Here is a 56676-nt window from a genome sequence, read left to right on the forward strand (position 1 = left end):
GCGCACCATGGGCGGCGTGGGTGCATGGGCGCGGCGCTACGTGCGCAACGCCGGTAAGATCGGCGTGCTCCTGCCCTTGCTGCTGCTGGCTTCCGACGCGAACGCGCAGACCTACAAAGGCGATGGCGGCGTGATCAGCAACTATCACCTCTTCTGGGCATTGCTTGCCGTGAACATGGTGCTCCTCACCGTGATGATCGCGCAGCTCATCATCCTCAAAGGCCTCACCAAGGCCGTGACGGGCGTGAAGGAAGAAGTGGAAGCCTCGGAACCGGAAGGACCCACTTGGGTGGACACGTTGCTGCAACGCCTTACCCGCAGGCCCGCCGTGGAAAAAGAGCAGGACCTGCTCATGCACCACGAATACGACGGCATCCGCGAGCTGGACAACGTGCTGCCGCCGTGGTGGTTGTGGCTCTTCTACGGCACGATACTCTGGGGTGTGGTGTACTTGGTGAACGTGCACATGCTTGGCGTGTGGCCGAAACAGGAGGCCGAATACGTGGCCAAAATGCAAGAAGCCAAAGAGGAAGTGGCCGCCTTCGTAGCTCTCCAAGGAAGCGTGGTGGACGAGACCAACGTGACCGCGAGCACCGATGCCGCCACCATCAACAGCGGTGAAGCCATCTTCTCGCAGTACTGCGTGGCCTGCCACAACGCGGGCGCTCAGGGCAGCGAAACCTCCGTCGGCCCAAACCTCACGGATGCGTATTGGATCCATGGCGGCGGGGTGAAGAACATCTTCAAAACCATCAAGTACGGCGTGCCGGAAAAGGGCATGATCAGTTGGAAGAGCCAGCTGAAGCCGAACGAGATCGCTGCCCTGACCAGCTACATCCTTAGCCGCGAGGGCAAGGGTGACGCCGCCCAGAAAGCGCCGCAGGGCGATCTATGGCAGGAAGCGGCCGCACCGGTTGACAGCACTGCGGCCCCGGCCGACTCCCTAGCCGTCCCGGCCGACACCGCGCGCTTGGCCACCAACTGAAATGGACACCCGTCAACCCGCACAACTCAAACGCGATCACGATGCCGATGCCCGCAAGGGCGGCCTCCGCGACGAGAGCTTCCGCGACTCCATCAGCACGGTGGACAAGCACGGCAAGCGCGTGTGGGTGTACCCGAAGAAGTCGCACGGCAAGTTCACCACGCGCCGGTCCATCGTAGGGTACTCGTTGCTGGCCCTGCTCTTCATCGGGCCGTTCCTGCGCATCGGCGGGGAACCGCTCCTGATGATCAACATCCTGGAGCGGCGCTTCGTGTTCTTCGGACAAACGTTCTGGCCGCAGGATTTCCTGATCTTCGTGATCGGCTTCATCGCCTTCATCGTGTTCGTGGCGCTCTTCACGGTGGCCTTCGGGCGCTTGTTCTGCGGCTGGGCCTGTCCGCAAACCGTCTTCATGGACCAGGTGTTCCGCCGCATCGAATACACGATCGAAGGCGACTGGAAGCAACGGCAGGCCCTGGACAAGGGGCCGCTCACGGGCGACAAGATCCGCAAGAAGACGCTCAAGCACGCGCTGTTCTTCGGCATCAGCTTCTTCATCGGTAACACCTTCCTGGCCTACATCATCGGTAGCGATGAGCTGCTGGGCATCGTGCGCGAACCGGCTGACGCGCACGTGGGCGGGCTGCTCGCCATGACCCTGTTCAGCGGCGTCTTCTACGCCAACTTCGCCTTCTTCCGCGAGCAAGCGTGCACCACGGTTTGCCCGTACGGCCGCTTGCAAGGTGTGCTGCTGGACCGCAAGAGCATCGTCATCGCGTACGACCATGTGCGCGGCGAACCGCGCGGACACATGCGCAAGGGCGAGGACCGTTCTTCCGCAGGGAAAGGCGATTGCATCGATTGCAAAGCCTGCGTGCACGAATGCCCCACGGGCATCGACATCCGCAACGGCACGCAACTGGAGTGCGTGAACTGTACCGCCTGCATCGACGCGTGCGACAACATGATGGAGAGCGTGGGCCTGCCGAAGGGCCTGGTGCGCTATGCCAGCGAAAGCGGAATAGCGGACAAGAAACCCTTCGTGTTCAACACGCGCATGAAGGCCTACAGTGCGGTGCTGGTGGTGCTCGTCGGTGTGCTGGCCACCCTCATTGCGCTCCGGAGCGATACGGACAGCACCGTACTGCGCACGCCGGGCATGCTCTTCCAGCAGCAGCCCGATGGCCGCATCAGCAACCTTTACACCATCAAGGTCCTCAACAAATCGCACCACAGCATGCCCGTGCACTTCCAAGTGTTGGACCTGCCCGGCGAAGTGAAGCTGGTGGGCAAGCCCATTGAACTGGAGCCCGGTGCGCTGGGCCAGGGCGAGCTCTTCGTCATACTGCCCAAGACCTCGCTCACCGGCATGAAGACCCGCGTTAGCATCGGTGTCTTCAGCGGCGACAAGCAGTTGGAGACCGTCACCACATCGTTCGTCGGACCCATATCCATACCACAATGAACTGGGGAAAAGGACTTGCCATGGCCCTCATCGCCTTCGCGGGCATGATGACGTACTTCATGGTGCGCGGCGCGCAGAGCCCGGAGCCGCTCATCGCGGAGAACTACTACGAACAGGAGCTGGCCTACCAGGACCGCATCGATGCCACGCACCGCGCGGACGTGCTCAGCTCCAAGGTGACCATCGCCGCCGACCGTACCCGTGTCCAGGTCGGCTTCCCGGCTGAAATGCACGGCAAGACCATCACCGGAACGTTGGAACTGATCCGCCTGAACAACGTGGACGCCGACCGGAAAGTCGCACTCAGCGGGACAGCTACCGAACGCATGCAAGCCGCAGTGGACCTGGTGCCAGGGGTGTATATCGCCCAATTGACCTGGACCGTTGATGGCTTTGAGTACTTCCGCGAGGAGCGGCTGTTCGTACCATGAACGCACTGCTGCCAGCAGCTCTTTTAATGGGCGCAGCAGGCAGCGCGCACTGCGTGGGCATGTGCGGTCCCATCGCAATGGCGGTGCCCACAATGGGACCGGGCCAACGGGAACGCTGGGCATCCACGCTCCTGTTGAACGGCGGCCGGCTCGTCAGCTACGTTGCGCTCGGGTTGGCGTTCGGTTCGTTCGGGCAAGGGCTACGGTTGGCCGGATTGCAACGATGGGTGTCATTGACGGCAGGCCTCTTGTTGTTGTTGGCCGTCCTGGTTCCCGGAGTGCTGGAGCGCTGGGGCGCACAAGGGAAATTGGCCCTGCTCATTGCCCGGCTCCGCGGCCGATTGGCCAAGCAACTGCGCCGCACAGCGCCCGAGGCCATCTTCCTCACCGGCATGCTGAACGGCCTCCTGCCTTGTGGTCTGGTCTACGCCGCTGCCTTGGGAGCGGCCGCCATGGGCAGCGCCCTGCAAGGCGCCGTGTTCATGGCCTTGTTCGCCCTGGGCACCTGGCCCGCGCTTTTTGCATTGCGCATGGGCAGCGCCGCGTTGAGCCCCGGTCTGCGTGCGTGGCTGCGCCGGTCCGCACCGGTGGTGGTCACCTGCATGGCCGTGCTGCTCATCATCCGCGGATCCGGCTTCGGCATACCTTTCCTGAGCCCGTCACTGCCCGACGTGCCCACATCGACAACAACCTGCCATCAACCAACCCCAACTCCATGAGCACCACCACCACAGCACCCAAGAAGGTGCACATGATCGACCTGCACAACGACCACAAGCTCTGGCTCAACGTGCTCTCCTTCTGCAAGGAAGAGATCGGCATCCTGGAACACCGCATGGAGGACATCGCACGCCGCAACAACGGCGCCGAGGTGATGGCCGAACTGGAGCACTTCCAGAACCAGTACATCCGCCAGCGCGAAGTGATCGATGAACTGCGCCACGAGGTGAAGCAGCACGAGAACCACCTGGAAAAGATGGAACGGGAACACCCTGTTGCATCGGACCATGTGCTCTTCAACGACCACACCAAGATGCGCGAGGACATCGCCACGTTCGAGAAGCTCTACCACGAGCTGAAGGCGGACTTCATGCGCTGGTTGGCCAAGCGCATGTGAGCATCGGGCGCTCTGTGATGTTCATCACGGTGCTTCCGACCGCGGGTTTCGTTCTTTGTGGTCAAACAACAAGGCATGAAACCGAACATGGGTACCGCGGACAAAACCATCCGCTTGATCATTGCGGCGATCATCGCCGTACTGTACTTCACCGGGACTGTTTCCGGCACATTGGGCCTCGTGCTGCTGGCGTTGGCCGCTGTGTTCGCCCTCACCAGTTTCATCAGCTTCTGCCCGCTGTATGCCCCTTTCGGCATCAACACGGGAAAGAAGAAGTCCACAACCGGCCACTGACGTGTTCAAGGAACGCCTACTGACCGGTTGGAACGGCGCGCGCTGGCTGCGGCTCGTGTTCGCATTGGTGTTCCTGGCCGCCGGCCTCAAGGACCATGAACCAATGGCCTATATAGCAGCGGTCTTCTTCGGTGTACAGGCAGTGTTCAACGTTGGCTGCTGCGGCATCGGAGCGTGTGCACCGGCGCGCAGTTCGACCAAGGCCGATCCCGGCAACATCACCTACGAACGCTTGGACTGACCATGGACCAACCCACCTTCAACGAACTGATCCACGGTAACAAGCCCGTGGTGGTCGACTTCTTCGCCGAGTGGTGCGGGCCCTGCAAGGCCATGAAGCCCATCCTCGAGGAATTCAAGCAGCGCATCGGCGACAGGGCCGTGGTGCTGAAAGTGGACGTGGACAAGAACCCTGCGGCCGCACAGGCTTATCAGGTGCGCGGCGTGCCCACGTTGGCCATTTTCCGCAACGGGGATGTGGTATGGCGCGTGTCAGGAGTGGTGAGCGCGCAGCAACTGCAGGAGGCCGTGGAACGCCACGCCTAAGGCACGTTCGGGTGCACGGTAATGGTGCCCCGCGCCAGGTCCACCCGGCCCCGTTGCACGAGTTGGTGCAATAACCGAGTGATCACTTCGCGGGGCGAATTCAACTCGTCCGCGATCTCCTGGTGCGTCACCTTCAAGGTGGTGTTGCCGGTGGCCTGCACCCGGCGCACGAGGTAGTTCCACAGTTGTTCATCGAGGCGGGTGAAGGCCACCACTTCCAAGGTTTCGAGCAGTTCGTTGAACCGTTGGGTCTGGGTGTCACTGACGAAGTAGCGCCACTCCGGGTACTTCATCCATTCATCGAGCCGTTCGATGGGGACGAGCAGGAGGTCGGCATCTTCCTCCACCACGGCCCGCACGGTGCTCACACGGCGCCCCACGCAGCAGGTCATGCTCACGGCGCACGATTCACCGGGCATGATGTGGTACAGGAACCGTTCCTGGCCTTCGTTGTTCTGAGCGAGAATGCGCAGGCTGCCCCCCGTCACGATGGGGATGTGCGTGATGGGATCGCCAGCCCGCATGATGACCGTGCCTGCCGGGAGATGCTTGTGCACGGCGTTCCGCTCCAGCTCGGTCGACAACACAGTATCCTTGAACATGGCGGCAAAGTACCGCCCGGGCGGTCAATCGCGCGGTGCCCCGGCCTTGTCGAAGTGGAAGAACAGGTTGGCCCAGATGATCTTGCTGGTGGCGTAGAACCATGGCGCACCGATCAAGAGCGTGGCTATGATGGACCCCAGAACCGTCCACATGCCGGCCGAAGGCCACAGCACATAGAAGGCCACCCACACGGCCACGCTCACCGCCACACCGATAGCGTAGGACACGTACATGGCCCCGTAGTAGAAACCTGGCTCCATGCTGAACTTCCGCTTGCAGGCCGGGCATTGTGCGTGCGTGTCACCTGCCTTGGCCAGGTCGTACGGATGCGAAACGAAGAACTCCCCTTCGTGGCAATACGGGCACTTGCGGTTCAGGATGCTGTACAGTTTGGTCTGCTTCCAAGCCATGCTGCAAAGAGAAGCAAGAAGATGCCGACCAGCGTGACCGAACTCACATTCAGCCCTTCTGTTCCAGCACGAGCAACGGCAGGTCGCTCTGTAAGGCCAGTTCCTTGGTGGTGCTCGGGTTGAAGATCCGCTTCATGAAGCCCAGGTGGCGGTGCAGCACGCAGACCATGTCGCAATGGCGGCGCCGTGCCAGTCGCTCCAAGGCGTCCACGGCATCGTCGCCGGTGGCCGTGGTGAACGAATGCGGCACATCGGCCAGCGCAACGTTGTACATGCTGCTGCTCCACTGGTCCGCTCCTTCGGGCACTTCAACGGGCAGGTGCGCTATGATCACCTCCGCCTTGTTCCGTGCGGCCAACATGCGCAACATGGAATGGTCGGCCCTGTAGGAGCCGTCGTGATCATCGCCCAGGACGATGCGTTGCAGCGGATGCAACGGCACATGTTCCGGCACGGCCAACACCGGCACCCGGCTGTTCTTGATCACGTCGGTGGTATTGCTGCCGAACAACAGCGAGCCTGTTTCACCGCGTTTGCCCATCACCACCAGGTCCGCTTTCTCGTCCTCCACCAGCCCGCGAACGGCCATGGCCAAAGGACCGAAGAGAAGCCGCGTGCCCACGCGCTCAGCGCCGGTGGCCTCCACGAAGCGCTTTCGAGCGCGTTCAAGCCCCTCTTGTGCCGCATCCACCACCACAGGGCCGTAGGCCGGGCCGTCGGGGCCCACGAAGCCAACATCGTAGTAGGCGTGCAGCAAGGTGTACTCAGCTTCCTTGCCGCAAACATGCACGGCGTACTTGGCGGCGTGCAGCGCATTCTCGCTGAAGTCGGTAGGAAGAACAATGCGAAGCATGGTGATCGGTATTTCCCCTAAAGATCGCACCGCGCACAGCCATCCGGTTGATGAAGATCAGTTGGCAACGCGCGACTTGTCATGGATAGCGCCTGGACGTTCGATTTGCTTCGTGCTGTACCAATACCCGCACTACCATGAACCTCATCAAGCGCACCCCCGATCTCTTCGACACCGACGTGTTCGACCTGCCCGCACGCCTCTTCGGCGACCGCCTGTTCCGCGAGCGCGAGTTCCCGCTGGTGAACATCCGGATCTTGGACAACGAGTTCAAAGTGGAGCTGGCAGCGCCGGGCCACAAGAAGGAAGACCTGAAGGTGCAGGTGGAGGACGGTATCCTCACTGTGAGCAGCGAGCAAAAGCACGAGGAAACCAAGGACCAGGACGGATGGCGGCGCCGGGAATTCCGCTACAACAGCTTCGAGCGCAGCTTCCAACTGCCGGAGAACGCCGACCCGGAGAACGTGCAGGCCAACTTCGCCGATGGCGTGCTGCACCTCACGATCGGCAAGAAGGCCCAGGCCGCGCCGCCACGCACCAAGGCCGTGGCCATCAAGTAAACATGGCCTGGGTCCGCGACAAACGCAGAACAGCATCGGAGGAGCGCGCACGGTTGCGCTCCTCCGTGCTTTTATCGGTGGCGGCTTTGACCTTGCTCGTGAGCATCGGCACGGTGGTGATGCGTTACACCGAGGACTGGAGCTGGATCTCGTCGTTCTATTTCAGCGTCACTACACTGGCCACGGTCGGATACGGCGACCTGCACCCCACGCACGAGGTCTCGCGTTTGTTCGTGGCCTTTTACGTCATCACGGGTGTCACCACGGCATTGAGCGCGATGACCATCGTGGGCCGGAACTACCTGGAGTTCATCGAGCACCGCTTGATGCGTGATCGCTGGCGCATGCGGCACGGCCGTTCAGCACACCACCGCCGTAGCAGCGACGATGACGAGCGCCGCGACCCGTTTCACCGCTGAACCTTGCCGATGGCGCAGCTTACGTACGATACGGCTTTGTCCAGGATATCGCCGGTCCCGCGCTTGGGGTATCCGGCACGCTTCAACACGTCGAAAACTTCCTCCTCGACAAGAAGTCCATTGTGGAGCACGTGCACCACGCCGGCCGCTTCGTCCACCGTCACCCCTTCCACACCATTGATGACTTCCACCTTGCGACGGATGGTGTTGGCACAGCCAGCGCATTTCAGGTTCTCGACTTCCACGTTGAGCACGGCCATGGCGCTTGGGTTTGTTCCCAAAGCAGGCAAGCAGTAGCAGCGGCATCGCTGAGCAAGGTCGTCGACCGGCCTGACGTTCGTCAGGAAAGCCCGTTTGGAGCCCCGGTAGGTTCGCAGCACGATCCGTTCCGATAGGCGGCATGCCCTTAGCGCCCATAACCACCATCCGCGACCTCGTTCGCGAACTGCTGCGCCACCGTAAGCCGGAAGACTATGCGGCCATCCTGGAACGGTATGCCGTGCCCACCCACGACCTGGACCCGTATTTCCGGTGGAACAGCAGGCACTACACGCGTACCTGCATCCACCGCAACGACGACTTCGAGCTGTTGCTGATCTGCTACGAGCCCGGTCAGCGCACCAGCGTGCACGACTACGATAGCCAGACCGCATGGATCCATCCCGTGACCGGTGAAGTGGTGGAGGAACGTTTCGTGCTGGAACCGGGCAAGGGCCTGAAACGCATCGCCGAACTGCACCTGCACCCGGGCCAGGTGGACCGCATTGCGAACGGGTCGGCCATACACCGATTCACGAACTACGGTCCGGTGCGTGCTGCCACACTGAACCTGTATGCCAAGCCCATGAGCAAGTGGCGCGTGTTCGATGAGGGCACTGGTGGCTATAAGGTATCCCCTGCTGGTCCTCCCCGATGAGCCGGCACGCCGGTACCTTGCACCGCATGAGCAAGGGAGCATCCGGATTGGCGACGTTGGACATTGCCCGCGTTTGCCAGATGCTTTTCTCCACGGCCGCTGAAGGGCTGGTAGTAGTGGACGGTGCAGGCCGGATCCTGATGGTGAACCCGAGGCTCAGTTCCATGTTCGGTTATGCTGATCAGGACCTTCTCGGCAGATCGATCGAAACGCTCATACCCGATGCCGCGCGCGGTCGGCATGCCCAGCACCGGAAAGCCTACGACAAAGCGCCCGTGCAGCGCAGCATGGGCATTGGCATGGACCTGTGGGGCCAACGCAAAGACGGCAGCAGCCTGCCCGTGGAAGTGAGCCTGAACCACTTCGAAGTGGACGGGCAGCGCTACGTGATGGGACTGGTCACTGACATCACCCTGCGCAGACAGGCCGAGGAAGAACTGCACCGCACCAACCAGGAGTTGGAGCAGCGGGTGGAACAGCGCACCGCACAGCTCAAGGAAGCCGAACAGGACGTGCGCGAAGCATTGGAGAAGGAGCGGGAACTGCACGCGCTCAAGAGCCGGTTCGTGAGTATGGCCAGCCACGAGTTCCGCACGCCGCTGAGCACCATCATGAGCAGCGTGGACCTGATCGGGCGCTACACCGAAGGCGGCGAGCCCGATAAGGTGGACAAGCACGTTTCCCGTATCCGCGGCAAGGTGCGCGAGCTGACGGCCATGCTGAACGAATTCCTATCGCTGGAACGCATAGAGCAAGGCCTCATCACCGTTGCACCCGTGGAGTTCGACATCGTGCACCACTGCATCGAGCAGATCGAGGAACTGCGCACGCTGGCCAAGCCCGGACAGTCCATCGACTTCGACCACACGGGCGAAGAGCGCACCGTGACCACCGACCGCAACATGCTGGGCCATGTGATCAGCAACCTGGTCACCAACGCCGTGAAGTACTCGCCGGAAGGCAAGCCGATCCAATTGCGCACGCACATCACCAACGGCACCCTGCACGTGGAAGTGGCGGATGAAGGCATGGGCATCCCCGCCGCCGACCAGCAGCACCTCTTCGAACGCTTCTTCCGTGGCAGCAATGCCATGACCATCCAAGGCACCGGTCTCGGGCTCAACATCGTGAAACGCTACCTGGACCTGCTCGGCGGCAGCATCACGTTCGCGAGCAAACCGGGTTCCACCGTGTTCTCCGTATCGCTGCCACAACGCCTCGCACCCACCCCAGCCCTACCCTCATGAAGACCATCCTGCTCATTGAAGACGACGCGGACATGCGCGACAACACGGCCGAGATCCTCGAACTGGCCAACTACCGCGTGCTGAAGGCCGAGAACGGACGGCGCGGCATTGAGCTGGCGCGCAAGGACCCGCCGGACCTGGTGCTCTGCGACATCATGATGCCCGAGCTGGACGGCTACAGCGTGCTGCACATGCTGGGCCGCGACCCGGCCACCGCCGAGCTTCCCTTCATCTTCCTGAGCGCGAAAGCCGAGCGGAGCGATGTGCGCAAAGGCATGGAGCTGGGCGCCGACGACTATCTCACCAAACCGTTCGAGGAGAGCGAACTGCTCAACGCCATCGAGGGGCGCATGAAACGTAGCGAACTGTTCAAGAAGGGCTTCGACAACGGATTCGACGGGCTGAACAAATTCCTGGACCAGGCCCGCGGACTGGAAGCGTTGAAAGACCTGGGCAAGGACCGCAAGACGCGCAAGGTTCCCCCCAAGGAACCACTGTTCCATGAAGGTGATGACCTGCGCAACGTGCCCTACCTCGTGAGCGGAAAGGCGCGCACCTTCAAGATCAACAACGACGGCAAGGAGTTCGTGACCGGTCTGCACGGTGCGGGTGATTTCATCGGGTACATGGGGCTGCTGGAGAACGGGCGTGCCATGGAAAGCGCCGAGACGATGGAGGAATGCGAGGTGGCATTGATCCCGCGCGAAGACCTGCTCGCCCTGCTCTACAAGGACCGCGACGTGAGCATCCGCTTCATCAAGATGCTGGCGAACGACGTGAAGGAGAAGGAACAGCACCTGCTGCAACTGGCGTATGCCAGCGTGCGCCAACGCGTGGCACAAGCACTGCTGCGCGTGAACGCACGTTATGCCGAAGGAGCAGCCGGAAGTCTCGGCGTGAAGATCAGCCGCGAGGACCTGGCCAGCATCGTGGGCACCGCCACCGAATCGCTCATACGCAGCCTCACCGACCTGAAGGACGAAGGCATCATCGAAACGCAGGGCCGCGACATCCGCATCAAGGACAGAGCGAAGCTCGAGAAAGTGGCCGTGCGGTAAGTTCACCGCGTGCTGACGGAGCAATTGCTCTTCTTCTTCCTGCTGCTTGTGGCCGAAGTGCTGGGCACCATCGGCGGGTTCGGCTCATCGATGCTGGTGATGCCGTTGGCGGGTTTCTTCATGCCGTTCGAGCAGGCACTTGGGCTTACAGCGCTCTTCCACCTCTTCAGCAATGCCGCCAAGATGCTGCTCTTCCGCAGCGGCGTTTCGTGGCTCTTGCTTTTGTGGTTGGGCACTCCGGCTGTTGTCGGGGTGCTTATCGGTGCGCAGGCGACCGTATTCCTCGATGAGCAATGGTTGGCCGTGGTATTGGGTTTCGTGCTGATCGCTCTCGGGACGCTACTTCTCATCAAGCACACCTGGAAGTTGGAAGCGACGAACGCCAACGCGGTTGTGGGCGGCACCATCAGCGGATTGCTCGCCGGTCTCGCAGGCACGGGCGGCGCTGTGCGCGGCATCACGCTGGCGGCGTTCGCGCTCGAGAAGAGCGCGTTCGTGAGCACCAGCGCGTGGATCGACATGGGCGTGGACCTGAGCCGCAGCGTAGTGTACGCCTCGCACGGCTTCATGACGGCCGAAGTGCTCTACTACCTGCCCGCCATGGCGGTGGCCAGTTTCGGAGGCAGTTGGGTGGGCAAGCGCGCGCTGGACCGAATACCCCAGGACATGTTCCGGCGAATCGTGCTCGGCCTGGTGGTGGTGATGGGCATCATCACCGTGTGGCAGGGTCTGGCCCGCTAGCGCGATGCCCGGTACTTGGCCAGGTTGATCAGCAGCACGCCGCCGAGGATCACGACTAGTCCTGCCAGTTCCTGCATGCTCAGCACTTCGTTGCCGAGATAAACACCGAGCAGCACGGCCACGACGGGATTCACATAGGCGTAAGTGCTCACCTGCGTGGCGGGCCGCACTTGCAGCAGCCACACGTAAGCACTGAACCCGATGATGGAACCGAAGACGACCAGGTAGGCTTCGGCGATCCAAGCGTTCGTCGGCACCTCGGCGAAACTGAAGCCGGTCCACTCGCCGCGCGCCACGCTCACTGCGAGGAAACACGCAGCGCCCATCAGCATCTGCCACGCGCTGTTCACCATGTTGGGCATGGGCACCGGGTTGTACTTGCTGAACAACGAACCCGCCGGCCAAGCGATGATGCCCACACCGAGCACCACCAGCGCCGATGCCTGCGGTGAAAAGCCGCCCGCTACTTGCTCGCTCAGTCGTTCACTGAACAACAAGTACACGCCTACAATGCCCGCCAGCACGCCGAGCAAGGTCGCGGGACTGCGGAAGTTGACGCGCCATTGCGGCTTGTCGAGCAGCGTGAACGAGAGCGGCGCCACGGCGATGGTGATGGCCGCCACACTGCTGGGAACGGTCTGTTGCGCCCACACCACTGCGCCATTACCAACGAAGAGCAACAGGAACCCTACGAGCAGCACCTTCCACAGGTACTTGCCCGGCATCACGGGCACACGCTTCACGCCGCACCAGGCGAACATGAGCAGGCTAGCGAAGGCGAACCGCAGCCCACCGAGCATGAACGGCGGAAAGCCGGTGAGCGCTTCGCGGATGCCGTAGTACGTGCTGCCCCAGATGATGTAGATGGCCGCGAAAGCCAGATAGACTTTCAGACGCGACGGTTCCTGGGCGGTGGGCATGGTTTGCGCGTGCAGAGGTACGCTGCCAGACCAACACCGTGATCGGCGCGACCGGCACCGTTGGATCCTATTGATCTAACGGTCGTTCCCTTCCCGAGGTGTTCGCGGTCCTGCCAACGTCAGTTGCATGAAGACGAGCGTAAGCCAACGACCGAACTTCCAAGCGACCTGCGGCATGCGCGCCGTTTCGATGAAGCCGAGGTCGTCGTGCAGCTTCAGGCTCATGGCGTTCTCCGCATCGATGCCACCGACGATGGTGCGGAGTTCCATGCGTTCCGCCTCGGCGATGAGCGCTTGCAGCAACGCGCGCCCAACGCCCTTGCCGCGGTGCCCGGCGTGCACATGCACCGAATGCTCGCCGGTGTACTTGTAGCCGGGCCGCGCGCGGAAGACGCCGATGCTCCCGAAGCCCGTGACCTGTCCTGCTTCCACCGCCACGATGACGGGCCAGCCACCGGCCTTCAGATCATTGAACCAACGCGCTCGCTCCTCCAAGCGTTGGGGCTGAAAGGCGTAGATGGCCGTGGTGTTCGCGATCACCTCGTTGGTGATGGCGAGGATGGCCGGCAGATCGGCTTCGGTGGCCGGACGGATGTGGGGTGCACTGCTCATCGGCGCGCGATCGCTTCTGCGAAACGCTCCACTTCTTCCTCCGTGTTGTAGTAGTGCAGCGAGGCGCGCATGATGCTCTCGATGCCGCGCTCCTTCAGGTCGAGCCAGGCCCAATCGAAGTTGGTGACGCTGGTATTGATGCCTTGTGCGCGCAGCTTCAGCAGCAAGGCCTGCAGGTCGGCGCCTTCGATGGTGAAGGTGTTGATGCCGCTGGGGCGCGTGCCTTGGTCGCGCACCTGCACGCCGGGCAAGGCGTTCAGGCGTTCGCGCAGCAGCGTGGAAAGCCCCAGGATACGCGCTTCGATGTTGTCGAGGCCCCAGCCGAGCGCATGGTCCACGGCGGCACCCATGCCGAGGCGGTCGGCGATGTTGAACTCCATCACCTCGAAGCGGCGCGCGCCGGGCTGCCACTCGAACGTATCGCGACCGGTCCACTTGGCGGAGTGGATGTCGATGACCATGGGGTCGAGGCGGTCGAGCACCGCGCGGCGCACCACCATGAAGCCGGTGCCACGCGGCCCGCGCAGGAATTTGCGTCCTGCACCGGTGAGCATGTCGCAGCCGATGCGCGCAAAGTCCACCGGCATCTGGCCCACGGCCTGGCAGGCATCGAGGAGGTAGATGGCGTTGGAGGTCTTCACCGCAGCACCGACTTCCGCCACCGGGTTCACCTTGCCGTTGCTGTTGGTGATCTGCGTGATGGCCACCAGCTTCACCCGTTCATCGAGCATGCGCTTCAGGGCGTCCACGTCGATGAGGCCGTCGGTATCGCTCGGCACCACTTCCAACGAAGCGCCCACTTGGTCGCAACGCCGACGGAGGCTCAGCCAGTTGCTGTTGTACTCGTTGTTGGCCGTGAGCACGCGATCACCTTTGCCAAGTGGCACACTGTGGAAGGCGCGATGCCAGCTCTGCGTAGCGCCATCGGTAAGGGCCACTTCATCAGCGTGGCAGTTGAGGAGCTTGCCGAAGGATGCGTACACCGCGTTCAGCGCATCGGCCTTGGCGGCAGCGGCCTCGTAGCTGCCCATGCGCGCTTCGAGTTGCGTGTGCTCCAGCACAGTGTCCAGCACAGGCTGGCTCATGAGCCCGCAACCTGCGTTATTGAAGTGGATGACGTTGTCGCAGCCTGGTGTGAGCGCACGGGCGCGGGAGACATCGAGGTCGGTGATGGTCATGGGCAAGCCCTGTGGGTGCGGGCGTGCAAACCTATCCCGACCCCAGCATCGGTCCCGTGCCGCTGAACGACCTGTCACAGCGGCACCGAGCAACGGTCCGCGCTGCATGCTGCGGTCTTCTTCCTTTGGCTTATGCGCCAACTGGCTTGGCTTCTCCTCCTCCCGCTTCCCGCGCTGGCCCAAGTGCCCTTGACCGGTCGCGTGCTGGATGCCGGTACACGCGAGCCGCTGCCCTACGCGAGCATCGGCGTGCAAGGCTCAGTGCGCTTCACCCTGGCGAACGAGGAGGGCGCCTTCAACATGGTGGCCGACACGTTGCGCGACTCGTTGCGCGTGGCGCTCATCGGCTATCGGACGCGCGTGATCAGTGCGCGGGATTTTGCTCGCAACAGCATCGTTCTGCTGCAACCCACCGCCAAGGAATTGCCGTCGTTCACCGTGAAGGGCAGCGAGGCTCAGTACGAGCGCGTCGCCCGCGTATCCAAGGCGTTGCGCGAGCAAGGGAGCGGCACGGCACGCGCGTACTTTGAGCTGGAGACATACCTCGAAGGGCAACCGGTGGAGGTCATCGAGTGTTTCTACAACGCGGAGCTGGCCGGTGCCCGCGTGCGCGACCTGCACCTGAAGCACGGCCGTATCGGTGTGGCGCCCGTGCAAACGCGCGAGGGCGGCCAGCGCTACTTCGTGAGCCTCAACACCACCAAGGCCGTTACGCTCTTCGACCCCACCGCCGCCAACGACCATTACCCCGCCACGCCGTTCCAATGGACCACGGCCAAGGCCATCAAGAAGCGTTACCGCGCCGAACTGCGCAGCACCGACGACAGCGGCACCGACCTGCTGCGCCTAACGCCGCGCGACACTTCGGGCAATGCCTTCACCGTGGACCTGTGGCTGCGCCGCAAAGACGACCGTGTGCTGGCGTACGAGCTGCGCTGCACCGCTTGCGCACCCGTGCCCTTCGAGCCCTACAAAGCGATGGACCGCATCCATAGCACCGACCTGCGCATCAAGCATGTGTGGCGTTCCGATGCCAACACGCTCCAGCACACCGAGCTCTCTTACGCCATGGACTACGAAGGCATGGGCCGTCGCGAGCATGTGCGCACCAACGCCGTGCTGCACCTATTCGACCCCGGCGGTGCATTCATGCTGCCGCTGTTCGAATACGACCAGGAGCAGCCGGACTACCGCAAGATCCTGTTGCAGCCTTACGACACCGTCTTCTGGCAACAAGCGCCCGCACTGGTGAGCACAGCACAGCAGCAACGCGACCGCGCCTTCCTGCGCACCCACGGCACCTTCAACGGGTTCCGCAAGGCGGACGGCACAAGCAAAACGACCTTCTTCGAGAGCAACTGCGCGTGGTGGAGCGCGGAGAAACGCATCAGCCTGAAGAGCCTGCCGCCGCCGCCCGACGACGGTATGCGCCCCGCCAACTACCAGCAACGCGGTGCAACGGTGCCCGCCACCCAAGTGAACCTGGAAGCGCAGCTCTACCTCGACATGGACACCACGGGTGGCACCCTGCGCGTGTTCAGCGCCACGCTGCTCGATGGCTTCCGCTCGTACTACCACCTGCCCGAGGAGCGCCACACCGATTGTTTCATCAACATCTTCTTCGACCTGTGCGAGATGGAGCGGCGGGCCATGCTGGCTGAACTCCAACAACCGTCCATGACCGTGGAACACGCGCGCAGCATCCATTCGAGATGGACCAGCGACATGCGCGACATGACGCGGCGCTACATGAAGGAAACCGCGCTGGGAAGCGACTATCACGCGCTGTTGGAATGGAACGACAAGGTGAAGGAGGCACTGGGGATAGACAACGTGGCGCTGTTCGGGTTGTAGCGAGAAGCACGCAGCGTTCTTTTCTCACGCAGAGGCGCAGAGAACGCAGAGAAATGCTCTGTAGCGACGAGCGACATGCGTGCATCATCTTCATCATCCTCATCCGTGGATGGATCCGCGTTTTGGATTCTTCCTCTGCGCCTCTACGTGGGGTCCTCTCCCCTGACCTGTCCCGCGTTCCATCGGGCGTTCGCGGTCAGCCTCTACTTTCGCCACGTACCGAACACGCCCATGTCCCGAACCAAAGCCGCACCCGAAGTGGAGATGACCTTCGACGAACTGAAGGAGGAGATCCTCCGCGACTATGAACTCTGTGCCATCAGTCGCGAGGCCAGTTTGATCGGGCGGAAGGAAGTGCTGGGCGGCAAAGCCAAGTTCGGGATCTTCGGCGATGGCAAGGAACTGGCGCAGGTGTGCATGGCCAAGCAGTTCCGCAACGGCGATTGGCGCAGCGGGTACTACCGCGACATGACCTTCATGTTCGCCATCGGTGAGCTGACGGTGCAGCAGTGGTTCGCGCAGCTCTACGCCCACGCCGACGTGAACGCCGACCCAAGCAGCGCCGGCCGCAGCATGAACGGTCACTTCGCCACGCGCAGCCTCGACGACCGCGGAGAGTGGAAGGACCTGATGGCACAGCCGAACAGCAGCCCCGACATCTCCCCCACCGCCGGACAGATGCCGCGCCTGCTCGGGCTCGCGCAAGCCAGCAAGGTGTTCCGCAACAACCCCGCCCTGCACGGCTACACGCACTTCAGCGACAAGGGCAACGAGGTGGCCTTCGGTACCATCGGCGATGCCAGCACCAGCGAAGGCCACTTCTGGGAAACCATCAACGCCGCGTGCGTGCTGCAGGTGCCCATGGCCATGAGCGTGTGGGACGACGGCTGGGGCATCAGCGTGAGCAAGGCCTACCAGACCACCAAGGGCAGCATCAGCCAGGCGCTGTCGGGCTTCGAGAAGGAAGAAGGCACCAACGGCCTGCGCATCTACAAGACCAAGGGCTGGGACTATGCGCACCTGAACCGCACCTACGAAACGGCCATTGCGCAATGCCGCATGGAGCACGTGCCCTGCCTCATCCACGTGGAAGAAGTGACGCAGCCGCAAGGGCACAGCACCAGCGGCAGCCACGAGCGCTACAAGACCGGCGTGAGCGATTGGCTCCGCGACAAGGACGGCAAGCCCACCGAACAGGTGCCCTTGCTCGACTGGTACAAGGTGTACGACTGCAACGTGAAGTTCCGCGAGTGGATCCTCAGCTTCCGCCCCGGTGGCAACAACATCGCCACGGCGGAGGAGCTGGATGCCATCGACAACAAGGCGAAGACCGAGGCCCGCGCCGCGCAGAAAGCCGCATGGAAAGCGTTCCAGGATGAAGTGAAGGGCGAGCGATTGGAAGTGCTCGGCCTGCTGGAAGGCATCGGCGGCGAGTGCGAGGCCATTGCCGCTGAACTGCGGAACGAAGCCGCGCCCGGTCGCAAGGAAGTAATGAGCGCCGCACGACGTGCTGTCACCCTGAGCCAGTCGAAGGGTGATGTGCAACCCGGCGTGCTGGCCGACCAACTGCGCGCCTGGGTGGAACGCGAGACCGCCGTGAACCACGAGCGCTACGGAAGTCATCTGCACAGCCAGAGCGCCAAGAGCTGCCTGGAAGTGCCCGAGGTGCCGGTGGAATACGCCAGCGACGAGCAGGTGGACGGCCGCATCATCATCCGCGACAACTTCAAGGCGCTCTTCGAAAAAGAGCCGCTGCTGCTCACGTTCGGAGAGGACACCGGTAAGATCGGCGACGTGAACCAGGGCATGGAAGGCATGCAGGCGCAGTTCGGTGAATTGCGCGTCAGCGACACCGGCATCCGCGAGGCCACCATCCTGGGCCAGGGCATGGGCATGGCGCTGCGCGGTCTGCGCCCCGTGGCGGAGATCCAATACCTCGATTACCTGCTCTACTGCCTGCAAGGCATGAGCGACGACCTGGCCACCGTGCAGTGGCGCACCAAGGGCGGCCAGAAGTGCCCGCTCATCATCCGCACGCGCGGCCACCGCTTGGAAGGCGTGTGGCACAGCGGCAGCCCCATGGGCATGATCATCAACAGCGTGCGCGGCGTGGTGGTGTGCGTGCCGCGCAACATGCAGCAGGCCGCGGGCATGTACAACACGCTCATCCAGAGCGACGACGCCGCCCTTGTCATCGAATGCCTCAACGGCTACCGCAGCAAGGAGCGCCTGCCCGCCAACCTCGGCCAATACACCGTGCCCATCGGCAGTGTGGACGTGGTGCGCGAAGGCACCGACCTAACGCTGGTGAGCTACGGCAGCACCTTCAACCTGTGCGCAAAGGCGTGCGACACCCTGGAGGCGCTCGGCATAAGTGTGGAACTGGTGGATGCGCGCACCCTCCTGCCCTTCGACCGCGCGCACCGCACCGTGCAGAGCGTGCAGAAGACCAACCGCCTGCTGGTGGTGGACGAGGACGTGCCCGGCGGCGCCAGTGCCTACCTGCTGCAACAGGTCCTGGAAGTGCAAGGCGGCTACCGCTACTTGGATGCCGCACCCGCCACCCTCAGCGCCAAGGCCCACCGCCCCGCGTACGGCAGCGATGGCGACTACTTCAGCAAGCCCAGCGTGGAGGATGTGGTGGAGAAGGTGCTGGGGATGGTGAGGGAGTGAGGGAATGAGCTACCGATCCATGAAGAAGGAGGACTACTTCAAGCAGAGCCGAGCCGAAGGGCTCCCAAAGCGATGCCCAATCCTTGAATACTGTGCGCGTCGAATGTTCACTATGTACTTCTACGGCGACTACAGACAGGACGATGTCGTACAAGCGTTGAAGGGCTACCTACCGAAGGACTTTGCAGAGAAAGCAATCGGCTACTTTGGTGAAGCACCGGTTTGGCAGGCAGCGCGCGACAGGAAATCTGGGTACTTCCATGGAATGTGTCCTGAAGTGAATCTATTCGACCATGAGCATCAGCTCGGTGGTATGGAGGGGACCGCAAGCTGCGGAGGAAGCTGGAACTACGAGAACGGAAAACGAGAGCAAAGGCTTGAGCACAAACACTTTTCTGAGTGCTCGGAGTTCAGTAAGCACGCGTACGACACGTTGCCAACTAGGCTGGGCAGGTCGGCCGAGTCGCCATTGAAACCGAAACGGGTTAGCATATCGAAGAAGCTTCGTTTTGAAATCCTCCAAAGAGACAAGTTCACTTGCCAGTACTGCAACAGGTCAAAAGACGATGGCGTCAAGCTGCAAGTTGACCATCACATTCCAGTGGCAGAAGGCGGAACCGATGACATCTCGAACCTACGTGCCGCGTGTGAGGACTGCAACCAGGGCAAGAGCAACAAGATAATCACACCGCTCCTATGAGTATCAGATCGGGTGTGCGCTGAATCCTTGGCTATAGTCCAGTGATGCTCACGCTCCTTTCCGGTGCAATGAAACGCTGGACTTCCCTCACTTCACGTGGTCTATCACCCACGGCGAGTCTCTGTTCCAAGGACCGCTAGCGTTCACCTATAACGCCACCACTTCCAAGGAAGAACGTACTCGAAGTCACCTCGGTTCGCCTTTCGTTCTATCGCCTTGTACTCCTGAAGCATGCAGTAGATGGTCGCGTGCATCTCGTCAAGGTGCGCTTCCACGAGATCCTCCTCCGTTGTGTCGGCCAACTCATTGCTTCGATCAAGCAGCGCTGGATTCAATACACAGTACGACACACCTGGTATCGTTGCTGGCAAATCGAAGGTCCAGCAGCAGTGAATGACATCATAGTCCAGCCACATTCCATGGTCTTGAAGAAATTCTAGGTGTCGCTTGAACGAGTTGAAGAATACTGTCTTGAAAGCCACTTCCTCATTCTTATGTTGAATACGCATGCACAAGTCAAGAATCCTTTTCAGACAGTCACCATCGACACGCGTCTCCCCTTTCCCAAGCGCCCAGAGCACAACTTCGAAGTCGGACTTTGTACATATCTGCTGAAGGCTCTTCCATTTCTCCTTGTTCTCCGTGACCACAGACCGATAGGTGTTCTGTAGAAAGGCAAGTGTTCCAAGCCCAGCACCTAATGCAGTGAACACGTCTTTCGTCTCCCAAGCCATGTCTACGCTGTTCTATCTGATTGGCCAAGCCAAGTTATTGGTGGTTCTCAGCAAGAGTCCCGAGATCAATAGTGCTCGTGGTCCTGAGCTAAACCGGAACAGGTCCTGGCAACGAAGATTGAGGAAGTGAGATGCTAGAGAATGCTGACCTAAGCCGTTGTGCGACTAACAACGCCATCTCAGCGACTACCCTCTCGGTCTAGTAGAGCCAGGGCATCCACAAACGACGTCCTGAACACTTTGACGAACTCTATCCTCTGATGTGAGTGTGCGTCCAAGAGTTTTTCATACTTGCTAGCCAGCCTCCTGTAGCCCTTCACAAAGAGCTCGTAGTGCCTATCAGATAAGAGGAGTGGTTTGACAGTACTTAGCTCAAGAATGCGCCTATATGCACCTTCAAAGCCACCTTTGACAATTAGACTTCGTATTTCATCGAGTTCGGTCCTTCGCTGTCGATAACCCATTGAGTCGATTGTCAAGACCATGTCCTCGGCGAATCTCTTGACTTTGCCCTTTTGAAGTTCCGTCATAGGTGTTTCGGCAGCCTGCTTCATCGATATTCGTTCGTGCTTACAAACTTACCAACCCAGCAGAAACTCGGGTGCACGCCGTGTCATGATCCGGAGATCAACTCGACAAGAAGTTCAGCTTCGAGGGATGCGTGGCCTGGTCGCCGACGATCTAAGCCCAGGACCTGCCCCTACTTTCGGGGCGACTACCCCAGCAAGCCCGCGTGGAGGACGTGGTGGAGAAGGTGATGGGGATGGTGAGGGAGTAGACGACATGAAACGCAGGGCCAAGCCAGTAGCATACAACGGGTCTGACCCCATCGAGGCGATGATCCTGCACGAAGGCTTGCGTATTGCCGACGTACACCCTTACAAGGAGTTGGACCTCTTGGCCATCGTACTGAACAGCGGCGACGTGTTGCAAGCCCGCATCACGGACTTCGAGCGCTTGAACAAAGCCAGCGGCCGACAGCTCAAAAAGTGGCGCCTCATAGGTGGCGGCATCGGCGTACACTGGGAGGCCGTGGATGAGGACCTTTCACTGCGCGGGTTCATTCGGGATGCGGCGCAGCAGGAAGCGTTGCGGCGATTCCAACCACGTTGAACGAGTAGGATGTCTTAGCTCCTGTCGTGAGTCGGGGAGCTATCGAGCATCGCACGGAACTCATCCTCCTCAAGAACGTTGATGTCAGCGCCAGCCGCCTTCAGCGCGGCGACTTTGGCCATCTTCGATGGTCCGGGGCTCGCGCCCACGATCACGAATTTGGTGAGCTTGCTAATGCTCTGATTTATGTCGGCGCCGAGTTGTTGAACTCGACTTGCCGCTTCTTGTCGGTCCATCGACACAAGATCGCCAGTGAAGACGACCTTGGCCTTGTAGAATGGGTGGCTGTTGTCCCTTCCCTCAAAGTCCGGACGCAACAAACTCCTGTCAAAGTCTTTGGCCTTCTTGGCTTCATCGTAGCCGTGCTTTCGAACCTCTTTCTCGAACGAGCTGCTCGATGTCAGGTTTGTACCGTACAGGTCCAACTGGCTGTCATGCACCAAAGGCAACGCCCGAACGGCCAACTCAGCACACCCTCGCGCATCTTCCAAATAGTCATGATGCGCCAAAGCAACTCCAAGATGCTCGCACATGTCCGATAGCCCATGGTGTTCAAGGTCCGGGTAGGCAAGTCTTGCCAGCTTTAGCGTGCACAACGACCGGAAGGACGGTAAAATGAGGTTGTTCAAGCCTGCCGCACTTCGCAGCACGGCAAGGTCAAATTCCGCATTGTGGGCCACGACGAGTTCACCATCCAGGAAGCCGCAGAGCTGTTCCCAAACTTGTTCCAACTTGGGCGACACTTCCAAATCTGACAGCGTGATCCGATGGACTGAAAAATGGACGGCCCCCGCGCGCATCTCACGCGGCCGCACCAACTGCTTCCACGTTCGCGCGATACGACCATCGCGCACCTGAACGACACCAATGGCGCAAAGGCTGCTTCGCTCATCATTCAGCGTCTCGAAATCAAGCGCAGTGAAGTTCAGTTCACGTATCGCTAGGAGGTTAAGTTGGTATGACACAACAGAGAATTTGGCCCCTAAAACAAGCGTGTTTAGCAATACTTGTTGGCAGATGCATCTGACATCAATTTGGCGAGCGCGGCTCAGTCCGCAACGTCGCGAGCCCCCCGCAGCGGCTCGTTTGCTTAAGGCCCAGTTCGTAGTTCTTGCTGTCGTCCAGCGTGTTCATACCATTCGAATATGAGCTATGTCCATCTCCTCCAAGAACCCGTCCGCTGTACAGTAGAGTTTGACAGTACGACCGGACCAAAGTCATACCCTGATTCGGACCTTACATACACTCCCTCCGAGGGGGGCATCCTGAGAATCCCAATGACCGGGGCAGAATTCCAGCAGGATCTACACGCTCTCGTGGCGCATACCCAGCATGGAAAAGTCTACCTGCCAGAGGTGAGTTACCAGTCAGGTGACCTCTACAACAGAGGCATATTGAACACCTACACTTTCGACCACGCGTTGGTCGGCCCCAAAGACTTCGCCCCTTTCGTTGAGACTTTTGACCGGGCCGAGTTGATCCTCGGGCAAAGTCACCACTACTTCGACGAGGTCGGTGTTCGCTCGATAACGCGCAGCATGCACCAGATTGACATCCTATGCACGAGGTCCAATCACTACGAAACACCCCTTCGCGGAATCGGAAGTACGTGGATCAACATCGGATTCCTTGTCTTGCCCGGCCCCTACGGAGAACATACTGTGAAGCATAGCAACAAGCTGATCGTGGACTTCGAGGAGCAGCAGTTGGTGGGGGATATGCTGCCCAACGTGAACAAAGTGGGCAACTTCTGGGAGTTCATGCTCCATCGGCCACAAGGCTCGGAAGAGATTGTTTTCACGAGTAAGAACCACGGACGAAGAGTCCATCTGGTCAACCAGCTCAAGATGCCAACATCAACTGGGGCGGCAGCGTTCCAGACTGGTGTACTCCAACTGCCCTGGAATGAATGCAAAGCGCACCTTGACAAGTTGCTCGGGTGCTGGATGCTTCTTGACCTGAAGTCACCGTGGATGGACAACCTCTTACGGGTGATCTGGTTCCGCGACTTACCCGCTGATGTTCGATTCTTCATGGCCTATACGGCGCTGCAAGGCATTGATGCCGAACTGGCCGGTAGGTCAATAGGAAAACGCCGAGGTACAGAAGCCGAACTACTCTGGGATGACTTTAAGGTGTATTGGGGGCACCTTCTGGTCCCTAGATCGACGAGTCGCGACAACGCCCAGATCCTTCAGGACTTCCGGAACTATACCGACCTCCTCGTAAAGACTCGACACCACATCGCGCATCTGTCCAAGTCCTCGAAAGAAATTCTCGCTGACCGTGCTCTCGAAGCAGGTTTTGTACGGATAATCATGCTACTGAAGAGCCTATTCATGGACAAGGCGGGAGTGCCTCCCATGATATGGAAAGGCGTCCTTGAGCAATGGGCTTTAAGGGCACATTTTGTAGAACACGGTGAACCTCTTTGACTCCTCACCGCCCGATGCACGCGCTCCCCGGCAGCAGCTCGGATGTACACTGATGCACGCGCTCGCCTTTTCGGCGAGTGCGCCTCGGTCTAGGGCCTGTGGCCCGCCTCAGTAGTTCCTAGGCTACGCCGCCTTCAGCACTTGCTCGATGGCCACCAGGCCTTCTTGGAAGGAGCGCTTCATGTTGAGCAGCACCTCGGGTGACATGTCGCGCATGCGATGGTGCACCAAGGAGCGGAAGTGCAGTTCCTTCTTGTCGTCGCGCAGGTCGGTCTTGTCCACGTACGTGTTGCACACGGTGATGTCCGGCGTTTCGATGTGGCCTAGCGCGAGACCGTGCTCCGTGATGCCCACCACGCCGGGCTTGCCTTTGATGAGGCGCTCCTGGTCCACGAAGGTGATATGGGCATTGTGCTGGAAGTACTCGCGCATCAGGAACAGGTGCTCGCGGCCGTTCTTGTGGCGGTCGCCGTACTGTTTCCAGAAATGCGGGCCGAAGACGAGGGCTGCCCCCTGCTCGCAGAACTGGATGGCGTGCACGCCTGTGGCGCTGTCCGTCCAGTGGTAAATGGCATACAGCCGGGTGTGGAACTCGGTGACGCGGATGCGACCGAACCATTCGCGGCCCTCGCCGCCTTCCATGTTCTGCTTGGGGTTCTGCTCTGTCTTGTCCGTGCCGCGGTCCATGGCGCGGCGGAAATGGCCCGCCAACATGCTCAGCCTGCCGAAAACCGTGGGGAGGTCCTTGCGCGCCCCGTTGATCCGGGCTTCTATGGCGTGCAAGGGCAGGTCCATGGCGCAGAGCGTTACAAGGCGAAGGCGCTCTTGGGATTGCTGTAAAGGCCCGTGCCTTCAGCGCCAACAGCGCGCACGCGGTACCAAGCTTCCTTCAATCGCACCAGGCCTTTGATGGTGATGCGGGCCTTCACGGTCACTTCCAGCAACGACCAGGTAGCTTCAACTGATGACGGATCATCATTGGTGCGTTCCACCATGTAAGCTGCAGCACCGCGCACGCGGCTCCATCGCAACCGGACGGCACCGCCACCGATAGGTGCACTCTGCAAGTTGACCGGCGCCTCCGGAACGCCGGCATACGTTCGGTCGCGTTGCAGTTCGAAACCGCTGGTGGCAAGTATCTCCTTGTCCCCGTTGGCAATGCCACGCACATAGTCCGCTTGCTTGTTCAGCATCTCCTTTGCCTCGGCCAGCACCTTGTTGCGCACCGCACGGGCCACGCCACTTCCATTGATCGCTTCCAGTATGGCAGCGGTAAGTTCCTTCTCTTTGGCCGACATGGCATCAAGCGGGACCAAGGGCATCGGGTAATGGGGATTGTCCTTCATCCTTGAAACAACGACGCGCATCAAAGCCGCCACCTTTACGGGTGTCTGGCGGCCGAGGGTGAGCTTGATGTTGCCTTTCATGTCTTTGTCAGTAACGGTGCCGCTTCAACGGAGCAGTGGTGCTCGGGGTTACCGGCAGCCGTACTTGCGGCGTACTGCATGGTTGCTGGTCAGGGGCAGTACGCTGACCGGTGCGAAGGTCCAGGCCTGCTCCGCGAGTGGTTCAACTCGACTTTACGCTGGAGGCTGGGCTCCTGTGCAGGCCGAGCAATGGTGCAAGGCCGAGCAGCTACGCGTGCCTTCACGCGCCACCATGGCTACTGGGTGAGGCGAGCAGGCTTACCTGCCCCAACAAGTACCCCTACTTATCCGGGGAGTGAGGGGTAATAGGGCCAAGACAAGGACCGGGACCGTGCTATTTCACGAGCACAAGGTTTTCATTGCCGCTAGAGAAGGTCCATGAGGAGAACCGGTCAAGAAAGGACCTGCCCAATAGAAAGTCGATTTCACCGTCGTAGATGGCCATTACGGTGTGAGGTGTAATGAGCGCGCATGCGTTGTGCAGGGAACGAAGGCTAACCTGCCCGTTCCGTGCGCTTGTCGGCTATGCGCTCCACCTCCTTTCTTCGCGATATGCCATACCTCACCTTCTCTTCCCTGCGCCGCTGCTTGTCCTTGTCGTTGGTGCTATGGGCCATGTGCTCGGGCACCAGCCTTTGTGCCCAATCCGTTGAATACGACATACCGGAGACATACGACGGCAAGATCACCAAGCGCGAGTACCGGCAGCTTGTGGATGCCGCATTGACGCGCATCGGCCAGCGTTACAAAGTGGCGTCCGTGAAAGGTGGTGCCGTGAAGCTCGCGCCAGGGAACGAGCACGCCAGCATGTTCTACCTGGACAACCTGGTTGCGCTGTGCTTGGACGAAACGGACCGGAGCGCTTGGCCCGCCGTGATCGACGAGTACTACGGAAAACTCTTCGGGTCAATGGATGCGGCTGCGGCCATCGACATGAACAACTACGCCACGTTGAGGGAGTTCCTCTCCATCCGGATCTACAACAAGGAGCTGTTCAACATGAGCGACAGCGCAATGGTGACCCGGGAGCAGTTGCAGGGCACGCGATCGACCTTGATGCTCGATGTGCTGGACGCGTTCCGGACAGTGCCAAGGGACGCGTTCGACGCATGGGGCATTGCCTTGGACTCGGTGTTCAATGACGCACAGCGCAATGTGGACCGCCAGCCCGTGGAGGTGGTGACCGAGAACACCGAAGTGCAGCCGGGCGATTCCATGGAAGTGACCTTCGTGATGAACGATGACTACGGCGCGAGCTACTTGCTCGGCCTCCGGAAGTCGCACCCGGAGGTCTTCGGTGAGCAGGGTGTGGTGCTGGCTGTGCCCCACAAGGGAATTGCCATTCTGTGCAAGGCAGACAAGAGCGAGCCGCTGGCGCATGTGCAGTTCATCCGGGCATTCCACGGCGCGGTGCAAGCCGAGTTCAACGAACATCCACAACCGGTGAGCGACCAGTTCTACTGGTGGTACGAGGGCAACTTTCATCCCTTCAATGTGCGCCTGGACGCTGATGGCGCCTTGCACGTGGTGCCTCCCATGCGCATGAACGAGGCGATGGGCATTACGCGCTGAAGCGTCAATGTTGCGTCAACGGTGCGGGCCCACAGCAGCTCGGGTTTGCACCGATGCAGAGCTACCGTCGAGCGCTGAACCTTGCTGGATGCCGCCAGGAGCGGATGTGATCAACTGCACTCGCGTCCCGGCACTACATTGCCTTCAACAGACTGTGGCACCTCATCAACGGCAACGTCGGCAAGGCCCCTTGACTTTGGCCGCCCGGCCGGGGCGTATCACAGGTGCCCAGACTGAATGAACCGAACCGAGGAAATGGAAACGCTGAGCAGCACGGTGGAACCAGCAGTCCAGAAGGCCCCACTCTTGTTCAAAGCGCTATGCCTGCTCACCATCCTGGGCAACGTGCTGCTCATCGTCATCAACCTGTTCAAGGCCGGTATGCTGCACGTGGGCTCGGCCAATGGTAGCGTGGGGCAGACCGCCATCGTACCCCTCAACACGCTTCTGCTGGTGGTGATCCTCTCCTGCGTTGGGGCCGTGGTCGGCGCCGCTCTGATGCTGCGGGGCAGGCGGCTGGGCTTCCACATCTATGCGGCATCCAACATCGTGCACCTGCTCGCCACGGTCGGCGTCATGCTGCTGTGGATCATGACGATCTACCTGTCCATCGTGGGCGTGCTGCTGTTCTTTTACTGCTTCATCCCGGTGGGCTTCTTGCTGTACTTCAGCCTGAACAGGGCGTGGCTGCGTTGATCGGCCCAGGCCTTCACCTCCTGCACACTTCCCTGCCCCTGCCTACCGTTTGCGCCCCATGTGGTTCCTCTATCTGCTTCAAGCGCTGTTCAGCGCGGCGCTTGTGGGCGGCTTTTACCTGTGGTGGGTGTTGGACCATGTTGGTCACGGGTACCGGCCGGAAGACGTCTTCCTGCGCTGGTGGCACGACCTCGACGGTCAGCCGGAGTTCCATCTGCTTGTGGTGCAAGTGATCTACCCCCTGCTGTCGTGGCTGAGCCGCAAAGCGCCTTGGCCGCCGTTCTGGCGCGCGTGGCGTAATGTTCACTTAGCGCTCGTACTGCTGTTGATGCTGGCCGTATGCCTCCTGTGGTTGGCCACGCCAGACTTGGGCGGCCACTGGGGCTGATACCGGCCGGATCGCCTCGCGCCGGAAGCACCAAGCGGTTTGCCTATCCGCTACTTTCACCATGCCCGAAACAACACATCACGATGAAGATCCACGGCGCAACCCTCACCTGCGCAGCACTCTGGGGCGCAACAGCCTTGGCACAATGCGACATCACCGCAACTGCCGTTCCTGCGGTCATTGCAGCAGGACAGACCGCGCAACTGAGCGCCTTCGGCGGCAACTTCCACCAGTGGAGCCCCGCCATCGGATTGTCGTCCACGTCGGGCCAGTTCGTCGATGCGTCCCCTACGGTCACCACCACCTACACCGTGAGCGCCGTTTGCCCATGGCTGGAAGTGTCCATGGGGTTCAGGCATGTGCTGGCCATCCACGAGGACCATACGCTGTGGGCATGGGGGTACAACGGTTCCGGCCAGCTCGGCACCGGCGGCACCAACACGGAGCCCTCGCCCGTGCAGATCGGCACGGACAACGATTGGGTGGCGGTGGCAGCCGGCAACGGACACAGCGTGGCGCTGAAAAGCAACGGCACGATGTGGGCATGGGGCGAGAACCTCTACGGCCAAGTGGGCCAGGGAACGGACCTGTTCGTGCTGGAGCCGTTGCAAGTGGGCACGGACACGGATTGGTGGCAGGTGGCGGCCGGGTCGCGGCACACGATCGCACTTCGCACCTCGGGAACGCTCTGGGGCTGGGGCGAGAACGCATCGGGGCAACTGGGCGACGGCACCTTCGTGAACCATCCTACGCCGTTCCCGTGCGGCACGGCCACGGACTGGACGGATATTGATGCCCAGGGCTTCCACTCCATGGGCTTGAAGAACGCGAGCAGCACGCTGTGGGTGTGGGGCGACAACAACTACGGACAAGTCGGCAACGGTTCAGGCACCAGCGAAGGTTTGCCCGTGCAGGTGCTGACGAACTGCAGCAGCATGAGCGCGGGCTATTACTACTGCATGGCCATCAAGACCGATGGCAGCCTTTGGGCATGGGGCAACAACGTCAGCCACGAACTGGGCCAGGGCAACAACATGACGGAACCGCTGCCGGTGCAGGTCGGCACGGCCAACGACTGGTCCATGGTGGACGCCGGGTTCGAGCACACCTTGGGCATCCGGTCGGTCGCGAATATGTACGCTTGGGGTGCGAACCAGCAAGGTGAACTCGGCACCGGTGACAACCTCCCCTTGGCCGTGCCCACTTTCATCACGAACGACCGGAGCAGTGTTCATGCTGGGAACGGCTCCAGCTTGGGAAGGCTCACCAATGGAACGCTGCTCGGCTGGGGCGGCAATGCCGATGGTCAGTTGGGCAACGGGAACACCGCCAATACCAACACGCCCGTGACGGTTATCGGTAGCACAGGCAGCGCAAGTGTCACGGTAACCGTGGGACCAGTGGGACTGCTCGAGACCAACGCGTTCGACAACACGAACCCATGGCCCAACCCGGTTGCGCAAGGCTCGTTACTGAACGTTGACCTCCGCACTGCCGCCTCGTTGGTCATCCGCGACGTGTCGGGCCGCGCGGTGTTGCAGTTCGACCAACCGGGCACTCGATGGCAGGTGAGCACAGCTGGGCTCTCACCGGGATCGTATGTGATCACAGGCCAGCATGCCAGTGCCGGGGTGCGATGGTCGAAAGCGTTCGTTGTGCAGTGAGGACTGCCTGAGGCAGGGAACGACAAGACCGACGGATGCACACCACCGTATGAAGGTGCGCGTGCCGTTCCACTTGCTCATCGGAGGGCTCGCCTCCGATGGTCAAACCTGAGCCAGTCGCCGGACTTTTTTCGAGGGCCTCTTGAGCCATTGCCTTCTGTCCCGTCATCGCAGGTCAGCGCGGCTTTTCTAGGCACGAGGGGGCAGAAGTTCCATCCATAACTTCCGGCTGATTTCCAGAAACCGACTGACGCCGGTTGGGTGAGCTGACGATCGCTCGTCCGTTCAACACCATGGCCATCACAACACGACCAACAACCAACCCCACATGACACACCTCACCTACCACGACGCCAAAAAGCGGTTCGCCGAGATCCGTGAAGAGATAAATAAGCTCCAACTGGAGGCAGAACAGATCCTTCTCGCACATCAAGACCAGTCCAAGGCTGAAGGCAATGGCCAATGTGCCCACTACGAGAAATGTCATTGTGAGCGATACTATCATGGCAACGGTGGACCTGGTGTTTGTGGTAGCATCTACAAGGACACGTGGTGTGGGCACTATGCGTCTGAACATGCTTTCTGACCCTGAGCTAGTGCGCATTCAGGACCCGAGTTCATGCGCCCGCAGCTGCGGCTCATTGTGAGATCCCTGCTCCCGTTGATGCTGGTTGCTTCGTTGGTCGCTCGCGGCCAGGACACCGCCTTCGTGGCGCCGCACCAGGTGAAGAAGGAACTTGGGCTGCTGGCCGGCTACAACAAGGAGATCGGCGCTGAGGACGGCGGTCCGATCCACATGGCTGAATTGGGCGTGGTGCGTGGCAAGTATGGTGGTCGCCATCCGATCGCAACGGCAACGCATGCATCGGTGCAATTCGGCCTGCACGACGACCGTCCGGTGCTGGCGCCGCGCGTTGGCGCTTGGGCAGCGTTCCTCTTCAGTGTCGGAGCGGAACTAGCCTACTACACCGACTTCAACGAAGGTGCACTGGTTCTCTCACCCGGGTTCGGTTTGTTCGCCTACCCGCTCAACGTTGCCATCAAGCCGAACATCCACCTCATTGGCGGCGACTTCCGTCCGGCCGGTGGCGGCACGTTTTCGATCACGTACCGGTTGGTGTCGTTCAAGCGGGTCCGATCGTGAACCGATCTGCCCCCTGCTCTACCGCTTCACGACCCCCTGCACCACGCGGCGGCCATCGCTGTACACCACACTCACGAGGTAGAGTCCGCTACGGAGATCGTCCAGGTGCAAAACGTGTGGTGCGCCGGCCAGCTTCTGCGAGCTGATCAAGCGGCCGTCCACCGCATGCATCTCCAACACCGCTCCAGGACCGCTCACCAGCACGTTCAGCAGATCCTCCACCGGGTTCGGATAGACGCTGAAGCCATCGCCTTCGTTCGCCCCCACTCCCACGGACAAGTCAACGGTAAAGACGGCCGGGGGTGTGACGATCGGCTCGTTGAAGTCGAAGTAGATGTTGGCCACGTTCGCTACCTGGTCACCGTTCTGCAGGGTGCTCACCGGGGCCATCCGGAACTTCACAAAGCCATGGCTGCCGGGTTCATCGCTGGCACTGTCGGGCAGGTTGATCGGGTCCATCACGAAGTGAAGCACGCCTTGGTGGATGTACCAATCCGTTGTGTGTGAGGTGCTCACCAGTTCCATGGTGCTCCAGAGAAGGTCCGTGCTCAGCGTATCGGTGATGATGACGCGCTCCGCTGGGAACGTGCCGGTATTCTGGAAACGGATGGTGTATTCGAGCTTGGTCCCGGCCAGCACTTGCGCCGGGCTCACGGCTTCGGGCAGCACCTGCTTGTCGTTCGGGTCGTACGCGCCTACGACCATTCCTGTCCATGCCAGCGAATTGTCCGCTGGCGTGGTGTCCTGAACACTGGGCGTAGCGGTGAAGAGGTGCGCGAGCGGAGTGCCGATGGCCACACCAGCATCGGTGTTGAGCGTCACCACGGTCCCCCAGGAGCCGCCGACCGGAACAGTGGCGGACCAGGTGGCATTGTTGCCCGCTTGCGTATCGGGTGCTGTACTGCTGCTCACCCAGGTCTGCGTGGCATCGAACGTGAAGGCCATGTTGGCAACGGCGGGCTCCGTTCCGATGTTCTCCACGGTGAGGTACACCGTGTTGTCGAAGCCGGGCCGCGCCGGCATCGTCGTAAGGTCCACTACCAGATCGTACACGCCGGGAATGGCCTGGTATCCGATGTCGTTCAAGGAGTCGATCTGCAACGGGGTTAACGTGATGTTCGCGGGTGCAGTGGTGCGAGTGTGGTACTGCACGTCCTGGCCATCGAGCATGAAGGTGCCAGCAACCATGGGCAGCACATAGTTGCCCGTTGCATCGGGGCTGGTGAGGAAACCGCCGGGCTGCGCTTCGATGACGGCATTGGTGAAAGCCGGCTCACCCGGGTCCTTGACACCATTGCCATTGGTGTCGTTGAACACCGTACCCGTGATGGCCTCAGCACTGAACGGACAGGGCGAGAGCACGTTGCACACCGTGAGCGGGAAACCCAAGTTGCTGGACACGGCGCTGTAAGATGCGGGCACGTTGGGCAGGCAGATCACGTTGGTGTTGTTGCAAACGATGCCGGACAGCGAATTCGGCAGCACCGGCAAGCACGCGATGGGATTGTCGGCGCAGAGGAGGTTCTGCAATTGCGCGGGCAACGCAGGAAGGTCGGTCAACAGGTTTTGTCCGCAGTTGAGCAGGCTGAGCGAGTCAGGCAACACCGGCAGGCCGGTCAACTGGTTGTTGAAGCAGAAGAGCGTGGTGAGGCCATTGGGCAACGCTGGAAGGCTGGACAGCCCATTGTTGGCAGCATAGAGCACGACCAGCGTGGAGGGAAGCGCTGGCAGGGTGCCGATGGGATTGTTGGGGCATGTGAGGTTCTGCAACGCCGCCGGCAGTGCAGGCAGGCCAGCGAGTTGGTTGCTATAGCACGTGAGCTGGAGCAGCGAATCCGGCAACGTCGGCAGCGCGTTGAGCTGGTTCTGGACGCAACTGAGCATGCGCATGGCGTTGGGCAGCGCTGGCATCACGCTGATGCTGTTCTGATCGCAATCCAATTCGCGCAAACTGGCAGGCAATGCCGGCAAAGCGGTCAGCTGGTTGGCCGCGCAAGTAAGCAACGACAACGAGGCCGGCAGTGCGGATACTGCCGTTATCATGTTGTTGTCACATGACAAACGGTCAAGCGCTGCCGGCAATGGACCCAATGTTCCTGTGATCGAGTTGTTGTTGCACAGCAGCACCTCCAAAGATGCCGGCAGCAGCGGTAAGCTGGTGAGCAGGTTGTACATGCACGCCAGCTGGGTAAGCGTGCTGGGGAGCGCGGGCAACGCCACCAACCCGTTGTTGAAGCAAAACAGCCATTCGAGCCCAAGCGGTAGAGCAGGCAACGATGCGAGTGCATTGTCCTGGCATTGCAAGACCACTAGGCTACTTGGCAGGTTTGTGAACGCGGTGATCCCGTTGGATTGGCACTGCAGCTCCTGGATGGCGTCCGGCAATACCGGCATGCTGGTGAGGTAGTTGTTGGAGCAGACCAGCGTCTGCAAGCCAGTGAAATACTGTACTCCATTGAGGTCTGTTAAACCTGCTCCTGCAACGTTCATGTAGGTGAGCGCCGCCACGGACGGATGCAGCGTGTCGAGCACGGCACCGTTCATGGCGGCCGGCACCATCAAGGAAAGACGCGCAGCAAATGCAGGGTCCGGCACGGTGAACTGGGCCGCAGTGCGCGTGTTCACGATGAATACGAGGAGGAAGGCGGGAACAACAAGGCGCTGCAGGTTCATGGTACAGGTCTGGTGGTGACGAGACGTTAACGCCTCTGCATCCGTTGCACTGGCCCCAAAATAGCCGCAGCGCCGGGTTCAGCACGGCGCTTTTTCGGCTTGTACCGGCGGTGCAGGATGAAGCGGTGTCCCAGCGCTGCCCGCGGAGTTCAACTTGGTGGGGGATCACGTGGGCTAAGTGCAGCCAAGAACGTAGGAAGCCCGACCATAAGGCCGGGCTCCCCGCGCACGATGCGCCACGTTCAGGGACGCAACGTGCGATCCGTTACTTCTTCGGCGTCACTTCGGTCTTGGCCGGCTGGTCAGCGCACCACGTTAGCCACTTGGTGTACTGGTCCAAGGTCAGCACTTCTTTCACCTGCGCCTCGTGCTTGTCGGTGATCTTCGCTTTGGTTTCAACCGACTTAGTTGCTTCAGCAGCGGTGCACTCCTTCTTGTGCGAAGCTTGGATGTCACGCACCTTGCCCATCTGTTCGGGCGTTAGGCCGAGCGAGTTCATGGCCTCGGGAGTGGTGCGGGAGAGGCAATCGTCGTGGCCGTCGGTGACGATGGCTTCCGCCGTGGTAGCGGTTGCGGTGTTCTCGGCCACCAAGGTCGATTGGGCCGTTGCGGCGATGCTCATGAGCACCAAGGCCGCAGGAAGGAGAATGTTCTTCATGGTTCCGTTGTTTTTGGGTCCGTGGTTGTGCCAGGCGAAGCGCAACCGGTGTTCCAGTTACGGACGAACCACCTGGAACCCTTTACCTGCAAAGCTCTCAAGCGTCCACGCCGGGCAACGCTACCCTGACATGTTGGGGCCGAGGCACCCCGCGCGGGAGGAACGATCACCACGGTCGGTCACAGCAGCCTCGGCCATCGCAACCGAGGCCCGGTTACCTCAGCACCGTCACATGTCCGAAGATCCTGTGGTCCTCCTGGTACGGCATGCGGTACACGAGGCGGTACGGATACACACCGTCCTGCACGATGTCGCCGTTGTACGTGCCGTCCCAAGGGCTGCGCGGATCGGTGCCAGTGTGGATCAGTTCACCCCAACGGTTGAAGATGTAGATCAGGTACGCTTCGGGCAAACACTCGCTGTGCATGGTCCATACGTCGTTCACCGCGTCGCCGTCCGGGGTGAAGGCATTGGGCACGAAGACACCGCAGGAGTCGGTGCAATCGTCCAGGTCGATGGTGTCGACCACCGTTACCACGCCACAGCTCAGCGTTGCTTGCAGGGTCACATAGGCGGTTCCTTCGCTGGTGTAGAAGACCTCGGGGTTGAACGCTTGAGTGTTGCCTGCGCCGCCACCGAAATCCCACTGCACATCAATGAGCACTGAGTCGGCCAGCACACTGAAATACGCCGGGTCCTGCACGCAATGGGCTTCGCTCACGATGTGCGCTTCGCAGAGGCAGTGCACCGTGTCCACCAACACCGTGGCCGTGCCGGTGCATCCGTTGGCATCGGTCACTTCAACCATGTACGTGCCGCTGTCCGCCACGGCTGTCGGGTCGCTCACCGGTATACCACCCACCGTGTAGGTGGCCGCCAGTCCGCCCAGCGCATAGAGCGCGGTGAGGTCGACGCTCTGCCACGGGCACAACTGGAACGATTGGTCAGGCCCTGCAGACGGGTTCGCGTTGAAGGCCAGTGCGACCAGCGCCGTGTCGGTGCAACCGAAACTGTTGGTGGCCACCAATTGATAGCTGCCCGCCAGGCTCACTGCGCTCGGGTCGGCAACCGCTGCGCCGTTCAGGGTCCACGCTGCAAGCAGGCCTGTCGTGCTGTATGCGGTGGTGAGGTCGAAAGGCACACCGTTGCATGCTTGCTGCGACAGGTCAGGACCGAGCACAGGAACGGGGTCCACTGTCAGCTGGGCCACCGCCGTATCGCTGCATCCAAAGGTGTCGGCCACCACCAGCTCGTAGGCACCCGCAGAGGTTGCATTGGTGGGTGCGGCCACTGCCACTCCTCCGCTATACCAGGCGACCGTATATCCGTTGGTGTTGAACAGCGCCGTAAGATCCGCCTGTCCACCACTGCAAATGGTGGTCGCTTGGTCTGGACCAACGACCGGGTTGGCATGCGTTACCACCGTTACGAACGCCGTGTCGGAGCATGCGTTGGGATCGGCCGCCACCAGCATGTATGCACCTGGCGCATCCACTTGGGCCGGATCCGCAACAGGCACACCGGCCAGTGTCCATTGGGTGGTGTAACCGGTGGTGATGAAGAAGGCCGTTAGATCGCTCGTTCCACCCTGGCAGATATCGTCGCTCGCATCAGGCCCCAGCGAGAACGGTGCTTGGTTGCTGAGCGTTACGACGGCCGTGTCGCCGCATCCTGCTGCATTCGTGGCCACCAGTTGGTAGTTCCCCGGAAGTGCAGCGGCGGTGGGATCAGCAACGGGTGCTCCGCCAAAGGTCCAAGTGGTCGAGAGGCCCACGGTGCTGTATGCACTGTTCAGATCGAACGCCAAGCCATTGCAGATCTGATGCACCTGATCCGGGCCGAGCACCGGTGAAGGATCAACCAAAATGACCACGTCGGCCGTGTCGCTGCAACCGAACGGGTCGCTGGCCGCCAGCGTGAACGAGCCAGCTGATGTGGTGTTCACAGGCGGCGCAATGGCTGCACCACCCTGATACCAAGTGGAGACGGTGCCCGCCGTGTTGAACAACGTGGTCAAGTCGATGGAACTGCCGTCGCACAGGTTCACCGTCTGATCAGGCCCGAGGGCCGGCGGATAATGTACCACCAAGGCAACCACCGCCGTGTCGCCACATCCGTCCGAGTTCACACCTACAAGCTGGTACAAACCATCGAGATCAACTGCGGTCGGGTCCGGTACAACGCTGCCGGCGAACGTCCACGTGGTGGTGAGCCCGGCGGTGGTGTAGAACGTTGTCAGGTCAATGGTTCCGCCGAGGCAGACATCGGCGCTTTGGTCCGGCCCGAGTGATGGGGATGGCAGAACGGAGAGCGTAACATCAGCCGTGTCGCTGCAACCGTTGCCGGCTGAGGCGATCAGCTGGTACACACCCGGAGCGTAGGCCGCAGCTGCCGTTGCGTTGCTGATCGGTGTTCCGTTGAGCGTCCAATCGGTCGTTGTGCCTTGCAATGCAAAGAAGGAAGTCAGGTCCACAGCTTGAGCGCCTGTGCAGAGGGAGGTGCTGACGTTCGGTCCTAATGCAGGCGGTTGAATGATGTTCACCTCGAAAAAGGCCGAGTACCAACAGCCGTCCCATGGGTCGTAGGCATCAACGTAGTAGCTCCCCGCGACCGAAACAGCGTATGGGTCCGCAACGGGTTGGAACCAGGGGTCCATCACACTGATGGTGTATCCGGACGGCTGGTAGTAGGACATGATATCGACCGTGCCACCGGCACAGACCGTCGAGGTCCCCCATGGAATACCGCCCGGGCACATGGGCGCGAAAAACGAGATGTCAAACCCACCGTTCTGACCATTGCCGTCGAACCAACCGGGTGTCCAGGTACCGTTCGGTCCGGTGCCTCCGTTCGCGCATGCCGTATCAACGACGGTGATGGTCCACGTACCATCGCCCCATTCGAAATCGAACACATCGAAGTTCCCACCCTGGGGTGTCCAGCTTCCGGTGAAGGGCGCTGTTCCTGTCGTGATGTTCGGCGGCCAGCCCCCCGGGTTGAACACCGTTCCAGTGTAGTTCTGACCACCCGCACCATTGAAGGCGGAGAGCAACAGGTCGGTGCCGACCGGAGACGTCAGGGTGATCTGCAGGGTCTGCGGATGGTCCGTGGTGATGTTGATGCCCAAGCCGGTGAGCGAAAATCCCCAAGGGGTGCCGTACGGTTGAATGAACCCGATGCCCGACACATTGGCGGTGAAGACGCTCGTATCGCATTGCGGGATGGGCCCGCTGTTGAAGTAATAAGTAGCGGGCTGGGCAACACCCGCCCCAAAAAACAGGCAGCACAGTACCACGGCCGCTTTGCGCCAAAGGCTTCTGGACCGGGGGGCTCCCATAGGACTTGTATTGCCGGGATAGACGGTGCAAACAACGATCAGTTGCCGACTGAACGTAGGTCCAGTGCAACTGACCGCGTGACCAGTACCGGCAACACCAACGCCATTGCAACGTTGACAGATCGCCCTCGCCTGCTACTCCAACCCCAGCTTCGTCTGCTTGCCGGGGCTTTTGCCGAGCAGCGGATCGTCCGGGTGGCGCTCCAAACCGGCGTTCAACACCAAGGGAAATAGACCTTGCGACCGGCGTTCGCCTTACATACCCAATATCCACATCGTGGAACACCTAGTTCGGCTTCCAGAACGTGAATTGGTACATCCTATCCTTCTTGAACAGCATCAACGTGTCTGAGTACGCTCCTTTTCGGACCACATCCCCGGGCTTGGCGATATGGTCAAAAATGCCCCGCTTGTTCCCCAGATCAGTGCTCGGATAGAACACGTATTCAACGGGATCATGACGAACCATCAATCCACATCCCTTGTGGGCTGTCCGTACCCTCACGATGGTGTCATTCAACTCGGCTGCATTGAACGCAGCGAAGTGCTCCTTCCCTAGCCGTATTGACCTTCGCTGCTGCCAAATAGCCAGAGGCACCATGACAAGCATGCTCACCGCAAAGAACCTAATGGTCGCCTTGTTGGACATGGTGGGATCAGTTCAAAGCCACAAAAGGTCACTGCCCCCCATCTCGAGAGCCGAAAAGCACACTATCAGCGAAGATCTGATCATCTGAATTGTGCTGAACACTATCATTTCCTACTCCAACCCCAGCTTCGTCTGCTTGCCGGGGCTTTTGCCGAGCAGCGGATCGTCGGGGTGGCGTTCCATGTTCTCCAGCTCGATCTCCTGCCGTTTCAGGCGGGCCATCGGGCTTTCCTCCAGATCCTCTTCTTCGGGTGCCTCCAGGTTGCCCACCTCATCATCGGAGATGAGCATCTGCTGGCGCTCCTCCAGTTCGGGCGTCATTGGAATGAAGACGGGGTCCAACAGCTCCAGGTCCTTTACCTTGAACGGGCTCAGGCGGTTACCGATGGCTTTCACGCCTTTCACACCGATGAACTTGTCGAGGTCGATGGTCTCGTAGGCTTTCTGCGCGCTGCGCTGGTCGTAGCTCACGTGCACACGAGGAAGATCGACGAGGCTGTGGAGGTCGAGGCGGCTGTCGGGGTGTTCGCTGATGAAGAGCACCGGGTCGCGCGCGGGTTCAATGGCGAAGCGCTTCACGTGGTGCAGCTTCTTGTCACCTTCGAAGTAGATCACTGAAAGCACCATGCCTTCGCGGTGCTTCACCACGGTGAGGGCATCATCGGGGAAGTGCGTGCTGAGCGCGTACGGCAGCAGCATGTACTGCCCGCTCTTGGTGATGCACAGCACCTTGTCGTCGCCGGCGAAACGGCCCAGGTAGCGGCCGTGACCGGTGTCGTTCATGCGGCGTACGGTCTCGTCGTACCAGATGGGAATGGCGCCCAAGGTGCTGCCTCCTACTTCCAACTGCGTCACCTTGTGGATCATGTAACGCGTGAGCAGGTTGCCCTGGCTGCTGCGGCCCTTCACGCCCAGCGACGCGAAGTCCACGTCGAATTTCGTTTTGCGCAGGTTCGGCTTCGGGCGCAGGTGCACCATCACCTTTTCCGCGCGGCCGTCGGGGTGCGCAGTGAAGTAGAGCACTTTGCTCTTTTCCGTTCCCTTGGTCAGGTCGTACTCCTTGTCGCGCGTAACGCCCGTGGCGGCGAAGCGCTTCATGTAGTAGGCGCCCTGCGTGCCGTCCTGGTAGATCATGTGGTAAATGGTGCGCTCATCGTTCTTCTTCCACACTCCGATGTGCAGCACATCCTTTCCCACGAACTTCTTGTCCGCGACTTTCGTCACCATCATTTTGCCGTCGGCGCGGAACACGATGATGTCGTCGATCTCGCTGCACTCCTCCACGAACTCGTTGTTGCGCAGGCTCCAGCCCATGAAGCCTTCGGCCTTGTCCACGTAGAGCTTGCGGTTGGCCACAGCCACTTTCGTTGCGACGATGTTCTCGAAGGCGCGCAGTTCGGTCTTGCGCTCGCGGCCCGCGCCGTACTTCTTCTTCAGCTCCTTGAACCAATCAACGGCGTGGTCCACCAAGTTGTCCAGCTTGTCCTTCACCACGTCGATGGCGTCCTCCAGGCCGCGGATCAGCTCGTCGGCCTTGAAGCTGTCGAACTTGCTGATGCGCTTGATCTTGATCTCCGTGAGGCGCACCACGTCGTCGTCCGTGACGTCGCGCATCAGGTCCTTCACGTGCGGCTTCAGGCCCTTGTGGATCGTCGCCATCACCTCCTCCCAGCTCTCGGCTTCTTCAATGCGGCGGTACACCTTCTTCTCGATGAAGATGCGCTCCAGGGAGGCGAAGTGCCACTGCTCGTTGAGCTCGTTCAGGCGGATCTCCAGCTCGCGCTTCAGCAGGTGCAGCGTGTTCTCGGTGCTGATCTGCAGGAGGTCGCTCACGCTGAGGAACCGCGGCTTCTCGTTCTCGATGACGCAGGCGTTCGGCGCGATGCTCACCTCGCAATCGGTGAAGGCGTAGAGCGCGTCGATGGTATTGTCCGGGCTTACACCGGCCGCCAGGTGGATGGTGATCTCCACGTTCTCTGCCGTATTGTCCTCGATGTGGCGCACCTTGATCTTGCCCTTCTCATTGGCCTTCACGATGCTCTCGATGAGGCTGGCCGTGGTGGTGCCGAAGGGGATCTCAGAAATGACGAGCGTCTTGTTGTCCTCCTTGCGGATGCGGGCCCGCACGCGCACGCGGCCGCCGCGCTCGCCGTCGTTGTAGTTCTCGCAATCGGCCAGGCCGCCCGTGGGGAAGTCGGGCATGAGCTTGGGGCGCTTGCCCTTGAGCACGGCCACGCTGGCGTCGCACAGCTCGTTGAAGTTGTGCGGCAGCATCTTGCAGCTGAGGCCCACGGCAATGCCCTCGGCGCCTTGCGCCAGCAGCAACGGGAACTTCACTGGCAGGTGCACTGGCTCCTTGTTGCGGCCGTCGTAGCTCGACTGCCACTCGGTGGTCTTGCCGTTGAAGACCACCTCCAAAGCGAACTTGGAAAGTCGCGCTTCGATGTAACGCGGTGCCGCGGCACTGTCGCCGGTGAGCACGTTGCCCCAGTTCCCTTGCGGGTCGATGACGATATCCTTCTGCCCGAGTTGCACCAACGCGTCGCCGATGCTGGCATCGCCGTGCGGGTGGTACTGCATGGTGTGGCCGATGATGTTGGCCACCTTGTTGTACCGGCCATCGTCCAGCACCTTCATGGCGTGCAGTATGCGGCGCTGCACGGGCTTCAGGCCATCGTTCAGCGCAGGCACGGCGCGCTCCAGGATCACATAGCTGGCATAGTCGAGGAACCATTCGCGGTACATGCCGCTCACGCTGAAGGCAGCACCGCCCTCGCCCGGCACACCTTTGTGTTCGGGCTGCACGTGGCCGTTGCCGTTCTCTTCCGGCAGGTTGTTCAAGTCGTCTTTCTCGTCGCTCATGTCGTTGTCATCTCTGGGAGCCTATGAGCCCCACCTGCATTACAGGTCCGCTGTGGCGCAGAACCTATAGCTCTTTGTGTTCGTTCCCTGCACTTCGATGCTCACATCAATGCAGTAGTTCTGTCCGTCCACCACATGGCGGTGCCACACGAAGGCGCTCTGGTCGCTGGGTATCTGGGTGTCACCTTCGTACTGTTCCTCGCCGTTCACCGGCACGCCATCGAGCGCATAGGCCACCGAACCGGGGAAAAGGTCGGTGCGAACGTTGAAGTTGAACTGCAGCACGGTATCCACGGGCACACCCACATTGAACAACACCGTGGTGCTCGTGGAGGTCAACTCCAACAAAGCTGGTCCACTGTAATCCTGATCGAACGCATTGGTGGTGAGGTCCGCTTCGGCCACTTCGTCCTTGTAGCAGCCCGTGAACGTCGCCGACAAGCCAACGAGCAACAGCGCCTTCAGCATCCTGATGTGCTTCATCGTGCTGCCAGGTTGATGGTGAGCCCCCCGGCCCAGTAGCCGCCCCTGCCATCGGGCACCCAAGCCAATCCGTTGAACTTGATGCGTTCCTTGTCCTCGAACACCGGTACTTGCAGCTTGCTGCTCTTCACGTAGAGGTAGGTGGAGGCGACCGCCAACGCCCCCGTAACCCCCAGCGAGATGAAGAAGTTTCGCTCCGCTTTGTCGAAATCATCCTGGTGCGCAGGCATGGTCTCCTCCTTCAACTGGGTGATCGCCCCCGGCGAAGTGAGCGTTCGGTATTGATCCACATCCTCTTGCAACTGGTCGTGCGTCTTTTTGTACTTGCTGAAATACACCGCGCTGACAACAGCCGAGATGCCCGTAAGGCCCAACGGCAGCGCTCTGTTCAGCATGCGGTTCTTCCTGAACTCGTCCATGCGCAATTGGTAGTCGAGGTACTCGGTGCTGAACGGAAGTCGCAGTTTGAAATCGACCGTGCGATCCGGGAACACTGCCAATGTGGTATCCACGATGCGACGAGTGGGCGCCCAGAACTGGAAACGGTGCGGACCACCGGGCAAGGTCACCTCGCGCTGCTGCATCTTGTGCTTGCCATCGAGCACGAACACGAACTCATGGCCGGGGTCGATGAACAGGCGTAGAGTGCCGGGGGACTGGGCATGTGCCCATGTGGCCATGAGACCATGTGCCCCTAGTAAGAGCGCGAACCTCAGCACATGGCGGCCAATGGCCACATGGCCACATGAATTCATGGTCACATGTGTTTTCATGCCTCAACCTCCTCAGCCTCCAGTTCGCTCTTCGCTGCTGCCGCTGGTTCCTCGGCTTCCACAAGGTCCTTTTCCACCTTCAGGTTGCCGATGATGAACTCTTGGCGCTGCGGGGTGTTCTTGCCCATGTAGAAGTCGAGCAGGTCCTGCACACCGGCATCCTTGGTGATCATCACGGGTTCCAAGCGGATGTCGGGACCGATGAAGTGCTTGAACTCATCGGGGCTGATCTCGCCCAAGCCTTTGAAGCGGGTGATCTCAGGATTGCGGCCCAGCTTGCGGATGGCAAGCTGGCGTTCCTCGTCGCTGTAGCAGTAGATGGTCTCCTTCTTATTGCGCACGCGGAAGAGCGGCGTCTGCAGGATGTAGAGGTGGTCGTTCTTCACCAGGTCGGGGAAGAACTGCAGGAAAAAGGTCATCAGCAGCAGCCGGATGTGCATGCCGTCCACGTCGGCATCGGTGGCGATGACGATGCGGTTGTAGCGCAGACCGTCCATGCCGTCCTCGATGTCCAGCGCGGCCTGCACCAAGTTGAATTCCTCGTTCTCGTACACCACCTTCTTGGTAAGGCCGAAGCAGTTGAGCGGCTTGCCCTTCAGGCTGAAGACCGCTTGCGTGTTCACATCACGGCTCTTGGTGATGCTGCCGCTCGCGCTGTCGCCCTCGGTGATGAAGAGCGTGGTTTCCTGCTTGCGCGGCTCGTTCTTCGGGTCGCTGAGGTGGATGCGGCAGTCGCGCAGTTTGCGGTTGTGCAGGCTGGCCTTTTTGGCGCGTTCGCGGGCCAGCTTGCGGATGCCCGTGAGCTCTTTGCGCTCGCGCTCGCTGGCGAGGATCTTCTCCTGCAGGGCTTGGGTTGTCTCCGGGGTCTTGTGCAGGTAGTTGTCCAGTTGCCGGGCCAGGAAATCGCCGACGAAAGAGCGCATGCTCTGGCCACCGGGTTCGATCTCCAACGAGCCGAGCTTGGTCTTCGTCTGGCTCTCGAACACGGGTTCGATCACCTTCACGCTAACGGCGGCCACGATGCCGGTGCGCACGTCGCCGGCCTCCCAGTCCTTCTTGAAGTAGTCCTTGATGACCTTGGCCACCGCCTCGCGGAAGGCCCCTTGGTGCGTGCCGCCCTGGGTGGTGTGCTGGCCGTTCACGAAGCTGTAGTACTCCTCGCCGTAGTGGTTGGCGTGGGTCATGGCCACCTCGATATCGTCGCCGACGAGGTGGATGATGGGGTAAAGCGGTTCGCCGTCCATCTTCACTTGCAACAGGTCCAGCAGGCCGTTCTTGCTCTGGAACTTCTGGCCGTTGTAGTGGATGGTAAGGCCGGTGTTCAGGTAGCAGTAGTTCCACAGCAAACGCTCGATGTGCGGCTCGCGGAACTGGAAGTGGTGGAACATCTTCTCGTCCGGCTCGAACACCACTTTGGTGCCGTTCGGCTCGGTCGTCTTCACCAGCTTGTTGTCCTTGCGCAGCACGCCGCGGTCGAATTCGGCCATCTTCAACTCGCCGTCGCGCGCGCTGTCAATACGGAAGTAGGAACTCAGCGCGTTCACCGCCTTGGTACCCACGCCGTTCAGGCCCACGCTCTTCTTGAAGGCCTTGCTGTCGTACTTGGCGCCGGTGTTGATCTTGCTCACCACATCGATCACCTTGCCCAGCGGTACGCCGCGGCCGTAGTCGCGCACGGTAACGCGCGTTCCCTCGATGGTGACCTCCACTTTCTTGCCGTGGCCCATCACGAACTCGTCGATGCAGTTGTCCAGCACCTCCTTCAGCAGGATGTAGATGCCGTCGTCGTAGCTGCTGCCGTCGCCGAGCTTGCCGATGTACATGCCCGGACGCAGGCGGATGTGCTCTTTCCAATCGAGCGACTTGATGTCCTCCTCGCTGTAATCCACTGTGCTCATTCTTCCCTGGAATGCCGGATGCTCTAGGGTTTCCGGCGTGCGGCGAAAGTAGCCGCAGGCTCAGGGGCGGCCGGGTTGGCGGTTCGGCCCGTTATCCACGATCGGGGGGAGTTTTCAACAGAGTACCTGCCCCCCGGCCGGAAGCCCGGCTCCATACCGTGGAAAGCCCTCCTCGCGGACTTGGCACGAAGCTGGCAAAGCGCGGCCGCCCGCTACCGGGCAGACCGATACATTCACACCCCCAAACAGAAAAAGCAGATGAGACTTTCCAAGACCCTGGCGGCACTTCCCCTGCTGCTGATCGGCACCAGCGCCGGCGCCCAGATGATGGGCCAAACGCGGACCACCCTGCTCAATGGCGACTTCAAGGCGCTGAAAGGCGAAGCCGAGGTGGACGTTGTCTTCGTGTACGACGGCATGCTCGTGGGCAATGGCCTCACGAACGAGCAGTACGTGACGAAGAAGACCGGTGAACTGAACAAAAAGGAGGCTGGCCGCGGCGACAAGTGGGCCGGTGATTGGATCGGCGACCGCGCCCAGCTGTACCATCCCAAGTTCTTCGAACTGTACAACAAGGTGATGGACGGCAAGCAGAAAGCCTCCGAGAACAACAGCGCAGCGAAGTACCGGTTGATCGTGAAGACCGTGAGCACCGAGCCGGGCTACAACATCGGTATCTCCAAGGTGCCCGCCAGCATCGGCACCACCGTGCAACTGGTTGAGATCGCCAACCCCGATGTGGTGCTCGGCGAAGTGGCCATCACCAACATCCCCGGCGCCAATGCCATGGGCTTCGACTACGACACCGGCGGCCGTATCGCCGAGTGCTACGCCAAGCTCGGCAAGGAACTCTCCAACTGGATGATCAAGAAGCAATGGAAGTGATCCTTGCGATCGCTCCAGGAACGCCCGGCCGCAAGCCGGGCGTTCTGTCTTTCATAGCCTCCCCTCCACCGCAGCCCTTGCTATGAAGTCAATGATGCGCCTCCGCAACTGCTCGTTCTTCACCTCGTACAGGTGCGCTTCGATGAAGGCACGGTCTTCGGCCTTGTTGGCGCCGTAGCGCAGGATGCCCGGCACGTTCGTCTGCACGGACAAGCGCAGGAAGCGCAGTTCCACACTGGCCGGTGCGGCTACAATGGCGCCGTCCAACAACGCCTTGCCCTCATTGAAGGGCCCGAAACGTGAGAACGGGTTCGACCGGTGCTTGCCCTCGGCCATCAACAGGATGCCCTTGTAGCCGCTGAGCAACGGATCGGCGGATGCATCGGCACCCGCCACTCTTGCTTGGAGCCGTTGGAGCACGGCTTCGTCCTCAAAGACCGCGCGCACGTTGGTGCGCAGGTCCGTCAGCAGATCGCTTTCGGCTTGCGCCGCATGCAGCCCAATCGAAAAGACCGACCAGAGGGACAAGAGCAGGATCCGCATTCACCGCAAAGCAAGCACACCGGTCTCACCCGGGCAGCGCTCAATTCACCTCACCCTGCCCTCTCCAATGGAGAGGGTGAATACCTGCAAGCGACATGCGATCCGTAAGCCGCACTCACCTGCCGATCGCACGAGGAGCGTGTTCGGAGCACTCTGACCCCTCTCCTTGGGAGAGGGGCAGGGGTGAGGTCAGTTGCTAGAACCGCAGGTAGAAAGACGGTTTCACGATGAACGGCAGCACGTCATCCCCGCCCAGGTGGTCCGTTCGCCAGATGAAGTCCACACGCGCCAGCTTCAGGATGTTCTCGATGCCGAAGCCGAACTCATAGTACGGCGTGGCCAGCACGCTGGAGCCTTCGTGCAAGAGATAAGGGCCGGTGCGGTTCTCAGCCCTGAGCGTTCCGTAGAACGCCTTGCCGATGATGAACTCGCGCAGTTTCAGCCTGCGTAACAGCGGCACCTTGTTCAGAAAGAACCCCTCGAAGTGGTGTTCCAGCATGAGCGATGCGTGCTCATCGCTGACGAACTCCAAGTAGTTCATCAGGTTGAACGCGTGGTCGTCGTTGAGCAATAGCGGGTTGCCGCCAGGCGTGTACAGCAGCGGAAAAGGCACCTGCCCTTGTACCGTCCCGCCCTCGGCAATGATGTTGAGGTAGCCCCATTTGTTGGCCCGAAGTTGATGCTCCACCCGGACCGTGTACCTCTGATGGTCGTAGTCGCCTTCCAGAAACCCCTTCATTCCGCCTTGGAATTCGAACGTGAGCATCGGGTACTTCAGGAAGAAGAGCCTCCGGTTCGCATCGTTCAGGTCGGCAGGCAATTCCTGTGCGCCCCAAGCCAACCGTAGCGAGAGCTTCACGCTGGCACTGGTCACCTCGCCGAGGGCAAGCGTGTCACCTTCCAGGTTGGTGCTGCGGAAGTCGAAACCGAGCGGCGACATTCGGCTTTGGTACACCCCTGCCCTGCTGCTGAACCCGGTGAACCACTGACGCTCCAGCCAGCCTTCGCTTTCCTCCACCAACATGCGGCGCTCGTCACCAGCGATGCGGATGAACGACGTGAGCACATGGTCCAGTGCGATCATGTACGGCGTGCGGCCTTGCTGCACCAGGTCATGCCGGTAGCGCGCACCGAGGGTCCAGCGGGCATTCGGGTCGCGATGTCGCTTCTCGACTGCGCTCGAAGTGACAACATCGGTTGATGAACCCGACCTGACCGGCAGGAGATGGTAACGCGCTTCCAGACCACCCTTCCAACGTTCGTCATTGAAGCCGTAGGCAATGTGACCGATGAGGTCGTAGCGCTTGCTCAGCCGATCGGTGGTCCTCAAACCGAGCTTCGCGCGGTGGCCCTCCACGGTGTTGTAGCTATAGAACGACCACACGTTGCCGATGTCGAGCTTCCTAGCGGGCAGCCACCCCTCCCCGATGACCTTGCTTGCATCCACCAAGCGCGTCCACTTCGGGTCGCTGTTCATGCGGCCCACCATCTCTTCCACGTCCTTCTCCTCTGCGGTCAGCGGTGTGGCCCGCGCCTGCTCCCACCACGTGCTGTCGCGCTCGAACGCCTTTGCATCCATCACCACTGGATCCACACCAGCGTAGAAGTCGTTGCCGCGCGGTTGGTCCATCACGATGCCTTGCACTACCGACGTCTTGCGCCCGAAAAACCCCGTCATCTCCTTGCTGTTCTCCACCACCGTGAAGTCGGCCAGCACTTGGCTCTTGTGCAGGAACCACTGCCGGTCTTCCACCCGCTGGTAGTTGTAACGCAACCAGTAGTTGCGCACGAAATTGATGTTGGCCTCAATGCTGAACGTCAGGTCCACTCGCACCACGGCGTACGTGCTGTCGTGGATGTACATCGTGCCGGCGAACGCCACATCGCTGCGGCCCTTCGGTTTGAAGTCGATGCGGTGGCAGTTGAACCCGTCGATGGTGTAGATGCTGTCGTGCAGCGTGTGGTCGTAGTTGCGCTTGTAATGGTCGTTGATGGGACTGGGGAAAGCGTGCTCCAGTATCACCACGTAGTTCTCGTAGATGTCCGGGTCGATGTACATGTCCTCCACGAACTCGCTGATGCGCGGTGCACGGAAGAACTTCACCGTTCGGCGGCCTTGCACGATGTCCTTGCGGGCAGGCGGCTCTTTGCGGTAGAAGTGCTCTTCGCTGCTTTCCGTGAGCAGGATGGGCAGGTAGTTGACGCCATCGGCCGTGGTATCCGCATAGTCCCAGATGTAGTCGAAGGGCCGCAGCAGAACGTTGCGTTTCACCTTCTCCGTGAACTGGTTCAGATCGAAGCGGACGCGGTGATAGACCTCGTATTCGTATGCCCTCAACCTATCGGGGCGGTTGTTGGGCTTGTTGGCGATGACCTTCCGAAGGATGCGCCAAGCAGCCGGTTCGCGCACGGCCACGATACGCGCCTCGGCGAGTTCCTTGGTCGACGAGAAAAGTTCGATGTCCAGCTCTTCGGTCACACCGTCCGCAATGGGCAGCGTCTCCGGATGGTAGCCGAACATGGTCACCACCAGCGAATCCACATCGCGACCGGTCTCCAGAAAGAAGCGACCGGCGCTGTCGGCATCGGCGCCGATGGTGGTGCCTTGGAAAAGAGCTTGGGCGAAGGCCAGCGGCTCGCGGGTTTCGGCATCGACCACGCGACCGTATATGCGCGTGCGCTGAGCGCTGGAAACAAAGGGCAATAGGAGCAGACCAAGCACCAGTATTACCCCGGGCATGGATCGCTTCCCCGCGCAAAGCCTCGGGGCAAGCTCCGCAAAGCCTCCTCGCGATGACGCGCTCGAAAAGACCATCAGGACCAACAACACCAAGACCTCCACCGTTGCTACGTGCTATGCGGTTATTTCGGGCCAAGCTATCGCCCAGCGCACCACATGGACAGCATCCGCGGCACCCGGTCACCGTTCGCGGCGCATGCGGCGTTCGGCGCTGATATACGCGCCTTGTCCACCACTTTGTTCAAATTCGGCCGGTCCGTTCCGATAGCCTACTGGCCCAGAGTGTTGGCCATTACCGGCATTGTGGCATTGAACGCACCATTGCGCTGGTGGGAAAGCCTGCGCTATGGTGCGGCCATCAAGCGCTCTGTCGTTCGTTCGCCCGTGTTCATCCTCGGCCATCCGCGCAGCGGCACCACCTACCTGCACTACGTCATGGGCCGCGACCCGCAGTTCGCAAGTCCAGCGGTTTATGAAGCCCTGATGCCATGGACTTTCCTGAGCGCTGGCGGCTTCCTCCGACGGATGCTCGGCAAGGCTTTGCCCGCCACACGGCCCATGGACAATGTGAAAATGACCGCCGATGCACCGAAGGAGGAAGAGTTCGCACTGGCATGCATGGGATCGGCTTCGCTTGTGACAGGCTACTTCTTCCCACGGCGCCTGCCGCTCATCTTCAATGATGCGGTTCTGCTGAACGACACATCCTCGAAAAGCACCTGGCAAGGCAATGTGCAGTACTTCACGCGCAAGCTCTCGCTCAAGTATCCGGGCAAGGCGTTGCTGATGAAGAGCCCGGCGAACACCGCTCGCGTGAAGGAGTTGTTGGAACTCTTTCCGGACGCCCGCTTTATCCACATCCATCGCGATCCGCTGACGGTGTACGCCAGCACCATGAAGCTCTACAGCAAGATCCTTCCTCAACAAGCGCTCGGCTCAATGGACCGCACGGCTCTGCGCGACTTCGTGCTGAAGAGCTATTCCGCCATGCAGGCGAAATACGAAGCCGACAGGGCTGGCATTCCGGCTGGCCGGTTGGTGGAGATCCGCTACGCGGACTTCGTGGGCAATGAAATGGCGATCCTGGAGAGGATCTATTCGTCGCTCGGGCTCGATGGGTTCAACGCCGCACGCCCGCACATGGAAGCGGAGATCTCTGCGTCCAAGGATTACGAAACCAACAAGTACAACCTCGGTGAAGAGGAGGTGCGGATGGTGAAGCAAGCGTGGGGACTGCCGTGAACGGCTAACGCTTCACCTTCCCCGTCGTCGTCATTTCCAATTCGTCCACGAAGCGGATGCGCTGCGGCAGCTTGAATGCGGCCATTGACGTGCGGCAGTGTGCTATGAGGTCTTCTGCATCACCAACCGCTCCGTCGTTCAAGACCACATCGGCCTCAACCACCTCACCGAGCAAGGGGTGTTTGCCACCGTGCACCCGGCAGCCTCTTACCGCTGAGTGCAGCAGCAGCACCGCTTCGACTTCCTCCGGGAAAACCTTGTTGCCCGCCACATTGATGACGGACTTGCTCCGCCCGGCAATGGTGATGAGCCCATCGGGTGAACGTATAGCGAGGTCGCCGGTGAGGAACCAGCCGTTATGCAGATTGTCCGCGCGAAGGCTGGGCGGCGACAAGTAGCCATCGAACAGTCCCGGGCCTTTCAACGCAAGCTGCCCCATGTTGCCATCGGGCAGCGGGTTCAGGCTCTCATCGAGGATGGCTGCTTGGAAATCGGGCAGCACATGGCCCACGGCCTCGGGATGTTGCGCAGCTCCGTCGGCATTGATGATGGGCAGACCCACTTCGATGATGCCGAAGGCCTGGTAAACCGGTCGCCCGAATTTCAGATGGAAGCGATGGCACAGATCCACCGGTAAACCAGCACTTGTGGAGATGACTCGCTCCAACGGACCAAGCGTTGTGCAGCCTTCATCGCTCACCAGCATCCGCACGTGCATGGGCGATGCGTAGAGCATCCGCGCTCCCGACCGATCAGCGGCCTCTATGATGCTCGCTGCGGTCAGGTCATCAGCCAGCACGATCGTGACGCCGAAATAGAGATAGAGCATCACCGACACTACGAAGTGATAGGCCATGGGCAGCACCCATACCACGGCATCGCCTTCGCCAAGCTGTAATCCCTTGTTGGCCGCTTCAACACGCGCCACGACGGAGCGATGACCGATGACCACGCCTTTCGATGTTCCCGTTGTTCCGCTTGTGAACCGGATGAAGGCCGCATCGGGAACGTGGGGGGCGATGCTCGCATGGTCGCGCTTGTGCAGGCACAACGCGAACGGTCCCCCGCCGATGGACAGTTCGGCTGCGGTGCTTTGCTCCAGCACCGCGTGCAGGCCAGCTCCTTCCACCGCGGCCGCCCGCTCCGCTTTGGTGAGGTTGTCCGCGATCGGCATCACCACGGCACCGCACTTCAAGCCCGCAAGCATGCTGACGATGAACCCCGGCCCATTGTGGTCCACAATGCCCAGGCCCATGCCTGTCCGCAAACCGAGCCGTTGCAGTTCCGCTGCGCGCGCTTCCGCCTGCCCGATGAGAGCTACAAAAGTCAACCGCTCCGATCCACAGTCCACGGCGACTGATGCAGGCCATCGCTGGGCACGTTCGCGTACCACGTCGTAGAAATTCATGGCCGTGCCCATTCAGGGAAATTCTCACGGCGGATCTGTTCAATGGCCTCGCCTTCGCCCTTGCCCATTGCGCTGAACGAGGCCAGGACGCCCGCCGCGAACCCGGTGCTCATGCAAGTGCCCATCACCCGAGCACTGGCAATGGCCATTTCGCTGGCGCTGATGGAACGCCCGGCGAAGTAGAGCCCTGGAACACTGGGTGAAGTCAGGGCACCGGACGGAACGAGGTAGTATTCTTCCTCCGGCATCCACTTCATGTCAGCGCCGGGCCCGTCGCCCCAGTGCTCAATGGGCCATGCGCCGATCGCTACACCGTTCGCAGGCTTTCTGCAGTTCAGGACATCCTCTTCGGTCAATAGCTCACGTCCCATGGGCCGTTGTTGCGTTCGAACGCCCAGCTCAGGTGCCACTGCCTCAACAGTGACGTTCCTGAACGTGTTGGTACCCTCGCGCAGCAATTGGACCAATCCGAGCGCTATGGCCCTGCCTTGGCCGTTCAGCGCACCGATGTCGTCATTCTGCGCAATGCGCCTGTTCAACGTGATCTTCAAGGAAGCTCGTCCTTCGCACAACGAGCCATGCACCACGCCAACATGTTTGATCCCTATCGCACGTGCATCGCCCTTGTCACGCGCCCGCTGAAGAGCGCGATGCGCGGTTGCCTCAAGGCCCTGCACGCTGGTGGGCAACAGGCCGTTGACCTGCAGCACGTGCGACGGTGATTGGTACAGTTCCTCTTTGATGAGCGCGCCACCGCGGAGCTGCGTGATAAGCGCGTTGCCCGTCGCATCCACTATGCACTTCGCAAGCACGCACCGCTCACCTTCCGATCCCTGCGTTCGCACCTCGAATCCTCCCTCGTTTTCCAAGCATGCCAGCACTGTGGTCTTCAGGCGCAAATTGTAGGAGTGCGTCATCATTTCCATCTCCAATAGCCGTCCCATCAGCTGCATCGGATACGGTTGGAACCAGAGCCCATGGTCCCCTTGTTGCGGCTTCGGACCGCCCATTTCCACAAGGACTTCCGGGATGAACCTGGACCAATTGCCGAGCGTTATCCGCGGTGGCTCCGCCGTCGACCGCAAGTATGCACCGCAGATAGTGCCCACCATGGCATCGGTGGCCTTGCCTCCCGGTCTTTCGGACCGCTCGATCAACACGGTTTTGGCCTTGGCCGCAAAAGCGCCCATTGCCGCGCTCCACCCCGCTATACCACCGCCCACGACGAGCACGTCGCAGGTTTCAGGTTGAAGCCGTGGTGCCGCCATTGCCGGTGAGCAGGGCCACAAGGTCGGTCTGGAATTGCATTCGTTCAGCGGCGGACAACGCTTCGGGCACGTGTCCTATGACCAGTTGAAGTCCGTTGCTGTTCCGTTTGAACGTTACCGTGAGACCGGGCGGCGCAGGAACGCTGGCATAGTCCACTGCGGAAAGCACGCGCGCCCCACCGAAAGAGGTCACGCCTTCACCTTCATCGCCGAGATCGGAGAACGACAGGCTGGCATAGTCGCCGCGCATGGGCAGGTTCACCAAGGTGCTGTACAACCAGAGCGGCACACGGCGGAAGAAGTTCAGCAAGGATGTGTAGCGAGCGGGCACGTCAGCGGCCAGTTGCCGCTTCACCTGCGCATGAACGGCGGCGATGGCCTTCACCCGATCACGCACCAAATCGTCCTTCAGCCGCGCGAAAACGAACGTGAGGTTGTTGCCGAACAAGTGCCCTGCTGTTCCCTTCCTGCGCTTGCTCACGGGCATGCTCACCCAGTAGTAAGGTGGTTTCCCGCCGCGTGCATCGAACACGCGTTGCAACGCGGCAAGTGTTGAAGCCAGATTGAAGTTGCTCATCCCGAACCGCGCGCCGTGGGTCCAAGCCTGCTTTTCCATTGCATCCGCCTGCGCACGGTCGAACTGCACAACGCTGAACACCGGAGCGCCGACGGGACCGCGCCGCCCACGGAGCAGCCGTGCCATGAACCAGAACGGCGAGCCCAGCATGTAAAACATGATGTAAACCGTGTTGCGGAACTCCGGCCACCAGTGCTGGCGTTCGCGCTCCGGGAACAACGACTCCTTCGGCCAGGCTGGGGCACCAGGTTGGATGGCGTGGGCGAAATTCACCATGCCCTTTTGGTCGAACAGGGCGTGGTGCGCACTGATGACCGCTTGTTTGCGGCCATCCGCGAGCCCGACAAGCTGCACATGCACCGGGCATCCGCCAAAAACAACGTCGCGCTGCAACACCAGCGCGACATGGTCTTCCGGTGAGCAGTTCTCGAGCAGCGCTACGTTCTTCGGTCCCGCATCATCACCGCTGAACTCCCACTTGGGCATCACCAACGTGGCCCGCCGCAAGCGCAGTGCCGCAGCCAGCCTGAAGTTGTGATTGGCCTCTATGCCCTGGGCCAGCAGGCGCAGATCAGCGGATGGATCCAGTTCCAGGGCTAACCGGACAACATTCCCGACCCGGCTGCGCTTGCGCATGTGCCGATCCAGCAGCACTTGGAAGTTGTCGGCTCCGGTGAGCGGCCAAGCCCTGATCATGGGTTGCTGACGAACGTTCCGTTCCGCACCGCACAGGCACAATCGGCAAGTGCTTGCGCGCTTTCCAGATGCTTGCGTTGCAGCGCGGTCTCGGGCAGTTCGATGCCGTGTTTGCGTTCCAGGTACATCACCAGTTCAATGACCGACATGCTGTCCACACCCACATCGGAGAAGAGCGTGGACGGCTCCACAGCCACCGACTTGTCCAGCACGCGTTCCCGGAGATAAGTGCAGAGTTCAAGTGCGATCGTCGCAGGATCGGGGTTCATGGATCGAACAACCTGCAGGATGGGGCCGCAGACCGGCCGCGAACGTAAGACCAGCGAAAGCCTTGCGCTATTTTGCCACCCTTCGATGCCCACCCACCTGTATGCAACGTATTGAGCTGGCAGACCGCCCACCCGTGCTTGACGCAGGCAAGGCGGGCACTGCAAGGAAACAAGCACATGGCACGAAAGGCCGATGTGCGGTTGTGGGGTCAGGAGTGGCCGGACTTGCTGCAGCCATCCGCCTCGCCCATGCAGGCCACGACGTCACTGTTATTGAGGCGAACGACTACCCCGGAGGAAAACTGAGCGAGCTTCGGATGAACGGTTACCGCTGGGACATGGGTCCCACGGTTCTGACCATGCCGCGCTACATCGATGAACTGTTCGCCCTTTGCGGCGAGGACCCGCGGGCGTACTTCAACTATGTGCGCATCGACCCCGGGTTCCAATACTTCTTCCAGGATGGATCGGTGATCCGGACGTGGGCCGATGCTGAGAAGTTCGCGGATGATGTCGCGGCGAACAGCAAGGCTTCGCGCGAGAGCGTGCTGACATTCCTTGAGCGTTGCCGCGTAAAGCGCGAGCTCACGGAGGAGGTGTTCCTGGAACGCTCGCTGCACCAACTGAAGAACTACTTCAACAAGGCTACGCTGCGTGGCCTGCTGAACTTCCACAAGGTGGGCGCCTTCACCACCATGGCCAAGGCGAACGCCGCGTTGTTCAAGGATGATAAAGTGGCGGCCGTGCTGAACCAGTTCGCGGGCTACACGGGCAGCAATCCGTACGCGGCCCCGGCCACGCTCAACCTCATCTCCTATTACGAGATCGCACTCGGTTCATACGCGGCCAAGGGTGGCATGCATGCCGTTACCAAAGCCCTTGTGGCGTTGGCCGAACGGCAAGGCGTGAAGATCCAACTGGGCACACGCGTGGAACGCATCTCGGTCATCGACAAGCGTTGCGTGGGACTGGAGATCAACGGGCGCACGGTGAAGTTCGACCGGGTGATCAGCAACACCGACATCCGCACGGTATACGACAAGCTGATGCCGGAACAGCACAAGCCCAAACGCGCTCTGGACCAGCCGCGCAGCAGCAGCGTCATCCTGTTCCACTGGGGCATGGACCGGGCCTTCCCGCAGCTGCACCTGCACAATATGTTCATGAGCAACGATGGGCGCTCGGAGTACGACCACATCTTCAACAAGAACACCGTTCACCCTGACCCGAGCGTGTACCTGCACGTGAGCAGCAAGGTGAACGCCGATGACGCGCCCCCGGGCTGCGAGAATTGGTACGCCATGGTGAGCGTGCCGCACAACACCGGGCAGGATTGGGATGCACTGGTCCGCTCCACGCGCGCCACCATCCTTGCCAAGCTCTCCAAGATGCTCGGTGCCGATGTGGAGACGCACATCACCTGCGAACACTCGCTCGACCCGCGCACGTTGGAGCGGCTTACGTCGTGCGCGTTCGGCAGCATCTTCGGCACCAGCAGCAATGGCATGTTCGCCAGCTTCCTGCGCCACCCCAACTTCAGCAAGCGCATCAAAGACCTCTACTTCTGTGGGGGCAGCGTGCACCCAGGACCCGGCATTCCACTGTGTTTACTTAGCGGGAAGATCACGGCGGGACTTGTGGAGGAAGAGATCTGTCGGCACTGACCGGAACGAGAAACGGCCGCCACATCGTGACGGCCGTTCCCAGGATCGATCAGTGGATCAGTTGCCCAGCTTGGCTTTCATCTCATCATACTTCGCCGTGTTGCCGTTGCGGGCATACAGGCGCTTCAGCTGCTCCATGGTGCTCTTGTCGTCCGGGCGCAGTTCGTAGGCGCGCTCGAAGTAAGGCAGCGCCTTGAAGTACACTTCATCCACGCTCTTCTTGGCCTTCTCGTACTCCGTGTCGCTCTTGATGTCCTTGATCTTCTCGGTGATGACGGCTGCGCGGTTGTTGTAAAGCACGCCCACATTGTAGTTCGCATCGAAGTTCTTCGGGTCCAGTTCGATGGTCTTCTTGTAGTCGGCCTCGGCCATGTCAACGTACTTGGCGCGGTCGGCTTCGCTTGGCGCACCGGCCCCGTCCTTCTTGTTGCTCAACTCGTCATAGATGCTGCCGCGCAGCATGTAGAGCACCGGGTCGCCGGGATCCGTGGCGATGGCATTGTTCACGCTGGTCAGCGCCTCCTCCACAGGGCGGCCGGCCTTCAACTTCAGGAAAACGATGTCCTTGACCAGTCCCTTGCTCGCCGGGAACTTGGCTGCACCTTCCTCGGCGGTAAGCAAGGCAGCCTCCACATCCCCTTGCTTCTCTTGAGCGGTCACCATGTAGCGATGCGCCTCCTCCTTGGGGTAGCCCATGTCGATGCACTCCTTGTAGCGCTTCACGGCCATCACCAGATCGCCCTTGGTGTCATAGGCCAGTGCGCTGTTGAACACAGCGTCAATGTCCTTCTGTCCGAATGTGGTGGCGATCTTCTCGGCCTGCGCGTACAGTGCAATGGCCTTGTCGTACTCCTTCGCTTCGAAGGCCTCGTTACCAGCGTTCAAACTCGCGCCTTGCAACGCACCTAGGCTCTGCACGATCTCGGTCTTGTAGCTGCCTTTGGCATCCAGCTCGTTGGCCTTCAGGTAGCTCTCCACTGCCTTTTGCATGGCATCGGGGAATTGCGGCTTCAGCGCGGCATGCTGCGGATCGAGCGCAATGAGCCGGTAGATGTCGCCGCGGTAGCGCCAGGTCTTCTCCTTCATCATCGTGCCCTCGTTGCTGATGGCGGGCTCAATGAACTCGGCGGCCTTGGCCAGGTCGCCGTCCTGCAGGTAGTTGTATGCGCTAACCACGTTGGAATTCTGCGCGAACGCGGCGCAGGCAACGGTCATGAGCGCGATCGAAAGGGTCTTCTTCATCGTCCTTCGGTTTCGGTCCTATTGTTCGTCGGGGGCGTCGTTGGCAACTTCGGT

At 60.8% G+C, this 56676-nt stretch carries 56 protein-coding genes (2 of these 56 running past the window's edge); 27 read left to right on the plus strand and 29 right to left on the minus strand.

What is annotated here, in order from left to right; all coding sequences use genetic code 11:
• The 8 genes from IPJ76_00260 to trxA all read left to right on the plus strand — a co-directional run.
• On the plus strand, nt 1–985 hold the 3' portion of the coding sequence (locus IPJ76_00260) for a c-type cytochrome (GenBank protein QQR86690.1). The gene continues 206 nt to the left of window position 1, outside the view; 985 of the gene's 1191 nt are visible here — the last part of the coding sequence; its start codon lies beyond the left edge, outside the window; it ends in the stop codon at nt 983–985.
• Between the two features lies 1 nt (nt 986).
• On the plus strand, nt 987–2450 hold the full coding sequence (gene ccoG, locus IPJ76_00265) for a cytochrome c oxidase accessory protein CcoG (protein QQR86691.1): 1464 nt from the start codon (nt 987–989) through the stop codon (nt 2448–2450).
• On the plus strand, nt 2447–2881 hold the full coding sequence (locus IPJ76_00270; protein ID QQR86692.1) for a FixH family protein: 435 nt from the start codon (nt 2447–2449) through the stop codon (nt 2879–2881). Before ccoG ends, IPJ76_00270 begins: the two co-directional genes overlap by 4 nt.
• Nucleotides 2878–3600 (plus strand): sulfite exporter TauE/SafE family protein, encoded by a 723-nt coding sequence (locus tag IPJ76_00275; protein ID QQR86693.1) that lies wholly within the window; start codon nt 2878–2880, stop codon nt 3598–3600. The genes IPJ76_00270 and IPJ76_00275 overlap by 4 nt, the downstream gene beginning before the upstream one ends.
• A complete protein-coding gene (locus tag IPJ76_00280; protein QQR86694.1) occupies nt 3597–3998 on the plus strand; it encodes a hypothetical protein in 402 nt (133 codons plus the stop codon). Before IPJ76_00275 ends, IPJ76_00280 begins: the two co-directional genes overlap by 4 nt.
• A 75-nt stretch (nt 3999–4073) precedes the next feature.
• On the plus strand, nt 4074–4292 hold the full coding sequence (locus IPJ76_00285; GenBank protein QQR86695.1) for a DUF2892 domain-containing protein: 219 nt from the start codon (nt 4074–4076) through the stop codon (nt 4290–4292).
• 1 nt (nt 4293) lies between these two features.
• Entirely contained in the window at nt 4294–4533 is a 240-nt protein-coding gene (locus IPJ76_00290; protein QQR86696.1) for a hypothetical protein, read from the plus strand.
• 2 nt (nt 4534–4535) lie between these two features.
• The gene (gene trxA, locus IPJ76_00295) at nt 4536–4838 is read left to right on the plus strand and encodes a thioredoxin (GenBank protein ID QQR86697.1); all 303 of its coding nucleotides are present in this window, start codon (nt 4536–4538) and stop codon (nt 4836–4838) included.
• Here the strand turns inward: trxA and IPJ76_00300 are convergent.
• From IPJ76_00300 to IPJ76_00310, 3 genes are read right to left on the minus strand one after another with little or no spacing between them, the layout of a single operon-like run.
• Complete coding sequence (locus IPJ76_00300; protein QQR86698.1) at nt 4835–5440, minus strand: Crp/Fnr family transcriptional regulator; 606 nt, start codon at nt 5438–5440, stop codon at nt 4835–4837. The genes trxA and IPJ76_00300 overlap by 4 nt on opposite strands.
• 24 nt (nt 5441–5464) lie before the next feature.
• Nucleotides 5465–5851, minus strand: a complete 387-nt coding sequence (locus tag IPJ76_00305; protein ID QQR86699.1) for a DUF983 domain-containing protein — start codon at nt 5849–5851, stop codon at nt 5465–5467.
• Nucleotides 5852–5900: 49 nt separating this feature from the next.
• Complete coding sequence (locus IPJ76_00310; protein QQR86700.1) at nt 5901–6704, minus strand: universal stress protein; 804 nt, start codon at nt 6702–6704, stop codon at nt 5901–5903.
• A gap of 137 nt (nt 6705–6841) precedes the next feature.
• On the opposite strand from IPJ76_00310, the gene IPJ76_00315 reads away from it, so the two are divergent.
• Entirely contained in the window at nt 6842–7264 is a 423-nt protein-coding gene (locus IPJ76_00315) for an Hsp20/alpha crystallin family protein (GenBank protein QQR86701.1), read from the plus strand.
• A 2-nt stretch (nt 7265–7266) separates the two neighbouring features.
• Nucleotides 7267–7683 (plus strand): two pore domain potassium channel family protein, encoded by a 417-nt coding sequence (locus tag IPJ76_00320; GenBank protein QQR86702.1) that lies wholly within the window; start codon nt 7267–7269, stop codon nt 7681–7683.
• On the opposite strand, the gene IPJ76_00325 is transcribed toward IPJ76_00320, so the two are convergent.
• Nucleotides 7674–7943 carry a heavy-metal-associated domain-containing protein gene (locus IPJ76_00325; protein QQR86703.1) on the minus strand — a complete coding sequence of 90 codons (270 nt, stop codon included), beginning with the start codon at nt 7941–7943 and terminating at the stop codon, nt 7674–7676. The two genes, IPJ76_00320 and IPJ76_00325, sit on opposite strands and share 10 nt — an antisense overlap.
• A 140-nt stretch (nt 7944–8083) precedes the next feature.
• On the opposite strand from IPJ76_00325, the gene IPJ76_00330 reads away from it, so the two are divergent.
• Genes IPJ76_00330 through IPJ76_00345 form a run of 4 tightly spaced genes read left to right on the plus strand, consistent with a single transcriptional unit; the run spans nt 8084 to nt 11645 of the window.
• On the plus strand, nt 8084–8599 hold the full coding sequence (locus IPJ76_00330; GenBank protein ID QQR86704.1) for a cysteine dioxygenase family protein: 516 nt from the start codon (nt 8084–8086) through the stop codon (nt 8597–8599).
• 26 nt (nt 8600–8625) lie between these two features.
• Nucleotides 8626–9846, plus strand: a complete 1221-nt coding sequence (locus tag IPJ76_00335) for a PAS domain-containing sensor histidine kinase (GenBank protein QQR86705.1) — start codon at nt 8626–8628, stop codon at nt 9844–9846.
• Complete coding sequence (locus IPJ76_00340; protein QQR86706.1) at nt 9843–10904, plus strand: response regulator; 1062 nt, start codon at nt 9843–9845, stop codon at nt 10902–10904. Before IPJ76_00335 ends, IPJ76_00340 begins: the two co-directional genes overlap by 4 nt.
• Nucleotides 10905–10913: 9 nt before the next feature.
• Nucleotides 10914–11645, plus strand: coding sequence for a sulfite exporter TauE/SafE family protein (locus tag IPJ76_00345; GenBank protein QQR86707.1), 732 nt, complete (start codon nt 10914–10916; stop codon nt 11643–11645).
• On the opposite strand, the gene IPJ76_00350 is transcribed toward IPJ76_00345, so the two are convergent.
• The 3 genes from IPJ76_00350 to IPJ76_00360 all read right to left on the minus strand — a co-directional run bounded on the left by IPJ76_00350 (nt 11642) and on the right by IPJ76_00360 (nt 14355).
• Nucleotides 11642–12565, minus strand: coding sequence for an EamA family transporter (locus IPJ76_00350; protein ID QQR86708.1), 924 nt, complete (start codon nt 12563–12565; stop codon nt 11642–11644). The genes IPJ76_00345 and IPJ76_00350 overlap by 4 nt on opposite strands.
• Before the next feature lie 75 nt (nt 12566–12640).
• Nucleotides 12641–13177, minus strand: coding sequence for an N-acetyltransferase (locus IPJ76_00355; GenBank protein QQR86709.1), 537 nt, complete (start codon nt 13175–13177; stop codon nt 12641–12643).
• A complete protein-coding gene (locus IPJ76_00360; protein QQR86710.1) occupies nt 13174–14355 on the minus strand; it encodes an aminotransferase class V-fold PLP-dependent enzyme in 1182 nt (393 codons plus the stop codon). The genes IPJ76_00355 and IPJ76_00360 overlap by 4 nt, the downstream gene beginning before the upstream one ends.
• 132 nt (nt 14356–14487) lie before the next feature.
• Between IPJ76_00360 and IPJ76_00365 the strand changes: the two genes are divergently transcribed.
• The 3 genes from IPJ76_00365 to IPJ76_00375 all read left to right on the plus strand — a co-directional run bounded on the left by IPJ76_00365 (nt 14488) and on the right by IPJ76_00375 (nt 19582).
• Nucleotides 14488–16209, plus strand: coding sequence for a carboxypeptidase-like regulatory domain-containing protein (locus IPJ76_00365; GenBank protein QQR86711.1), 1722 nt, complete (start codon nt 14488–14490; stop codon nt 16207–16209).
• 231 nt (nt 16210–16440) lie between these two features.
• A complete protein-coding gene (locus tag IPJ76_00370; GenBank protein ID QQR86712.1) occupies nt 16441–18882 on the plus strand; it encodes a transketolase in 2442 nt (813 codons plus the stop codon).
• 19 nt (nt 18883–18901) lie between these two features.
• Nucleotides 18902–19582, plus strand: coding sequence for an HNH endonuclease (locus tag IPJ76_00375; GenBank protein QQR86713.1), 681 nt, complete (start codon nt 18902–18904; stop codon nt 19580–19582).
• Between the two features lie 143 nt (nt 19583–19725).
• Here the strand turns inward: IPJ76_00375 and IPJ76_00380 are convergent, their stop codons facing one another.
• Complete coding sequence (locus IPJ76_00380) at nt 19726–20316, minus strand: hypothetical protein (protein ID QQR86714.1); 591 nt, start codon at nt 20314–20316, stop codon at nt 19726–19728.
• Between the two features lie 179 nt (nt 20317–20495).
• Nucleotides 20496–20870: a hypothetical protein gene (locus tag IPJ76_00385; protein QQR86715.1), complete on the minus strand. Its 375-nt coding sequence runs from the start codon at nt 20868–20870 to the stop codon at nt 20496–20498.
• A 229-nt stretch (nt 20871–21099) separates the two neighbouring features.
• Here IPJ76_00385 and IPJ76_00390 point away from each other — a divergent pair, with 229 nt between their 5' ends.
• A complete protein-coding gene (locus IPJ76_00390; protein QQR86716.1) occupies nt 21100–21429 on the plus strand; it encodes a DUF2442 domain-containing protein in 330 nt (109 codons plus the stop codon).
• A gap of 14 nt (nt 21430–21443) precedes the next feature.
• On the opposite strand, the gene IPJ76_00395 is transcribed toward IPJ76_00390, so the two are convergent.
• The gene (locus IPJ76_00395) at nt 21444–22394 is read right to left on the minus strand and encodes a 3'-5' exoribonuclease (protein QQR86717.1); all 951 of its coding nucleotides are present in this window, start codon (nt 22392–22394) and stop codon (nt 21444–21446) included.
• A gap of 180 nt (nt 22395–22574) precedes the next feature.
• On the opposite strand from IPJ76_00395, the gene IPJ76_00400 reads away from it, so the two are divergent.
• A complete protein-coding gene (locus tag IPJ76_00400; GenBank protein QQR86718.1) occupies nt 22575–23864 on the plus strand; it encodes a hypothetical protein in 1290 nt (429 codons plus the stop codon).
• Between the two features lie 123 nt (nt 23865–23987).
• Here IPJ76_00400 and IPJ76_00405 read toward each other — a convergent pair whose 3' ends face one another.
• Together IPJ76_00405 and IPJ76_00410 are read right to left on the minus strand one after the other, a co-directional pair.
• Nucleotides 23988–24659 (minus strand): hypothetical protein, encoded by a 672-nt coding sequence (locus IPJ76_00405; GenBank protein ID QQR86719.1) that lies wholly within the window; start codon nt 24657–24659, stop codon nt 23988–23990.
• A gap of 11 nt (nt 24660–24670) precedes the next feature.
• Nucleotides 24671–25291 (minus strand): fibronectin type III domain-containing protein, encoded by a 621-nt coding sequence (locus IPJ76_00410; GenBank protein QQR86720.1) that lies wholly within the window; start codon nt 25289–25291, stop codon nt 24671–24673.
• Between the two features lie 552 nt (nt 25292–25843).
• Here IPJ76_00410 and IPJ76_00415 point away from each other — a divergent pair.
• The 4 genes from IPJ76_00415 to IPJ76_00430 all read left to right on the plus strand — a co-directional run bounded on the left by IPJ76_00415 (nt 25844) and on the right by IPJ76_00430 (nt 29611).
• Nucleotides 25844–26863 (plus strand): hypothetical protein, encoded by a 1020-nt coding sequence (locus IPJ76_00415; protein QQR86721.1) that lies wholly within the window; start codon nt 25844–25846, stop codon nt 26861–26863.
• Between the two features lie 237 nt (nt 26864–27100).
• Nucleotides 27101–27559 (plus strand): hypothetical protein, encoded by a 459-nt coding sequence (locus IPJ76_00420; GenBank protein QQR86722.1) that lies wholly within the window; start codon nt 27101–27103, stop codon nt 27557–27559.
• Between the two features lie 58 nt (nt 27560–27617).
• On the plus strand, nt 27618–27947 hold the full coding sequence (locus IPJ76_00425; protein ID QQR86723.1) for a hypothetical protein: 330 nt from the start codon (nt 27618–27620) through the stop codon (nt 27945–27947).
• An 83-nt stretch (nt 27948–28030) separates the two neighbouring features.
• On the plus strand, nt 28031–29611 hold the full coding sequence (locus tag IPJ76_00430; protein QQR86724.1) for a hypothetical protein: 1581 nt from the start codon (nt 28031–28033) through the stop codon (nt 29609–29611).
• Nucleotides 29612–29786: 175 nt separating this feature from the next.
• On the opposite strand, the gene IPJ76_00435 is transcribed toward IPJ76_00430, so the two are convergent.
• Nucleotides 29787–30098 carry a hypothetical protein gene (locus IPJ76_00435; protein QQR86725.1) on the minus strand — a complete coding sequence of 104 codons (312 nt, stop codon included), beginning with the start codon at nt 30096–30098 and terminating at the stop codon, nt 29787–29789.
• 177 nt (nt 30099–30275) lie between these two features.
• Here IPJ76_00435 and IPJ76_00440 point away from each other — a divergent pair, with 177 nt between their 5' ends.
• Nucleotides 30276–30755: a hypothetical protein gene (locus IPJ76_00440; protein ID QQR86726.1), complete on the plus strand. Its 480-nt coding sequence runs from the start codon at nt 30276–30278 to the stop codon at nt 30753–30755.
• Nucleotides 30756–30773: 18 nt separating this feature from the next.
• On the opposite strand, the gene IPJ76_00445 is transcribed toward IPJ76_00440, so the two are convergent.
• The 8 genes from IPJ76_00445 to IPJ76_00480 all read right to left on the minus strand — a co-directional run bounded on the left by IPJ76_00445 (nt 30774) and on the right by IPJ76_00480 (nt 44088).
• Nucleotides 30774–33428: a DUF11 domain-containing protein gene (locus IPJ76_00445; GenBank protein ID QQR86727.1), complete on the minus strand. Its 2655-nt coding sequence runs from the start codon at nt 33426–33428 to the stop codon at nt 30774–30776.
• Nucleotides 33429–33693: 265 nt separating this feature from the next.
• Nucleotides 33694–34086 (minus strand): hypothetical protein, encoded by a 393-nt coding sequence (locus tag IPJ76_00450; GenBank protein QQR86728.1) that lies wholly within the window; start codon nt 34084–34086, stop codon nt 33694–33696.
• 214 nt (nt 34087–34300) lie between these two features.
• Nucleotides 34301–37423: a gliding motility-associated C-terminal domain-containing protein gene (locus tag IPJ76_00455; GenBank protein QQR86729.1), complete on the minus strand. Its 3123-nt coding sequence runs from the start codon at nt 37421–37423 to the stop codon at nt 34301–34303.
• Between the two features lie 286 nt (nt 37424–37709).
• A complete protein-coding gene (locus IPJ76_00460; GenBank protein QQR86730.1) occupies nt 37710–38072 on the minus strand; it encodes a hypothetical protein in 363 nt (120 codons plus the stop codon).
• 111 nt (nt 38073–38183) lie between these two features.
• Complete coding sequence (locus IPJ76_00465; protein ID QQR86731.1) at nt 38184–40934, minus strand: DNA gyrase/topoisomerase IV subunit A; 2751 nt, start codon at nt 40932–40934, stop codon at nt 38184–38186.
• Nucleotides 40935–40973: 39 nt separating this feature from the next.
• Nucleotides 40974–41417: a hypothetical protein gene (locus IPJ76_00470; GenBank protein ID QQR86732.1), complete on the minus strand. Its 444-nt coding sequence runs from the start codon at nt 41415–41417 to the stop codon at nt 40974–40976.
• A complete protein-coding gene (locus IPJ76_00475) occupies nt 41414–42190 on the minus strand; it encodes a hypothetical protein (protein QQR86733.1) in 777 nt (258 codons plus the stop codon). Before IPJ76_00475 ends, IPJ76_00470 begins: the two co-directional genes overlap by 4 nt.
• Nucleotides 42187–44088 (minus strand): type IIA DNA topoisomerase subunit B, encoded by a 1902-nt coding sequence (locus IPJ76_00480; protein QQR86734.1) that lies wholly within the window; start codon nt 44086–44088, stop codon nt 42187–42189. The genes IPJ76_00475 and IPJ76_00480 overlap by 4 nt, the downstream gene beginning before the upstream one ends.
• A gap of 258 nt (nt 44089–44346) precedes the next feature.
• On the opposite strand from IPJ76_00480, the gene IPJ76_00485 reads away from it, so the two are divergent.
• Entirely contained in the window at nt 44347–44973 is a 627-nt protein-coding gene (locus tag IPJ76_00485; GenBank protein QQR86735.1) for a hypothetical protein, read from the plus strand.
• Between the two features lie 51 nt (nt 44974–45024).
• On the opposite strand, the gene IPJ76_00490 is transcribed toward IPJ76_00485, so the two are convergent.
• Together IPJ76_00490 and IPJ76_00495 are read right to left on the minus strand one after the other, a co-directional pair.
• Nucleotides 45025–45516, minus strand: coding sequence for a hypothetical protein (locus IPJ76_00490; protein ID QQR86736.1), 492 nt, complete (start codon nt 45514–45516; stop codon nt 45025–45027).
• A gap of 196 nt (nt 45517–45712) precedes the next feature.
• Nucleotides 45713–48256: a carboxypeptidase-like regulatory domain-containing protein gene (locus tag IPJ76_00495; protein QQR86737.1), complete on the minus strand. Its 2544-nt coding sequence runs from the start codon at nt 48254–48256 to the stop codon at nt 45713–45715.
• Between the two features lie 156 nt (nt 48257–48412).
• Here IPJ76_00495 and IPJ76_00500 point away from each other — a divergent pair, with 156 nt between their 5' ends.
• Complete coding sequence (locus IPJ76_00500; GenBank protein ID QQR86738.1) at nt 48413–49498, plus strand: sulfotransferase; 1086 nt, start codon at nt 48413–48415, stop codon at nt 49496–49498.
• 4 nt (nt 49499–49502) lie between these two features.
• Here IPJ76_00500 and IPJ76_00505 read toward each other — a convergent pair whose 3' ends face one another.
• Genes IPJ76_00505 through IPJ76_00520 form a run of 4 tightly spaced genes read right to left on the minus strand, consistent with a single transcriptional unit; the run spans nt 49503 to nt 53716 of the window.
• Nucleotides 49503–50918 carry an AMP-binding protein gene (locus IPJ76_00505; protein QQR86739.1) on the minus strand — a complete coding sequence of 472 codons (1416 nt, stop codon included), beginning with the start codon at nt 50916–50918 and terminating at the stop codon, nt 49503–49505.
• Nucleotides 50903–52138: an FAD-dependent oxidoreductase gene (locus IPJ76_00510; protein QQR86740.1), complete on the minus strand. Its 1236-nt coding sequence runs from the start codon at nt 52136–52138 to the stop codon at nt 50903–50905. The genes IPJ76_00505 and IPJ76_00510 overlap by 16 nt, the downstream gene beginning before the upstream one ends.
• 10 nt (nt 52139–52148) lie before the next feature.
• Nucleotides 52149–53447 carry a hypothetical protein gene (locus IPJ76_00515; protein QQR86741.1) on the minus strand — a complete coding sequence of 433 codons (1299 nt, stop codon included), beginning with the start codon at nt 53445–53447 and terminating at the stop codon, nt 52149–52151.
• Nucleotides 53444–53716: an acyl carrier protein gene (locus tag IPJ76_00520; GenBank protein QQR86742.1), complete on the minus strand. Its 273-nt coding sequence runs from the start codon at nt 53714–53716 to the stop codon at nt 53444–53446. The genes IPJ76_00515 and IPJ76_00520 overlap by 4 nt, the downstream gene beginning before the upstream one ends.
• A 101-nt stretch (nt 53717–53817) precedes the next feature.
• Here IPJ76_00520 and crtI point away from each other — a divergent pair, with 101 nt between their 5' ends.
• A complete protein-coding gene (gene crtI, locus IPJ76_00525; GenBank protein ID QQR86743.1) occupies nt 53818–55380 on the plus strand; it encodes a phytoene desaturase in 1563 nt (520 codons plus the stop codon).
• A gap of 57 nt (nt 55381–55437) precedes the next feature.
• Here the strand turns inward: crtI and IPJ76_00530 are convergent, their stop codons facing one another.
• Both IPJ76_00530 and gyrA read right to left on the minus strand, forming a co-directional pair.
• Complete coding sequence (locus IPJ76_00530; GenBank protein QQR86744.1) at nt 55438–56622, minus strand: hypothetical protein; 1185 nt, start codon at nt 56620–56622, stop codon at nt 55438–55440.
• An 18-nt stretch (nt 56623–56640) separates the two neighbouring features.
• Nucleotides 56641–56676 carry the 3' end of a DNA gyrase subunit A gene (gene gyrA, locus IPJ76_00535; protein ID QQR86745.1) on the minus strand. Its footprint extends 2553 nt past the window's final position, so the window shows 36 of its 2589 coding nt (coding positions 2554–2589); the start codon falls outside the window, past its right edge — the gene reads right to left on this strand; its stop codon occupies nt 56641–56643.

Source organism: Flavobacteriales bacterium (genome assembly GCA_016699575.1).
In the GTDB taxonomy this organism is placed as follows: domain Bacteria; phylum Bacteroidota; class Bacteroidia; order Flavobacteriales_F; family PHOS-HE28; genus PHOS-HE28.

Bases quoted from the DNA above. Each gene is read 5' to 3' on its own strand.
- ccoG (QQR86691.1), top strand. From the start codon at position 987: ATGGACACCCGTCAACCCGCACAACTCAAACGCGATCACGATGCCGAT.
- IPJ76_00270 (QQR86692.1), top strand. From the start codon at position 2,447: ATGAACTGGGGAAAAGGACTTGCCATGGCCCTCATCGCCTTCGCGGGC.
- IPJ76_00275 (QQR86693.1), top strand. From the start codon at position 2,878: ATGAACGCACTGCTGCCAGCAGCTCTTTTAATGGGCGCAGCAGGCAGC.
- IPJ76_00280 (QQR86694.1), top strand. From the start codon at position 3,597: ATGAGCACCACCACCACAGCACCCAAGAAGGTGCACATGATCGACCTG.
- IPJ76_00285 (QQR86695.1), top strand. From the start codon at position 4,074: ATGAAACCGAACATGGGTACCGCGGACAAAACCATCCGCTTGATCATT.
- trxA (QQR86697.1), top strand. From the start codon at position 4,536: ATGGACCAACCCACCTTCAACGAACTGATCCACGGTAACAAGCCCGTG.
- IPJ76_00300 (QQR86698.1), bottom strand. From the start codon at position 5,440: ATGTTCAAGGATACTGTGTTGTCGACCGAGCTGGAGCGGAACGCCGTG.
- IPJ76_00305 (QQR86699.1), bottom strand. From the start codon at position 5,851: ATGGCTTGGAAGCAGACCAAACTGTACAGCATCCTGAACCGCAAGTGC.
- IPJ76_00310 (QQR86700.1), bottom strand. From the start codon at position 6,704: ATGCTTCGCATTGTTCTTCCTACCGACTTCAGCGAGAATGCGCTGCAC.
- IPJ76_00315 (QQR86701.1), top strand. From the start codon at position 6,842: ATGAACCTCATCAAGCGCACCCCCGATCTCTTCGACACCGACGTGTTC.
- IPJ76_00320 (QQR86702.1), top strand. From the start codon at position 7,267: ATGGCCTGGGTCCGCGACAAACGCAGAACAGCATCGGAGGAGCGCGCA.
- IPJ76_00325 (QQR86703.1), bottom strand. From the start codon at position 7,943: ATGGCCGTGCTCAACGTGGAAGTCGAGAACCTGAAATGCGCTGGCTGT.
- IPJ76_00330 (QQR86704.1), top strand. From the start codon at position 8,084: ATGCCCTTAGCGCCCATAACCACCATCCGCGACCTCGTTCGCGAACTG.
- IPJ76_00335 (QQR86705.1), top strand. From the start codon at position 8,626: ATGAGCAAGGGAGCATCCGGATTGGCGACGTTGGACATTGCCCGCGTT.
- IPJ76_00340 (QQR86706.1), top strand. From the start codon at position 9,843: ATGAAGACCATCCTGCTCATTGAAGACGACGCGGACATGCGCGACAAC.
- IPJ76_00350 (QQR86708.1), bottom strand. From the start codon at position 12,565: ATGCCCACCGCCCAGGAACCGTCGCGTCTGAAAGTCTATCTGGCTTTC.
- IPJ76_00355 (QQR86709.1), bottom strand. From the start codon at position 13,177: ATGAGCAGTGCACCCCACATCCGTCCGGCCACCGAAGCCGATCTGCCG.
- IPJ76_00360 (QQR86710.1), bottom strand. From the start codon at position 14,355: ATGACCATCACCGACCTCGATGTCTCCCGCGCCCGTGCGCTCACACCA.
- IPJ76_00365 (QQR86711.1), top strand. From the start codon at position 14,488: ATGCGCCAACTGGCTTGGCTTCTCCTCCTCCCGCTTCCCGCGCTGGCC.
- IPJ76_00370 (QQR86712.1), top strand. From the start codon at position 16,441: ATGTCCCGAACCAAAGCCGCACCCGAAGTGGAGATGACCTTCGACGAA.
- IPJ76_00375 (QQR86713.1), top strand. From the start codon at position 18,902: ATGAAGAAGGAGGACTACTTCAAGCAGAGCCGAGCCGAAGGGCTCCCA.
- IPJ76_00380 (QQR86714.1), bottom strand. From the start codon at position 20,316: ATGGCTTGGGAGACGAAAGACGTGTTCACTGCATTAGGTGCTGGGCTT.
- IPJ76_00385 (QQR86715.1), bottom strand. From the start codon at position 20,870: ATGAAGCAGGCTGCCGAAACACCTATGACGGAACTTCAAAAGGGCAAA.
- IPJ76_00390 (QQR86716.1), top strand. From the start codon at position 21,100: ATGAAACGCAGGGCCAAGCCAGTAGCATACAACGGGTCTGACCCCATC.
- IPJ76_00400 (QQR86718.1), top strand. From the start codon at position 22,575: ATGAGCTATGTCCATCTCCTCCAAGAACCCGTCCGCTGTACAGTAGAG.
- IPJ76_00405 (QQR86719.1), bottom strand. From the start codon at position 24,659: ATGGACCTGCCCTTGCACGCCATAGAAGCCCGGATCAACGGGGCGCGC.
- IPJ76_00410 (QQR86720.1), bottom strand. From the start codon at position 25,291: ATGAAAGGCAACATCAAGCTCACCCTCGGCCGCCAGACACCCGTAAAG.
- IPJ76_00415 (QQR86721.1), top strand. From the start codon at position 25,844: ATGCCATACCTCACCTTCTCTTCCCTGCGCCGCTGCTTGTCCTTGTCG.
- IPJ76_00420 (QQR86722.1), top strand. From the start codon at position 27,101: ATGAACCGAACCGAGGAAATGGAAACGCTGAGCAGCACGGTGGAACCA.
- IPJ76_00425 (QQR86723.1), top strand. From the start codon at position 27,618: ATGTGGTTCCTCTATCTGCTTCAAGCGCTGTTCAGCGCGGCGCTTGTG.
- IPJ76_00430 (QQR86724.1), top strand. From the start codon at position 28,031: ATGAAGATCCACGGCGCAACCCTCACCTGCGCAGCACTCTGGGGCGCA.
- IPJ76_00435 (QQR86725.1), bottom strand. From the start codon at position 30,098: ATGACATTTCTCGTAGTGGGCACATTGGCCATTGCCTTCAGCCTTGGA.
- IPJ76_00440 (QQR86726.1), top strand. From the start codon at position 30,276: ATGCTGGTTGCTTCGTTGGTCGCTCGCGGCCAGGACACCGCCTTCGTG.
- IPJ76_00445 (QQR86727.1), bottom strand. From the start codon at position 33,428: ATGAACCTGCAGCGCCTTGTTGTTCCCGCCTTCCTCCTCGTATTCATC.
- IPJ76_00450 (QQR86728.1), bottom strand. From the start codon at position 34,086: ATGAAGAACATTCTCCTTCCTGCGGCCTTGGTGCTCATGAGCATCGCC.
- IPJ76_00455 (QQR86729.1), bottom strand. From the start codon at position 37,423: ATGGGAGCCCCCCGGTCCAGAAGCCTTTGGCGCAAAGCGGCCGTGGTA.
- IPJ76_00460 (QQR86730.1), bottom strand. From the start codon at position 38,072: ATGTCCAACAAGGCGACCATTAGGTTCTTTGCGGTGAGCATGCTTGTC.
- IPJ76_00465 (QQR86731.1), bottom strand. From the start codon at position 40,934: ATGAGCGACGAGAAAGACGACTTGAACAACCTGCCGGAAGAGAACGGC.
- IPJ76_00470 (QQR86732.1), bottom strand. From the start codon at position 41,417: ATGAAGCACATCAGGATGCTGAAGGCGCTGTTGCTCGTTGGCTTGTCG.
- IPJ76_00475 (QQR86733.1), bottom strand. From the start codon at position 42,190: ATGAAAACACATGTGACCATGAATTCATGTGGCCATGTGGCCATTGGC.
- IPJ76_00480 (QQR86734.1), bottom strand. From the start codon at position 44,088: ATGAGCACAGTGGATTACAGCGAGGAGGACATCAAGTCGCTCGATTGG.
- IPJ76_00485 (QQR86735.1), top strand. From the start codon at position 44,347: ATGAGACTTTCCAAGACCCTGGCGGCACTTCCCCTGCTGCTGATCGGC.
- IPJ76_00490 (QQR86736.1), bottom strand. From the start codon at position 45,516: ATGCGGATCCTGCTCTTGTCCCTCTGGTCGGTCTTTTCGATTGGGCTG.
- IPJ76_00495 (QQR86737.1), bottom strand. From the start codon at position 48,256: ATGCCCGGGGTAATACTGGTGCTTGGTCTGCTCCTATTGCCCTTTGTT.
- IPJ76_00500 (QQR86738.1), top strand. From the start codon at position 48,413: ATGGACAGCATCCGCGGCACCCGGTCACCGTTCGCGGCGCATGCGGCG.
- IPJ76_00505 (QQR86739.1), bottom strand. From the start codon at position 50,918: ATGGGCACGGCCATGAATTTCTACGACGTGGTACGCGAACGTGCCCAG.
- IPJ76_00515 (QQR86741.1), bottom strand. From the start codon at position 53,447: ATGATCAGGGCTTGGCCGCTCACCGGAGCCGACAACTTCCAAGTGCTG.
- IPJ76_00520 (QQR86742.1), bottom strand. From the start codon at position 53,716: ATGAACCCCGATCCTGCGACGATCGCACTTGAACTCTGCACTTATCTC.
- crtI (QQR86743.1), top strand. From the start codon at position 53,818: ATGCAACGTATTGAGCTGGCAGACCGCCCACCCGTGCTTGACGCAGGC.
- IPJ76_00530 (QQR86744.1), bottom strand. From the start codon at position 56,622: ATGAAGAAGACCCTTTCGATCGCGCTCATGACCGTTGCCTGCGCCGCG.